This is a genomic window from Oscillibacter sp. PC13 (assembly GCF_900115635.1).
GTDB lineage: Bacteria > Bacillota > Clostridia > Oscillospirales > Oscillospiraceae > Oscillibacter.
Map to the genome: position 1 here is coordinate 1 of NZ_FOXE01000001.1, position 57,671 is coordinate 57,671.

Below are 57,671 nucleotides of genomic sequence, written 5' to 3' on the forward strand. Positions count from 1 at the left end.
ATGCAGGCGCTCAAACTTACACGACCTCAAGACGACCCTGTCCTTCAATTCGTCCTAAAGAAGGAGCAGGAAGGAAAACCTTATAACGTAGCCAAGATGGCCGGCGTTAATAAGTTTCTCCGGATCTACTATGCCAGAGCAATGGAAACACTAAAGCAACAGTAAATCTAGATCTCATTATACAGGTTATTTTCAAATCCACAACCACTGTGGGTTTGGTTTTTGCACCCTTTTTAGGCTGTTGGAGCCTAAACTTTTTTATTTTACCCTTGACTTTTACATTAGCAAGATTTTACAAAAGGAGCACGTGAACTGACAGACACAACGGGAGTTCTTCTCTGGGACAGAGATAGACTTCTGAAAATGATGAATATTGGGGAATAGCAAAAAGCCACCCACCCACTTTTTCAAAAGTTGGGCGGTGGCTTTTTTTTAGTCTCAACTTAACAATTTTTCACTTAGCTGAATGACATTGCTCTTTATGGAGAGGCAGCTTTTCTACAGATCGTCAATATGCATCCGGTCCAGCTCGCTCTTCTTTCGGAACTTCTCCCGGCAGGCCCAGTAGATCGCAAGCAGAATCACCGTGGGGATGTTCCCCATCACCAAACATGCCAGCACCGGTCCCCAGGGAAATTCGCCATCATAAGCCGCCACGCCGCATACCATGACCAGTGAGTAGAGGAACGTCAGCCCCGGCAAAAGCAGCCCCGGCCATCTGCTCTCCCTCCTGGAGAGAAAGATCTGCAGTGCCACGGCCCCCGCCGTCAGAAGCAGCAGCACCAGCAGACTCACCCAAATCATCGTTGTTGCAATCGCCATGTCACGCTCCTCCTTTTTGTCTGCGGTATTCGCCAATTAAAATCTTGGCAGTGTCGAAATCCAGCTTGTCGTCCACCGCCAGCCGCTTGATCAGCGACACATACGAATCCGCCTCTGCCGTCTCACTGATGTGGATCTTTTGAATCAGCCGGTCCAGCCGCAGCCGCACCGTGGGATAACTGACGCCGTACAGCGCCGCTACCTCTTTCAGCGATCCTGAGGACAGGATAAACTTTTTGATAAAGGCCAGATCCTCTTCCGCCAGATCCGCCATCCATCCCGGTAAGGTTTCCATCCTCTCTCCCCTTTCATAAAATTAATATAATCTTTAATTTTATGAAAGTCAATATAAAATGTATATTTTCATTTTATTTGTAGACACTAAATTTCAATCTTTCCCCCGCTTCAAACGATGCGATTCCATACCGTTTAAAAGGAGAAGTACCATGGAGCGAAAAAAGCCCTCCCTGGCCGTCTGGATTTTTGCGGCGCTGGCCTTTGGTATTCTGGCCGGCCTGCTGCTGACAGAGGCCCCCTGGTTTGCCGTCGGCTATCTCCAGCCCTTCGGCACAATTTTTTTGAACCTCCTGAAATTTTTGGTGGTGCCCATTGTGTTTCTCTCCATTCTCTCCGGGGTCATCTCTCTGGAAGACATCCGAAAGGTTGGCGCCATCGGTGTGAAAACCGTGGTGTTTTATCTCTGTACCACTGCTGCGGCTCTGGTGCTGGCCTTGATATTGGGCACACTCTTCCAAAGCCATTTCCCGCTGCTGGAAACCAGCGGTGTCACCTATGAGGCGGCGGAGGGCGCCGGTTTGATGGACACCCTGGTGAACATCTTCCCCGCCAACATCATTACGCCCTTTGCTGAGTCCGCCATGCTGCAGGTCATCACAGCGGCGCTGCTGTTTGCCTTCGGCATTCTGGCCGCGGGGCCGCGGGGCCGCAGCGTGGCCCGCGCAGTGAATGATTTGTCGGAGGTCTGTCTGCAGGTCATGCATTTAATTCTGCGGCTCTCCCCCATCGGCGTATTCTGTCTGATTGCACCGGTGGTGGCGGAAAATGGCCCCAAAATTCTGGGCAGCCTGGGGCTGGTGCTGCTGTGCGCCTATCTCGGTTACGTCCTGCACATGGCGCTGGTCTACTCCCTGACAGTAAAGGTGCTGGGCGGTCTTTCACCCCTGGCCTTTTTCCGGGGAATGGCGCCGGCCATGGCCTTCGGCTTCTCCTCTGCCTCCTCTGTGGGCGCCCTGCCGCTGAATCTGGAGTGCGTGGAGGCACTGGGCGCCCGGCGGGATATTGCCAGCTTTGTTCTGCCTCTGGGCGCCACCATCAACATGGACGGCACCGCCATCTATCAGGGGGTGTGCGTGGTGTTCATTGCCCGGTGCTACGGGGTGGAGCTGACGGCGGGTCAGCTCCTGACAGTTGTGCTGACGGCCACCTTGGCCTCCGTGGGCACAGCGGGGGTGCCCGGCGCGGGCGTTTTGATGCTGACCATGGTGCTGGAGAGCGTGGGGCTGCCGGTGGCTGGCATTGGCCTGGTCATCGGCGTAGACCGGATTTTTGACATGGGCCGCACCGTGGTGAACATTACCGGAGACGCCGCCTGCGCTCTGGCGGTCACCCATCTGGAAGCCCGACGGACAGCGCGAGACCGCAGGCAGACCTGAACTGCCCGGGGCCTCGCGGCCGCCTGCCGCGCAAAAAGCCGCCCCGGCAAGTGCCGGGGCGGCTTTTTGCGAAGGGGCCAAATTTTTTATCTATCCCACCTGTAATGTGTTTCGGATGTCACTGTCAAAATAGGCCACAGGGTTCTGGGACTCGCCGTCCTGCCGAACTTCAAAGTGCAGATGGGGGCCGGTGGACATGCCGGTGGATCCCAGGGCAGCAATTGTCTGCCCGGCTTTCACCGTGTCGCCTTCCTCTGCCTCTACGCTCTGACATTGGGCATACATAGTCTCCAGTCCATTCCCGTGATCCAAAACCAGGTAGTTGCCCCGCTCTGCGTCAAAGCCCACCTCTGTTACAGTGCCGTCCGCCGCAGCCAGGATGGGGGTGCCGCGCTCCGCCGGAATGTCGATGCCGTTGTGAAATACCTGCTCCTTCCCGCCGGGCTGCCAGCGCCCGCCGTAGGGATTGCTCATGCTGATGGTGTTGGCTCCCCGAACCGGCCACTCCAGCCAGCGGCTCTCCGCCTCATCCACGGCGTAGACGCCGTAGACGCAGCTCTCGTCATCCCCCGCCAGCTGGGGCAGGATCGTGAGCGTGCCGTCGTCCTCATAGGCCGCCTTCAGCCGCCCGGTGGAAAGCTGATAGGTTTTGCTCTGGGAGCTGCCGTCGGCAAAGGTGACGGTGACGGAGAGGGCAGCTCTGTCGAACAGGTCGATATTGGCCCAGGATTCCTCCCGCAGGTCCATGGTCTCATCCACGATCATCTCCTCCGGGGGCACCCAGAAACCGTAGCTCACCGTTGGGTCGTAGTCCTCGGTCACAGTGTTGTCCAGTGCAGTCATCTCCGGCATGTACCAAGCGCCGTCCTCATTCTGGCTGATCGCCGCAGGGGTGAGTGTACCCTCGGCCATAGACTTCCGTGCCGCGGCAATCTCCCTGTCTGTCATATCGGTGTGCAGGATATAGCGATACAGCCCGCCCCGGTCGATGGACAGAGAAACCGTCCGGATGTTTTCTCCCGTCACACGGAACAGGCAACCGGTAAAGTCCCCTGTCTCCGGATTCGCCATTCCATCCCCGGCGGTGAAGGCCAGCCCGCCGTTGGCGTTGGGTAGGACGGTCTCCCCGGTGTCAGTGGCATAGGCCGTCAGGCCGAAGGACAGAGCTGGCACCAGCGCCGCCGTGCCGTCCCCTGTGCTGCCTGCTCCATCTGAAACCGGGCCGGCAGGCCGCAGCGTCACGGTGCCCAGCACCAGCGCCAGGGCACAGGCGGCGCAGACCGCCCCCCGCAGCACCGGACGGGCCCGGCGGGACAGCGGCCGCTCCGTTTTTTCCGCCGTCTGCTGCCTGGCCGCCGCCAGCACCCGGTCATTGAGCCCGGCCGGCGTGTGGATCCCATTCATCAACTTCTGATAGCGGTTCTCGCGCATCCTCGATACCTCCCAACAGATCTTTTAATTTCATACGTGCCCGCCGGAGCCGGGTGCGGACCGTGGCCGTCGGAACCTCCAGCAGCGCGGCGATTTCCTCGGTGGAATACCCCTCGGCGTAATACAGGTGCACCGCCGTTCGCAGTTTCTCCGGCAAATGGGCCACCGCATCCCACACCTCAGCCCTCTCGTCGGCGGGCTGTGCCAGGTCCGCCGCCTCCGACCAGGCCAGCACCGGCCGGCGCAGGCGGAAGCGGTGCAGGTCGGCGCAGCGGTTCAGAGTGGTTCGAATCAGCCAGGCCTTCAGCCGCTCGCCCTCCCAGCCCTGTTCCGGCTGGCCCAGCAGCCGCACAAACACATCCTGATAAACATCCTCCGCATCCGCAGTACTCTGCATCCGGCACAGGGCTAGGCGGTACACCATATCGCCGTGATGCTCCATGGCATTGCGCAGAAAGTATTCCGTCATGCAATGCCTCCTTTCGTCTCATTGAAAAGCGCTTTCATAAAGAAAACGTCCCGGCGGGCTGGAATGTTCCCTCATGTAAAAAAAATCCGGGCGTTCTTTTCCGATGCTCTATGCAAAAACCGGGCGGACGCCTGCGCGTCCGCCCGGGTCCTCACTCTTTGATTCCGTAAATCTCAAACCGGCCAACCAGATTCTGCACCGTCAGCTTCTGGGCCAGCAGCTGCTGATAGGTGACCCCGCGGTTCTTCCCCGCCGCGCGAAGCCGTTCCATGTCTGCCAGAATCTTGTCCCGCTCCTTCAGCAAATCGGCGTACATGCGGTCATAGGCCGCCAGGCGCTCTTCATTCGTCATCTCAGACATTGAACCGGAAATAGATCATGTCCCCGTCCTGGACCACGTACTCCTTCCCCTCGCTGCGCAAAAGGCCCTTTTCCCGGGCAGCAGCCACACTGCCGCACTTCACCATGTCCTCATAGGCAATAACCTCCGCCCGGATGAAGCCGCGCTCAATATCCGTGTGGATCTTGCCGGCGGCCTGGGGGGCCTTGGTTCCCTTGCGGATGGTCCAGGCTCGGCATTCGTCCTTGCCGTAGGTCAGGAAGGAAATCAGCCCCAGCAGGGTGTAAGAACACTTGATCAGCCGATCCAAGCCGGACTCCTCCACACCCAGTTCCTCCAGGAACATCTGCTTTTCCTCGCCTTCCAGCTCCGCAATGTCCTGCTCCATCCTGGCACAGATGGGCAGGACCTGGGCTCCTTCCTTTTCAGCCAATTCCTTTACCTGCTGGTAATACCGGTTGCCCTCCAGGTTTGTAAAGCCGTCCTCATCAGTATTGGCAGCGTAGATAATGGGCTTCAGGCTCAAAAGGTCACTGGTGGCAATCAGCGCCATGTCATCTTCACTGCACGCATAGGTACGTGCAGACTTCCCGGCATTCAAGTGCTCTGCCAGGCCCTTGAACACCTCCACCTCATGGAGGTACTTCTTGTCACCCTTGGCGGCCTTGGCGGCCCGGTCGATGCGGCGGTTCACCATCTCCAGATCCGCCATGATAAGTTCCAGGTCGATGGTCTCAATATCACCCAGGGGATCCACTGGTACGTTGGTCCCGGCATCGGCCACCACGTGCATAATGTTCTCATCGTCGAAGCAGCGAACTACATGGACGATGGCATCAGTCTCCCGGATGTTGGCCAAAAACTTGTTGCCAAGGCCCGCCCCCTGGCTGGCGCCCTTAACCAGGCCCGCAATATCCACAAACTCGATGACCGCCGGCGTCTTTTTGTCTGGCTCATACATCTCCGCCAGCTTGTCCAGCCGCTCATCCGGCACCGCCACCATGCCCACGTTAGGGTCAATGGTACAAAAGGGATAGTTGGCGCTTTCCGCACCAGCATTGGTAATGGCGTTAAACAAGGTGCTCTTACCCACATTGGGCAGGCCCACGATACCTAATTTCATAAAAAGCAATCTCCCCTGCTGTTATTTTCGACTGTGTATTGTATCATTCCCGGCGGAAAAGCGCAAGGGCGCAATTCATTTTGGCGCCTCTCACACCATTTATCTGCCAGTATGTGGCTGATCTGGCCGAAATCGTCCATACGCCGGTATACTAAATTCTTAAAATCTTAACACCTCTTAACACACTTTTTCTTCAAAAAGAGCAGTCTGCAGGAGGTGGCAGACTGCTCTTTTGCCTCGCAGGCTCTTTGTTCAATCCCCTCAAGAGTTTGATTTTTCAAGCCTTCTCCGCTATGCTCTTTTTATTTTTTGCCAAAAAAGCGCTTGCTTTTTCCCTCTTTATTGTGTATATTTATTTCGTAAAGAAGTTGTTAATTTTTTGCTTCTATCCGTTAATTTTTCATCAAATATCAAAAAGGAGGACTTACATATGGAACCCGGTGGTATTATTATTGTTGCGTTGTTTGTCGTTTTATTGGTTGTTGGTATTGCCAGCGGCCGGAAGAAGGCTAAAAAGGATCAGGACGGGGATAACACTACTCCCTGACCATGCTTTTTAGTGCCCCCCAGTGCGTTGCATCTGTAGCATCAGATGCAACGCACTTTATTGATGTCTTTTCCTACTGCGCAATGTAAAAGGAGCGCTCCGGTAAGTCAGCTGCCCATAGAGCAAAAAAACATCCCGTCCGTTTAAAATACGGAACAGGATGCTTTTGTCAATACCTGGTGAGCGGCAAACAGAACGTTTATGCCTTCTTTTTTATATCTGTATCATTCACTTCATAAGCCATGTATGGGTGTGAGAATTCATAGCCAAGCTTTTCAGCCAGGTGTACGGACCACAAATTCTGTGCATCCCAACTTGGATACAAACCTCTTCTTAAACACGCAAGAATCAATGCTGCACAGCATATCGTGGCAAGGTGCTTCCGCCTTTCATCTTCCCTTGTATCCACCTGAATTTCTATTCCCTCCCGATAACTTGTGTAGGAGGATGCCCCTGCAACAATATCATCGTTCTTTAAAACGACTATTCCCAAGCCATATGTCAGATAGGCCTCTTTTGATTCAAATGCCGAGACGAAGTCCTCTGACCACTTGTTTTCTTTACACTGGTCGTACAACTCCCCATCGATAAACCGCAAACGATATTCCTCCGGAAGCTCCTTCATCAGTTTCATAAGATGTTCTTTATCAAATATGGCATTCTTTTTCATGGCATATCTGGTCACTTGTTTGGCACTTTCCGGGAAGCATGCCTCAATCATGTTTGCCCATTCGTCATTTTGTGGAACCATGATGATAAATCCGCCGGGCTTGCTCTTCACCAGCTCCCTGCAAGGCTCTCCGGCATAAAACGCAAAAGCGCCAACCCATGCCATAACCGATTTCGGATGTTCCCGATCCACCACATACAGCTTTCCCATCACCTGCTGCATACAGGAGTCAATCAGGGTTTCCTTCCAATCACCAAATAGGCCTTTTGCCGCGGCGCTATCTATCAGCTCATATACCATCTGTGCACTTCTCTTCTCTGCAAACCGTGGTTTGCCGTTCTTTTCCCGATAGTATAGCACAGCCGACTAGCCGACGCAACGGCTTGATATCCCGCCGCACAATGCGATACGTAAATCGTCGGCAGGCAAAATGCCTGCCGACGAAAATGGTCTTGTGGATACCCACCGCGATGTGCTTTTCTATTCTAAAATTCCGGATGCCTGTCGCAGGGCGGCTTTTTGCCTTGCCGCAGCGAATGCCGCGAAGCCGCCGCCAAGCACCTGGAACTGTTTTCGGATCACGCCGCCTTCTTCAGGCTGCTGCCGTTGTAGCCGCCGCCAAAGAAGTAATTGAATAAGTCATAAGGATTGGTCGTTCCGCCGCCATAGGAATTGCTGTCATTTTGCTGGCTCTCCTGCTGGTTTTCCTGCGCAGAGGTCTGCTGTTCAGCCGGGAGGGAATCCCATGTCACTTCCACCGTGATCGGCTCCCCCTGCCGGTCAACGGCAAAGGTCGTGGTGTCGCCGGCTGCATACTGTTTCTTAACAGCCGTCAGATCTTCCATGGTCGTAATTTCGGTGTCTCCTACCTTGGTGATCACATCTCCCATCCGGAGGCCTGCCTTATCCGCAGCGCTTCCCTCCTCAACGGAGTAGACGAAAACACCTTCCGTAATATCATAGCGGTATTGTGCCGCCATCTGTTCGCTCATAGAGCCGCCGGTGATGCCGAGATAGGGCTTATTGGTCACATAGCCGTTGGTCATAATGTCCTGGATCATGGCCAGCACGTCATTTATGGGGATTGCAAAACCCAGCCCCTCCACGGATTCGTTCGAATAGCTGGAGTACTTGGCAGAGACAATACCAACCACCTCGCCGTACTGGTTAAACAGCGGGCCGCCGGAGTTTCCGGGATTGATGGAGGTGTCCGTCTGGATCATGTTAAAGGGCGTGCCGTCCACGTTGATAGCCCGGTTCACACTGGAAACCATGCCGCCGCTCATGGAGAAGGTCAGTTCCCCCAGCGGATTGCCAATGGCCAGCACATGGTCGCCTACATTTAAGGTGTCACTCTTTCCAAGCGTCACTGGCTGCAGGTCTGCGGCATTTACCTTGATCACCGCAATGTCATAGTCCTCGTCGCCGCCGATAATCGTTGCGTCATAGGTGTCGCCGTTATACAGCGTTACCTTCACTGCGTTGGCCCCGTCAATCACATGGTGGTTGGTGACGATAAAGCCATCGGTTGTCAGGATAAATCCGGAACCGGCAGATGCCGTCTGCACCGGCTGCCCAAAAATATTTGTGCCGGAGGTTCCGGTGGTGTTGATAGACACCACGCTGTTGACATTGGCGGCGTAAACCTCCGCGTCTGTCATCAGAGTCTTTCCATCCACTTGATTGATGGATACGCTGGTAGCCGGGCGGCCGCTCATATTGACAGTGGCCTCGTTTCCACTGCGGCTGGCCCCCCAAACGATCCCACCGCCCACAGCGCCGCCAAGCAGTGCACAGCACAGGGCCAAGGCCGTAATTTTCAGGCCAACTCGATTCTTTTTCACTGGCTTCATCTCCTGCACAGGCTGATGGTATCCGCCCTGCGCCTGATAGGCATTGATTTGAGCATCCACAGTGGCGCGGGCATCGGCTTTTTCCGTAGTCTCACTGCCATCTTTCCGGTAGGTGTAGTGATACAGGTTGTTCTCATCGTTATACATAATTGATTCCTCCTATTATGTATCCCGTTCATCCGTTTGTTAGAACAAATGATACAGGTTATTTATGTCGGAAGTGTGACGATTGTGTGCCGGAATTTTTAATTTTGCCGGCCGGAGAAATTCGTCTTCTTTTCAAGGTCCTCTCCTTGAACCTTTGGCTGAAGTATAGTATTCTTATCTTAAAAGCGTCTGAAAGGAACTTTGAATAAGTTGTTAAGAATTGAAAACATCAAGCTTTCACCCGAGGCCGATATGTCCGCTCTCGCCGCTGAAGCCGCCCGCATTCTGAAGATTCGGGAAAAGGAGCTTCTCTCTTTTCGAATTCTCCGCCGCAGTGTAGATGCCCGGGACGGTGTCTTCCGGGTATACACGGTGGAGGCCTCTGTCAAAGAGGAACGTGCTGTTCTGAAGCGCTGTCACAGCAAAAAAGTCTCCCTTTCGGAGGCAAAACCCGGCTATACGCCGCCGGCCCTCCTGCCTGCGCCGGAAATTCCACCAGTGGTGGTGGGAGCCGGGCCGGCAGGCCTGTTTGCCGCACTTATCCTGGCACAGTCAGGCCTTCGACCCATTCTGCTGGAGCGCGGCCGGAGTGTGGAGGCACGGAAGGCCGATGTGGAATCCTTCTGGCGAACCGGCGTGCTGGATCCGTCCAGCAACGTCCAGTTCGGCGAGGGCGGCGCCGGGGCCTTTTCTGACGGGAAGCTGAATACCGGCACAAAAGATGTCCGCCACCGCTGGATTCTGGAAACGCTGGTGTCCTGCGGCGCACCGGAGGACATTCTGATGGATGCAAAGCCCCATGTGGGCACCGATATGCTGCACATCGCTCTGGTCAACCTGCGGAAAAGGCTGCTGGAGCTGAGTACGGATATCCGCTTTGAAAGCCAGTTGACGGATTTGAATATTCAAGAGGGGTGTCTTGCCGGGATCACCGTGACAGGCCCCCGGGGCACTTATTCCATTCCCTGCCGCCGAATGGTACTGTGTCCCGGCCACTCTGCCCGGGACACCTTTGCCATGCTGCACGAAAGAACTGTCACCATGGAAGCCAAGCCCTTTGCCGTAGGTGTCCGGATTGAACACCGGCAAAAAGAAATCGACGCCGCCCAGTACAAGCAGTATGCCGGGCACCTCGGTCTTCCCGCGGCGTCTTATAAGCTGTCCTGCCATCTGCCTGGCGGCCGATCTGCCTTCTCCTTCTGTGTCTGCCCCGGCGGAGAGGTGGTTGCCGCCGCTTCCGAGGCCGGCCGGGTCGTAACCAACGGCATGAGCGAATTTGCCCGGGACAAGGAGAATATCAATGGTGCCCTGCTGGTAAATGTGACACCGGAGGATTTTGGCGGCGACCGGAATCCACTGGCGGGCATCGCCTTCCAGCGCCGTCTGGAGGAGGCGGCCTTTTCTCTTGGCGGCGGCGGATATGCCGCCCCCTGCCAGCGGGTGGAGGACTTTCTGGCCGGCCGGCCCTCCACCGGGCCGGGCAGCGTCCATCCCAGCTACCGGCCAGCTGTCGCTTGGGCGGATCTGCACCAGTGCCTGCCTCCGTTTGTGGCAGATAGCCTTGCAGAGGCTTTGCCCATACTGGGGCGGAAGCTCCAGGGATACGACAGTCCGGACGCCCTGCTGACAGCTGTAGAGAGCCGCAGTTCCTCTCCGGTCCGCATCCCGCGGGATGCAGACGGCCAATCGTCTGTTCGCGGCCTTTATCCCTGCGGTGAGGGGGCCGGATATGCCGGCGGTATTTTGTCTGCCGCTGCGGACGGAATGCGGGCTGCGGAACAAATCTGTTCATTTTTTAAAGGAGGTTCCTGTCTATGAGCCGAAACATTTGTGTCTATCTCAATTTTCTTACGGAGGCCCACCGGGAAAAAATTCAAAAGGCCGCTGCCCGTGCAGGATTTCAGGTTCGTTTTTTTGTCAAGGGCCAGTTTGAAGCGGCCCGGGACTGGGTTCAGACGTGCGAAATCCTGTATTCCAATTCGCCCCGCCTGCTGAAAGCCTCTCCTGCTGCGCTGCGGTGGTACTGCTGCTCCTCCGCCGGAGTAGATCCCTATTGCAGGGATGTCAGCCTCTTCCCCACCCCTGACTGCATGCTGACCAATTCCAACGTCTACGGCGCCACAATTGCGGAGCATGTGGTGATGGTACTGCTGATGATGCTGCGCCGGATGCCGGAGTATGAGAAGATAATGGCCGGCCGCAGCTGGTCCCCCTCAGATCCCCTTTCCCCCATCCGCTCCATCCGGGACAATACGTTCACCATTCTTGGCACCGGCGACATCGGCAGTCACGTGGCCAGCAGCCTGAAGGGACTGGGCGCTGCTAAAGTCACCGGCCTTTGCCGCAGCGGGTACTCCTCCAATCCCGTTTGGGATGAGGTGCTCCCCATCAGCGCACTGGATGACGTTTTGCCCCGGACAAAAAATCTGGTGATGGCCCTGCCAAGTACACCAGAAACGGTTGGCATTCTGAGCCGGGCACGCATTGCCCGCCTGCCTTCGGACGCCTATCTCGTTAATGTGGGCCGCGGTACAGCCATTGACCAGGAGGCCCTGGCGGATGCGCTGAACAGCGGCGCTCTGGCTGGAGCCGCTCTGGACGTAATGGTGCCGGAGCCGCTGCCTCAGGATCATCCTCTATGGGAAACCAAAAACCTGATTTTAACACCTCATGTCTCCGGGAACATGACGCTGGGCTACACCTGCGACGCCAATGTGGACGCCTTTTGTGCCGATCTGGAAAACTATGCAGCGGGCCGCCCCCTGGCAGGATTGGTAGACCGCAGCCGCGGATATTGATTTCAGTGATTGAGTGAATAGAAACGAGGTTTCTGCATGAACGCATTTACATTTTACTCTCCCACTCTGTTCGCCTTTGGTGACGGAGAAGAGAACCGTACCGGTGAACTGGTCCGTCGGTTCGGCGGCACAAAAGTGCTTTTGATCTACGGCGGCGGTTCTGTAAAGCGCAACGGTGCCTATGACGCCGTGATATCCTCTCTGAAGAATGCAGGCCTTCCCTGGCTGGAGTTGTCCGGTATCCAGGCCAATCCCCGCAGCGGCAAGGTCTATGAAGGTATTGATCTGGTTCGGAAGGAGGGTGCAGATTTCCTGCTGGCTCTGGGCGGCGGCAGTGTCATCGACACTGCCAAGGCCATCGGCGTGGGCGGGGTGTATGATGGGGACTTCTGGGATTACTTCACCGGAACGGCTCCTACCATCACAGATACCATTCCGGTCGGCGTGGTGCTGACCATTTCTGCGGCTGGCAGCGAAGGATCGAATAGCTGCGTCATCACACTGGAGGACGGCAATAAAAAGTGGTCTATGCAGAAGCAGGATATTGTCCGTCCCAAATTCGCGGTGATGAATCCCCGGTTTACCTGCTCTCTGCCTCCCTATCAAACCGCCAGCGGCGCCGTGGACATGTTTGCCCATGTCTGTGAGCGATATTTTACCAACACGCCGGATGTCGCACTGACAGACCGGCTGTGTGAGGCGCTGTTCCAAACCATTCTGGACGCTGCCCCTAAGGCACTGGCCGCTCCGGACTGCTATGCCGCCCGGGCGGATTTGATGTGGGCCGGTATGCTGGCCCACAACAATCTCTGCGGCACTGGCCGCGTTCAGGATTGGGCCAGCCACCAGATTGAACACGAGCTCTCCGCCTTTTACGACTGTGCCCACGGCGCAGGCTTGGCCGTAATCCTACCCGCTTGGATGCGGTATGTGCTGCCTCATAATCCCCTGCGCTTCGCTCAGTTTGCGGTCCGAGTTTTTCACTGTGAGATGGACTTTTCCCATCCGGAGGACACCGCCCTTGAGGGGATTCGCCGCATGACTGCCTTCTTCCGCTCTCTTGGAATGCCCACCACACTCGGGGAAATCGGCGCCGCCGTTTCAGATATTCCCGCCATGGTAGCCCATCGCGGAGAAAAGGCCGATGGCTTTCCGTTCGGTGGTTTCGTCAAAATCGGGCCTGAGGAAATGCGGGCCATTTTAGAACTTGCCGCGGAACCCATTTCTTCGGTATCATAAAAAGAGAGCCATTCGGCTCTCTTTTTTGATCGCTTTATTCGGAAAGGCCCATGGTCTCCCACCGGTGCCCAAGAAATCTGGGGATAAATAGGGCCGCCCGGAGAATCCAGTCGAAAAACATGGAAATCCAAATGCCCAGAACACCAAAGCCCAAATACCGGCCCAGCAGAATTCCCAGCCCCACCCGCAGCGTCCACATGGAGATCGTGGAGCCAATCATGGTGTAACGGGCATCTCCAGCGGCCCGGAGAGCCTGAGGAAGCGTGAAGGCCATCGGCCAAATCACAATGCCGAAGAGGCCATGAAGCCAGATAATCTGCCGGGCATACTCCGTGGCCTCCTCAGACACGTTATATAGTTTTAAAATCCAGGGCAGTGCCGCGAAACTCAGCAAAATAATACCCGTCATATAAATGTAGGTGCTCTTCAGCAGCTTTTTTGCATAATACCGGGCCTTTTCATAGTCTCCTGCCCCTACGCACCGGGAAACGACCGTCACCATCGCCAGGCCCAGTGCCAGGCCGGGAACACACTGAAAGCCAGCAATGGTATTGCCGATGGCGTTCGCGGCGATGGAATTCGTCCCCAGCACCGATACTGTGGACAGAAGCAGGATTTTCCCCAACTGGAACATACTGCTCTCAAGGCCGTTTGGAATGCCGAACCGCAAAATATTTTTCACCATATAGCGATCGTGATGGAATGTGAATTGCCGGATCCGAATGGTCAAATTCGGTCTCCGCAGCAAAATCACCATCGCCGCTGCTGCAATAACCCGGGACACCAGCGTTGGAATCGCCACGCCCTCCACGCCTCGGTGGAGGCCAAAAATCAAAATCCCGTTTCCAACCACATTGACCACATTCATCAGGGCGGATACCCACATGGAAATTCCTGAGTTCCCCATAACACGGAACAGTGCCGCCCCCGCGCTGTAAATGGCCAGAAATGGCGTGGATGCCTCCACAATTACATAATACGTGTTGGCGTAGGCAGCCACGTCCGCTTCCACCTGTCCAAAAACCACCCCAAGAATAAAGTCTTTCCACAGGTACAGCAGAACGGTCACCAGCAAAGACACCTCTCCCATAAACAGCAGAATCTGCTGTCCGGAGCGGCCTGCCTTCTCCATTTCCCGGCGGCCCAGATACTGGCCCGCAATGACAGCGCCGCCGGTTGCCAGCGCCGCAAACGCATTCATCAGCAAGACATTCACCGTATCTACCAGGGACACAGCGGAAATTGCCGCAGCCCCCACTTGGGCCACCATCAGCGAATCTGCCAAACCGACGGTAATCGCCAGCAGCTGTTCAATTACCAGCGGAATCATCAAGCGGCGCAAATCCTCCCTGCTGAATTCCACGGTCAGTTGCTTTGTCTCCATATCGTAATGCTTTCTCCCTTTCTCTTCCGTCTTTCCGTATCACCGGAACTCCCGCGGGCTCATATGGAATGTATTCTGAAATGTCCGCAGGAACGTGGAGTACTCTGCAAATCCCGCCTCCTCCGCAGCCTTCATCACCGGCATGCCGCTGCGGATCAGCTCCCCGGCCAGCAGCAGGCGCTTCTGGCTGATGTAGCGGTGAATCGTAAAGCCGGTGACCTCCTTGAAGCGGTGCATCAGGTAGTACCGGCTCAAATAAAATTTCCCCGCCAGGACATCCACCGTCAGTTCCTCCTGCAGATGTTCTCCAATGTAGCGCAGGATTTCCTCCATTTTGGGATCCAGCCGGTAGCTGTCTGTCTCCTCCTGAGCTGTACGATCCTGCAGAATGTCCCGGTTTACCTGAATCAGCAGCTGCTGGCACAGCGTATCCGCCATGCGGGGTGCGCCAAACTCTCCGGAGTGCAGCGCCTCCTCCAGCCGCTGGAGAATCCCCATATACTGCAGCCGCTGCTCTGCGCCGAACCGCAGCAGGTGAAACCCCCGTGCACTGGCAGTTGAAAAGCAGGTGCTCAGTTCCTCACCCGGATCACTGCGGCTTGTCAGCCACTCCCGCCCCAGCCAGATCACAACCCGTTCATAGGGCTCTGTTGGGTCAATGATAGGCCGGTGAATCAAATTGTGCTGTACCAAGAGCAAATCCCAAGGCTGCAGGAAATAGGTAACACCCTCCACCACATACGTGACTTTGCCCCGCAGCAGCAGAATCAGCTTGTCAAATTCATGATAGTGGTAATCCAGCTTTTGTGCACGGCTGTCCTTCAGATGGAACAGGCGAAAATTCTCCTTCAGGTAGCCCCGTTTACCGGCTTCACTTTGATCCAGCACACCCGCACCTCCCGTCTTACTCGTTTAAATAATTTATCTTATCGCACTTTTTATGATTTCTCAACCGGGATTTCGCACAAAGCCGCAAAGAGGCTTGCATTTCTTTTGTGCCCAAATCATGCCGATGGAGAAGCAATTTCCAGATTGCCTTTACTGCCGTTATTTGTTATACTATTTATTTGAAAAATTCGAATATGAGGGGGCCCTGCCATGAGTCGCGCTGATATGCTCTTTCTGCAAAACTGCCGGGAAATCCTGGATCACGGTGTCTGGGATACCGATCAATCCGTCCGTCCCCGCTGGGAGGATGGATCTCCCGCGCACACCATAAAAAAGTTCGGTATCATCAACCGCTATGATCTACAGGAAGAATTTCCCATTCTGACGCTTCGCCGTACCTATTGGAAGACCGCGGTGGACGAACTTCTGTGGATTTGGCAGAAGAAGTCCAATAATATCCATGACTTGAACGGCCACATCTGGGATCAGTGGGCGGATGCCAACGGATCCATCGGCAAGGCCTATGGCTATCAGCTGGGTGTCAAGCACCACTATCCGGAGGGAGACATGGACCAGGTGGACCGGGTGCTGTATGATTTGAAGCATCATCCGGCCAGCCGGCGCATTCTCACCAATATTTATAATTTTTCGGATCTCTCGGAGATGAATCTGTATCCATGCGCATACTCCATGACGTTCAATGTCTCCGGCAATGTCCTTAACGCCATTTTGAACCAGCGGAGCCAGGACATGCTGGCGGCCAACAACTGGAACGTGGTGCAGTACGCGGTGCTGGTCCACATGTTTGCCCAGGTCAGCGGCCTGGTGCCGGGCGAGCTTGTTCACGTCATTGCCGACGCCCATATCTATGACCGACACGTACCCATTATTGAAAAAATTCTGGAGCAGACGCCTTCCCCCGCGCCAAAGTTCTCTGTGGATCCCTCCGTCACGGATTTTTACAGCTTTACCCGTGACAGTTTTTCTCTGGACGGCTATACCCCGGCCCCTTTCCAGGATAAGATTCCCATTGCGGTGTAAGGAGTCTTTGCCATGAATGCGATTGTAGTGGTCGACCAAAACTGGGCGATTGGCAGGGATAATGGCCTGTTGTTCTCTCTGCCCACGGACATGAAGCGGTTCCGCTCTCTGACAACAAGCGGCACTGTCATTCTGGGCCGCAAGACTTTGGATTCCTTCCCCGGAGGAAAGCCGCTGCCAAAACGGCGGAACATCGTGATCACCCGGGATCCCGCTTTTCGGCGGGAGGGGGCCGAAGCAGTGTCCACGCCGGAGGATGCCCTGCAAGCCACGGAAGCACTTCTCTCCGATTCCGTATGGGTGATCGGCGGTGCCAGTATCTACACCGCCCTTCTGGAGCGCTGCAAACGGGTTTACCTCACAAAAGTAGATGCCGCCGCGGAAAATCCGGATGCGTTTTTTCCGAATCTGGACAAGCTGCCGGGCTGGACGGTGGAGCATGTCAGCGAGCCAGTGGAGGAAAATGGGTATACATACCGATTTGTAGACTACATCAATCGAGAGCTGTAGCTTCCTTGTATCTTAAAAAGGACCTGCGCAGATTGATTGCGCAGGTCCTCTTTGTGTCATCCATCATAGCGGGTGTCTGTCGGGCTGCAGCGGCCATAGCAGGCTGTCATCTCCCGGATTTCTCCCGCCAAGTCCTCTGTAAGCTGTCCCGGAAGCATATTCCAGCGCCAGTTGCCCCCCGCTACGCCGGGCACATTGATTCGCGCCTGGCATCCCAACGCCAGATAGTCCTGCATTTGTGCCACAAACAGCTCCGCCACACTGCCCTGCCCCAGGCGCAGCAGGCCCCGCCGCACTGCCTCCCTGCCGCTCACCCCCAAATACTGTTCTGCAAACGCCCGCTCCTCCGGCGCCGCATGGTCATACCAGCCAAGCAGGGTGTCATTATCATGCGTCCCGGTGTAGCAGATGCAGTGGGGCGTATAATGATGCGGCAGATACGCATTATCCGGTCCTGAAAAGGCAAACTCCAACACCTTCATCCCCGGAAGCCCCGCTTCGTCCCGCAGCTGATGTACTGCATCTGTCAGAAGCCCCAGATCTTCGGCGATATAGGTAATCTGTGGAAACCAGCCGGTCAGTACGCCCAGCAGCGCCATTCCCGGCCCCTGTTCCCAATTGCCTTCTTTCGCGCTCTTCGCACTGGAAGGAACCGCCCAATAATGCTCAAAGGCCCGGAAGTGATCGATGCGGATGGCATCAAACAAGCGTGAGGCTCCCTCCACCCGGCGGATCCACCAGCCAAAACCATCTGCTTGCTGCGCCTTCCAGTCATACAAAGGGTTGCCCCAGAGCTGTCCCTCCTCTGAGAAATAGTCCGGCGGCACCCCCGCCACTTTGGCTGGTTTGCCATCGGAGTCCAGCAAAAACTCCCTCCGCTCGCTCCATGTATCGGAGGAGTCCAGGGAAACATAGATGGGCAGGTCTCCAATCAGCCGGATTCCCCGGTGGTTCACGTCACGTTTCAGTGCCGCCCACTGCGTGAAAAACAGGTACTGCACATAGGTATGGAATGCCACCGCCTCCCGAAGCTCCCTCCGGTATCGCTTTACCGCTTCCGGAACATGGCGGCGGAGGGCCTCATCCGGCCAGTCCGGCCAGGCGCGATTCCCGAAATTTTCCTTTGACGCCATATACAGCGCATATTCCTTCACCCACACATTCTGTTCTATGAAGCGCTGTACTGCAGCCGTGTTCCGGCTGTATCCCCTGAAAAAAGCTTTTCGTAGAAGCAGGGTACGGCTTTTTCGCAGCGCGGCATAGTCAATCTGATCCCCCGCCGGAACCACAGCGGCCTTTAAATCCGCATGGTCCAGCAGCCCTTCTTCCTCCAGCAATTCCAGATCGATCAAAAGCGGGTTTCCGGCAAAGGTAGACACGCTGGTATAGGGAGAATTCCCCGCACCCGTTGGCCCCACCGGAAGAATCTGCCACCACCGCTGTCCCGCGGCGTGCAGAAAGTCCGCAAAAACCCGCGCCTCCCGCCCCAGCGATCCAATGCCATAAGGCGACGGCAGGGAAAATATCGGCAACAAAATGCCGGCGGAACGTTCCATTCTCCATCCTCTTTTCTGTATTTGGTATTTGTTCTCAGTTTATGCAGGGCCATGCGTCCGCAGGACATGATGGGTTCTCGTTCCCTTCCTTGGCGGCCGAAGCCCGACAGTGCAGCCTTCTGCCCTGTCTGTTCAAAAGTCAGCGATCCGCAAAATGGGACAATATAACGCCTTTTTTAATGGATATATTGTAAAATAGACCCGTAATAGAACGAACCTGCTCACTCACACTGTTTTGGCGCCTATCACCCTGTGCCTGCGGCAGGAGCAGTTCTATCCGCATGATATCATGCCGCCTCAAAAAATAAAACCCCCTTCTTTCATCACGGAATTCCCGGTGCAAAAACGGCCTCTTGCTGTCCCATGCGTCATCTTCTAACAACTGGACTTTTCTTCTGGAATGGGATATGATATAATATATTTCTTAAAGTTAACGCATATGGTTGGCCATACAATAGCAGAGTCTTTGTGCTGAGAGGAGCGACCATTTTGATTTATGACGAAGACCACCCCATTCCTGCTTTTGCAGACTCCGTCCTGCAGGAATCTCAGAGCGAAAATCTCCTCCTGGCCAAAGGGACGTATCGTCTTCAGGCAAGCCAAGCTTATCTGCTGATGAATTATTTGAGCACGTTTGCCGACATCGCCCGGTTGGTAGATGCTGTTTCCAATACGCAGTTTGTCCCCTGCCAGACAGGTGGAATCGCTGAAGAACCGCACCGCTGCTATGCTGTATGGGGCAAGGAAACCCGCTGTGAAAACTGCATCTCGGCAAAAGCCCTGTCCACCAAGGGACGGGTTTCCAAATTTGAATTTCTGGATGGACACATTTTTTTGGCGATTGCTAAATATGTGGAAATTGACGGTGTCCCCTATGTCCTGGAGGCTGTTTCCAAGCTGACGGAGGATGCTCTGTTTGACGCCGACGGAAAAGGCAAGTTGGCCCAGTTGATCTCCGGTTACAACAAAAAGCTGTACAGTGATGCATTGACTGGCGCTTATAACCGGCAGTATTACGAGGAGCAGGTCAGGGAACTATATGGTTCCTATTCCGTCGCGATGATGGATGCCGATAATTTTAAACAGATCAATGATACTTACGGCCATCATGCCGGAGACTTGGCACTGCAGGCAATCATTCGCGCTGTCTTTTCCTGTGTACGCGGGTCTGACCTGGTCATCCGCTACGGCGGCGATGAATTTTTGCTGCTGTTTCAGAATATCCCCCACGATGGCTTTGCCGGAAAGCTGGAGGAAATCCGGAGCCGGGTCTCCTCCATCGTTTTGAAAGAGTATCCTGCTCTTCGCCCGTCTGTCAGCATCGGTGGTTTCTCCGGCTGCGGAAAGGTTACGGATCTTGTGCGCGAGGCAGACCGGGCCCTGTATCAGGCAAAAAGCACGAAGTCCAAAACGATTTGTGTGCGCGCTCCTGTGACAGCTCCGTAAAGAATCCAATCCGACAGAAATTTTATTAAGAAGGCCCCTTCCGGATAAGCCGGAAGGGGCCTTCTTCTTTTCATTTCATCAGCAGATACATCACTGCCTTAATGGTATGCATGCGGTTTTCTGCCTCATCAAAGACAATGGACTGTTCGCTCTCAAACACTTCGTCAGTAACCTCCATAGCATCACGGCCGAACTTTTCGCCCATTTCCTTACCAACCTTGGTCTTGTGGTCATGGAAGGCCGGCAGGCAGTGCATGAAGCGGCACTGGGGGCCGGCATTGTCCATCAGAGCCTTTGTCACCTGATAGGGAGCCAAGGCGGCAATCCGCTCAGCCCAGACCTCTACAGGCTCACCCATGGACACCCAGACATCGGTGTACAGGACATCCGCATGGGCCGTAGCCGCCATGGGATCCTCAATAAATTCCAGTACGGCTCCCGTCTCCCGGGCAATGGCCTGGCACTGGTCAATCAATTCCTGATCCGGGAAGTATGCTTTCGGCGCACAAGCTACAAAGTGCATCCCCATTTTCGCACAGCCCACCATTAAGGAATTGCCCATGTTATATCGGGCATCCCCCAAATATACCAGCTTAACGCCCTTCAGTTCTCCGAAGTGCTCCTGGATGGTCAGAAAGTCCGCCAGAATCTGCGTGGGATGGAACTCATTGGTCAGGCCGTTGAACACCGGCACCCCGGCATACTTTGCAAGCTCTTCCACCAAAGCCTGGCCGAAGCCGCGATATTCAATCCCATCAAACATTCTGCCCAATACCCGTGCGGTGTCGGCAATAGACTCCTTGACGCCGATCTGAGATCCGGTGGGGCCGAGGTAGGTGCTGCCCATCCCCAGATCCTGCGCAGCCACCTCAAAGGCACAGCGGGTGCGGGTAGAGGTCTTCTCAAAGATCAATGCCACATTCTTTCCCTCCAGATATCGGTGGGGAACGCCGGCCTTCTTCTTGGCCTTCAAATCAGCGGCGGTGTCCAGGAATTCCTGAATTTCGGCGGGAGTAAAGTCCAGAAGCTTCAGAAAATGGGTGTGATGTTCCATATTGTGTCCTCACAATCGTCAGAATTGGCCACACGGTCCCTGCTGCACAAAACCGTGCAAGGTGAACGTGTGTAAAGGTAAAGGTAAAAGTAAAGGATATGGTTATTGTTATGGTAATAGGAACCGTACAGGTTGCATCCAGCCTGTGTCTCCCCGTCAGGCGGAGAGGGTCTTTTTCATAATGGCAACACCCGCATCCATCTCGGCCTTGGTGACCACCAGCGGCGGCAGCAGCCGCATGCCGGGTCCCGCCGTCAGCACCAGCAGGCGGTTTGCAATCAGCTTGTTTGCAAGTTCCTTATTGCTCCAGCCTTCCTTGACGGAAATACCAATCATGAGTCCCATGCCGCGGGTCTCTCCAAAGCACGGCAGTTCCAGCGCCTCAATCTGGTTGCGGAGATAGGTGCCCTTTGCCTGCACATCTTCCAAAAAGGCGTCGTCCATCACTTCCTGTACATAGAGGCCCGCAGCAGCGCAGACGGGATTGGCGCCGAAGGTAGTGGCATGGGTGCCCGGCCCCAGCACATTCCGGCATTTTTCATTGGCCATGATGCCGCTCATGGGAAGTCCGCCAGCAATCCCCTTGGCAAAAGAGGCCACATCGGGGAGGATCCCATACTGCTGGAAGGCGAAGAGGCTGCCTGTCCGGCCCACGCCGGTTTGAACCTCATCCACCAGCAGAAGCCAATCCCGCTCCGCACACAGCTTGGCGACCGCCTGCACATAGTCCTTATCCAGCGGAAGAACGCCGCCCTCTCCCTGGACCAATTCCACCATCACGGCACACACATCGTCTCCTGCGGCGGCCTCCAGGGATTCCAGGCTGTTGGCGTCCGCATAGCGGAATCCCTCGGTGAAGGGGAAGAAGTAATTGTGAAACACCTCCTGGCCGGTGGCGGTCAGGGTGGTGATGGTCCGCCCGTGGAAGGAATTGTTCAGGGTAATGATCGTGGCACGGCCCTGGCCGTACTTGTCAAAGCTGTACTTCCGGGCCAGCTTAATCATTCCCTCGTTGGCCTCGCCGCCGCCGTTGGCAAAAAAGACATTGCTCATGCCGGTGCGCCGGCACAGCTTTTCCGCCAGCCGGGCAGCCGGCTCTGTATAAAACAGGTTGGACACATGCCCCAGCTTCTTTGCCTGCTGTGTGATGCTCTGCACCCAGCCATCATTGCCATAACCCAGGCAGGTAACACCAATGCCGCTGGTAAAGTCGATGTATTCGTTTCCCTCCGGGTCATAGAGCCGGGCACCCTCTCCGTGGTCAATGGCCACGGGAAAACGGCCGTAAGTGCCCATAATGAATTGTCCTGTCAGTGTTTTCATTTCCTCAGAATTCATAAAAAGGTCATCCCCTTCAAACGTTCATTTCGTACATGATTTAACCGGAAGCAGGCACTGTGGTTCACTCCTGCTCCTTTTTCAGCATGGTGCCAATTCCTTTGTCGCTCAGCAGCTCAATCAAGATTGAGTGCGGGATACGGCCGTCCAGAATATGGACCCGCTCCACACCGCCGGCAATGGCGTCCACGCAGCATTCCATCTTCGGAATCATCCCTCCGGAAATGACGCCGTTTGCAATGAGGCCCGGTACCTCATAGGTATGAACCACGTGAATCAGCGTCTCCTCATCGTGGGGATCCCGCAGAAGGCCCCGGATATCTGTCAGCAAAATCAGCTTTTCCGCATCCAGCGCCTCCGCCAGCTTTGCGGCGGCTGTATCTGCATTGATGTTGTACGAGATGTCGGCATCTATCCCCTGGGCTACTGTGGAAACCACCGGAATATATCCGGTCATCAGGGCGTTTTCCACCGGTTCCGGATTCACACCGGTAATCCTTCCCACCAGTCCATACTTTTCGTCCAGCTGCTCTGCCTGAAACAGAGAGCCGTCCATACCACACAGGCCGATGGCCTGGCCGCCCAGGCGGTTCAGCTGTGCCACCAGGTTTTTGTTGACCTTGCCGCAGAGAATGGACTGCACCACATCCATGGTCTCCTCATCCGTATAGCGCAGGCCGTCCACAAATCTGGACGTGTGTCCAAGCTTTTTCAGCATGGCGGAAATCTCCGGCCCGCCGCCGTGGACCACCACCACCCGGATGCCAACCAGACTGAGCAGAATGATATCGCTCATCACGGCTTTCCGCAGCTCTTCTGAGATCATGGCGTTGCCGCCGTATTTGACCACAATGGTCTTTCCGGTAAACTTTTGAATATAAGGCAGGGCCTCCACCAGTGTCTGGGCCTGCTGTGCGTGGGAGGACATGGGTCATTCCTTCTTTCTTATGGTCGGATACCTGGCATGCGCCGCCTGCAGGGAAAGCAGGTTATGTACGGTAATCCCCGTTGATTTTAATGTAATCATAGGTGATGTCACAGCCCCAGCAGGTGCAGCGGCCATCCCCCTCGCCCATGGCAATCCGAATCTCCACATCATGCTCCGTCAGGATTTTCTTGGCAAGATCCTCGTCAAAGGGCAGGCCGCGGCCCTTCTCACACACGGCAATCTCACCCGCGGCGCTGGCAAAGCGGACATCTACTTTGTCCGGGTCAAAGCTCTCGCCGGAATACCCCATAGCGCACAGTACACGTCCCCAGTTGGCGTCAGCGCCGAAAATGGCGGCCTTGGTCAGCGTGGAGGAAATTACGGACTTTGCAATCGTCTCTGCACTCTTCTCGTTCTCCGCGCCGTCAACTGTGCAGGTAATCAAATGCTTGGCGCCCTCACCGTCGGAGACCATCTTCCTGGCAAGCTCCATGCACAGGGCCTGCAGTGCCTCCAGGAACGCCGCATACTCCGGTCCCTTGGCTGTGATGGGCGTATTGCCCGCCAGCCCATTGGCCAGTACGCAGCAGGTGTCGTTGGTGGAAGTGTCCCCGTCTACGCTGATGCGGTTGAAGCTGATCTGGACGGTTTCCAGCAGGGCAGTTTTGATCATCTCTGAAGAAATCGCGCAATCTGTGGTCAGGAAGCAGAGCATGGTACCCATATTGGGATGGATCATACCGGAGCCCTTGGCAATACCGCCCATGCGGACCGTTTTACCGCCGATGGAAGTCTCCACCGCCACTTCCTTTTTCACCGTGTCCGTAGTCATGATGGCGTGGGCCGCCGCGTCGCTGGCCTCCGCCGAATGGGCCAGTTCACCATACAGCGCCGGCACGCCCTCCTCAATGACCTGGATGTTGATGGTCTGGCCGATGACGCCGGTGGATGCCACCACTACATCGCCGGGTGCGCAGCCAATTGCCCGGGCAGCCGCGGCACACATCTTCTCCGCATTCTCTTCCCCGTTGGGTGCGCAGGCATTGGCATTGCCGCTGTTGGCAATCACCGCCCGGGCCTTTCCATCTGCCAAATGAATTTTGTTGATATGGATCGGCGCGGCCTTTACCGCGTTTTTCGTAAATACCGCAGCCGCTGCGCAGTCCACGTCTGATACAATCAACGCCAGATCCTTTTTCCAGGCTGCGTGGGTTTTTACACCCACATGAATGCCCGCAGCCCGAAAGCCCTGTGCAGCACAAACGCCGCCTTCGATAAACTTCATATCAGGTTCCCCCTCCATCAGAGTGTCAGTCCGGCGGTTTCTTTGAACCCCAGCATCAGATTCATGTTCTGAACGGCGGCACCGGAGGCCCCCTTGCCCAGATTGTCAAACAGCGCCGTCACCATCGTCTGCTCCTGATTCCCGCAGACATTGATTTCTAAAGTGTCCTTTCCTGCCATTTTATTGGCTGAAAGTAAGCTGTCATTGGTCCCAAATGGCACCACCTTTACAAAGGTCTGTCCCTGGTAGAATTCCGCCAGTGCCCCGCAGATCTCCTCTGCGGAAGGCTGGCCGTGGAGCAGCCGGTTCTGGAGCAGGATGGTGGTTGCCATTCCCTTGTAGTAATCATCCACCACCGGGTTGAACACGGGTGCAAACTCCAGTCCGGCAATCTTCTGCATCTCCGGCAGGTGCTTGTGCCGAAGGCTTAGTCCATAAATCCGGGGAGCGTCAAATTCCGTCCCCCGATCTGTATCCCCATATTGGGCAATCATTTTTTTGCCGCCGCCGGAGTAACCGGTGAGAGAGTAGACCGCCACAGGATAATCCCTTGGCAGGATGCCCAGCTTCACCAAGGGCGCCGCCGTGGACAGGAAGCCCGTGGCGTGACAGCCCGGATTCGCCACGCGCCTGGACGTTTGGATCGCCGCCTTCTGCTCCGGGCCCAGCTCCGGGAAGCCGTAGACCCAGCCTGAGGCGGTCCGGTGGGCGGTAGAGGCGTCGATGATGCGGGTGTTTGGATTTTCCACCAGCTCCACCGCCTCGGCAGCCGCCGCATCCGGCAGGCAGAGAAACACGATATCCGCCGCATCCATGAGCTTTTTCCGCTCCGCCGGATCCTTTCGCTTTGCCTCATCAATCAGCAGCAGCTCAATGTCGCTGCGTCCGCCAAGCCGCTCGTAAATCTGGAGGCCGGTCGTACCGTCCTTTCCGTCAATATAGACCCTTGGTTTCACTGGGAACATCTCCCTTTCATTTCGTACGGGCTTTCACAAAGCCCTCAATCTCCTGAATCTGCCGGGTGGTCTCGCTGACCGCCGGCCCGCCGTAGCTCTTCCGCTGGCCCATGCAGGTCTCCAGGCTCAATGCTTCGTACACATCCTCCCCAAACAAAGGGGAAATCTCCTGCAGTTCCTGCAGCGTCAGCTCCTCCAGTGTCTTTCCTGTCTTTGTGCAGGCAGCTACCAGATGGCCCACGGCCGTGTAAGCATCCCGGAAGGGCATTCCCTTTTTTGTGAGGTAATCGGCACAGTCGGTGGCGTTGATGAAGCCGTGGCCCGCGGCCTTGCGCATGTTGTCCTGGCGCACGCGCATGGTGTCCAGCATGGCGGCAAAGACAGGCACGCACATCTCTACGGTATCGATGGCGTCAAACACCGGCTCCTTGTCCTCCTGCATGTCCTTGTTATAGGCCAGGGGGAGCCCCTTCATGGTGGTCAAAAGGCTCATCAAATCGCCATACACCCGCCCGGTCTTGCCGCGGACCAGCTCAGCCACGTCGGGGTTTTTCTTCTGGGGCATGATGCTCGAGCCAGTGGCGTATGCATCGTCCAGCTCAATGAACTTGAACTCCCAGCTGCACCAGAGGATGACCTCCTCGGAAAACCGGGAGAGGTGCATCATCAAAATGGACAGCGCACCCATCAGCTCCAGTGCGTAGTCCCGGTCGGAGACCCCGTCCAAAGAGTTGGAGGTAGGCGCATCAAAGCCCAAGAGCTTTGCCGTCTGCCAGCGGTCAATGGGATAGGTGGTCCCCGCCAGAGCGCCGCTGCCCAGGGGACACTCGTTCAATCGCTTTTTGCAGTCCTCCAGCCTTGTCACATCCCGGGCCAGCATCGCGCCGTAGGCCATCAGGTGCTGGGCGAAGGAGATGGGCTGGGCCCGCTGTAGATGGGTATAGCCAGGCATGACAGTCTCTTGATACTTCCTTGCCTGGCGGCACAAAACCGTCTCCAGCTCCAAAAGCTGCCCGATGATGACGGGAATCTGCTCCCGGACGTACATCCGAAAATCCAGCGCCACCTGGTCGTTGCGGCTGCGGGCAGTGTGAAGGCGCTTGCCGGCATCTCCAATGCGGGATGTCAGCAGAGCCTCCACATTCATGTGGATGTCCTCGTTGTCGGCGGTGAATTCAATTTTTCCCGCCTCTATGTCCGCCAGAATGTCCGCAAGCCCTTGGGTGATGGAGGCCGCATCCTCCCGGGAGATGACGCCGCACTCTGCCAGCATCTTTGCGTGGGCCAGGGAGCCGGTGATATCCTCCTTGTACAGCCTTTGATCGAACTGGATGGAGGCGTTGAAATCGTTTACAAGGGCGTCGGTCTCCTTGCCGAACCGCCCGGACCATAATTTCATAACTGTTCCTTTCACCGCAGACGCGGGGCGAAGAGCTGCTCTCCGTCCCGCATCCACGTTTTTCTTTTCAAGAGGGAAACGTTCACTTCCCCGCAAATGTCTTACAGCTTTCCCTGCTCCCGCAGTGCCAGCACGGTATCCGGCAGGCCCCACAGGTTGATAAAGCCGGTGGCGTCGCCCTGGTTATAGTCGCTTTCGTTAAAGGTTACCAGATTTTCGGAGTACAGGCTGCAGGGAGAGGTGATGGAGGCTGTGATCATATTGCCCTTGTACAGCTTCAGCTTCACGCTGCCGGTCACATGCTCCTGGGTCTTGTCCGCAAAGGCACTGAGGGCCTCCCGCAGGGGGGTAAACCACTTGCCGTTGTAAATCAGATCAGCAAAATCCACTGCCAGTTTGCTCTTCATGTGGGCAGTATCCTTGTCGATGGTGATCATCTCCAGGCACTGATGCGCCTTATACAGAATCGTGCCGCCCGGTGTCTCATACACGCCGCGATCCTTCATCCCCACCAGCCGGTTTTCCACAATGTCCAACAGGCCGATGCCGTTCTCACCGCCCAGCTTATTCAGCTTGCGGATGATGTCGCTGGCTTTCATCTTCTCGCCATCAACAGCAACAGGTACGCCCTTTTCAAAGTCCAGCGTCACATAGGTGGGTGCATCGGGGGCAGAGATGGGGGAAACGCCCATTTCCAGGAAGCCCGGCTTCTCATACTGGGGCTCATTGGCGGGATCCTCCAAATCCAGGCCCTCATGGCTCAGATGCCACAGGTTCTTGTCCTTGGAATAGTTGGTCTCTCTGGAGATCTTCAGGGGTACGTTGTGGGCCTCTGCATAGTCAATCTCCTCGTCACGTCCCTTAATGGACCACTCTCTCCAGGGGGCGATGATCGTCATCTCCGGAGCAAAGCGCTTAATGGTCAGTTCAAAACGCACTTGGTCATTTCCCTTGCCGGTGCAGCCGTGGGCAATGGCATCCGCCCCCTCGGCTTTCGCAATCTCCACCAGCTTTTTGGCAATAATCGGTCTTGCAAAGGCCGTGCCCAGCAGATACTGCTCATAGCTGGCGCCCATCTTCAAAGAGGGGATAATCACGTCATCCACCATCTCGTCGGTCAAATCCGCAATGTACAGCTTGCTGGCACCGGTCTTCAGCGCTTTCTCCTCCAGGCCGTCCAGCTCGTCATTCTGGCCCACATCACCAGCCACGGCGATGATCTCCGGATTGTTATAGTTCTCCTTCAGCCAAGGGATGATGATGGACGTATCCAAGCCGCCGGAATAGGCCAGTACAATTTTTTTAATATCTTTTTTATCCTTCATGATGGGTGCCTCCATATGTCTTGTTTGATGATGGTTGAATTATACGCCTACTATGAATATTTATTCAAGCACAATCTTGCACAACAATTTAATTTACAATTGGTTAATTTTGCATATTTTCACTGCATTTCATGCTGCCTTTTGAGTTTTTCTCAAACCATTGCCCCATTTTTCGGCGCAGACCATTCGCTGTCTCTTCCGCCCGATTGATTGATCCACAATCCATTGCATATATTCGCATTTCATACATCAAGTAGGTGACGGCGGGCTCCTCCGCTTCCCAGCAGCTGCCGCTCCAGTTCTCCGCTACGTTTCAGAACGGCCGGACACATGGTCAAAATTTTTTCTTTCCGTATATTTTCTACCTGCAAAGGAGGGGGCTGCCGCGCTGTATACGCGGCAGCCCCCAGTATCTTATCAAGAAAACGCATTCTACCGGATCGTCATTTTTTCCGGAAACGGCGCATGAACAGAAAAATGGTAATCTGCACCAGCAGCAAGCTCACAAGCCATTTTAAAAATGTCTCCTCCACCGTGGCCGGGGCAAAGTTGCCATTCCACTGAGCGGCGGCCTCTTCAGGGAGCTGTCTGCCCGCCATGAAAATGCACATCTGATTGACATAAAAATTCAGAAAATTGCCAACCCAAAAGGCAACTGTCTTTCCGGTGCGACCGCACTGCCAGGCCAGGCCGCATACCGGCGCCACCATCAGGATGGGACCCGCCCAGCGAAACGCCGGCCAGCACCAGTCCAGCCACATGGCCAAAAATATAAACGGCACCGCATAGGGAATTGCCCAGTAAAAATCACGTTTTTCTAATTTCATGTATGTATCCTTTCCGTTCCGCCGCTTACACCATCTTCTCCGGCCGCACCGCTTCGTCAAAGGCCTCTGCCGTCAGAAGGCCCAGTGCCAGCACTGCCTCTTTCAACGTTGTTCCCTCCGCCAGCGCCTTCTTCGCGCACTTGGCCGCCGCCTCATATCCAATCTTTGGCGTCAGGCAGGTCACCAGCATCAACGAGTTTTGGAGATTGTATGCCATCCTCTCCACATTTGGGGTAATTCCCTCCACACAGTGCACCCGGAAGGAATCGCACACGTCCGCCAGCAGCCGGGCGGACTGCTGGAAATTATACGCGGACACCGGTAAAAACACGTTCAGCTGGAAATTGCCCTGAGAGGCCGCAATCCCGATGGCCGCGTCGTTGCCCATCACTTGTACCGCCGCCATGGTGACGGCCTCGCACTGGGTGGGATTCACCTTGCCGGGCATGATGCTGCTGCCGGGCTCGTTCTCCGGGATGTGAAGCTCCCCCATGCCGCAGCGGGGGCCGCTGGCCTCCCAGCGGATGTCGTTTGCAATCTTCATCAGGTTTGCCGCCAAGGCCTTCAGCGCCCCGTGGGCAAACACCAGGGCGTCCTTGCTGGTAAGTGCGTGAAACTTGTTGGCGTCCGGGGTAAAGGCCACGCCGGTCATCTCCCGGAGCCGACCGCACACCATCTCGTCGTATTCTTTCGGGGCATTGAGCCCGGTGCCCACAGCGGTGCCGCCGATGGCCAGCCTGCACAGCTCCGGCAGGGCTGCCCGCAGCATCCGGCAGGGCGCCGCCACCAGCTCCCGCCAGCCGGAGACCTCCTGGGCAAATTTCAGGGGCGTGGCATCCTGCAGGTGGGTGCGGCCGATGCGGATGAGATCCGGGTAGGCCGCCTCCAGTTTGGCAAAGGCCGTCTCCAGACGCTCCGCCGCCGGCAGCACCTGCCCCGTCACCGCCAGCGCCGCTGCGATGTGCAGGGCAGAGGGAAAGGTGTCGTTGCTGGACTGGGAGGCATTCACATGGTCATTTGGATGGAGCTTCACACCACGGTCCGCTGCCAGATGGGCAATCACCTCATTGACATTCATGTTGGTCTGGGTACCGCTGCCGGTCTGCCAAACCACCAAGGGAAACTCCTCATTCCATTTCCCTGCCCGGATTTCAGCGCAGACCGCCGCAATGGCCGCCGCCTGCTCCGCCGTCAGCTTCCCGCAGTCCGCGTTGGCCCCGGCGCAGGCCTCTTTCAAATAGGCGAAAGCCGTAATGATCTCCTTTGGCTGGCGCTCGCCGCCAATTTTGAAATTCTCCAGACTCCGCTGGGTCTGCGCGCCCCAGTAATGCTCTGCCGGGACGGCAATCTCCCCCATAGTGTCGTGTTCCATCCGGGTGTTCATGGCAAAATTCCTCCAAGTTTGCAAAACGTCTGACTGTTTTTATTTTTTAAAATTTTATCATCTATTATATAGAGAAGCGTCCTTGAACGCAAGTCATGGTTTTCCCTTTTCCCATTTCAAATGGTCTTTTCCCATACAGCCCTGTCTGACGGCAGGTCACCCGGCCGCTTGTATGTAAAAATGGTCGAGAGCGGCCGGAAGCTTCGGCCGCTCTCGTTTCTATTCAATGTTCTCTGCCTGACCACCCGGCAGGATCCTTGTTTTTACTTCAGTGGTCGGAAAAGGCCCGTTCATTTCCAAATTCCGTCTGCGGCACTTACAGCCCGTTCACCGCCGCCTCCAGCTGCCCCATTGCCTGCTCCAAAACAGACCGGGGACACGCGGCGTTCAGCCGCATAAAGCCGGAGAGGCTCCGGCCGAAGGACGCCCCGTCGTTGAGGCCAAGCTTCGCCTTTTCAATCATGAAATCGTGGAGCGCCTGGTTGGAAAGCCCCAGCTCCCGGCAGTCCAGCCACATGAGATAGGTGGCATCCGGCGCATAGGTCTTAATTTTAGGAATACGGGTTTTGCAATAGTTTACCACATACTCAAAGTTGGCGGAGAGATAGGGCAGCAGCTGCTCCAGCCACTCCTCCCCGCCGGTGAAGGCCGCCTCCATGGCGGTCAGGGAGAAGGCGTTGTTCCGGTGGATGTCCATATTCATCCAGTATCGGTCAAAAACCTCCTTCATATGCCGGTTGGGGAAGACCACGGCGCTGGCCTGAAGTCCCGCCAGGTTGAAGGTCTTGGTGCCGGAGATCCCGGTGACCACATACCTTGCAATCTCCGGGGACAGCGCAGCCACAGGCGTGTGTTTTTTCCCGTGGAAAATCAGGTCGGAGTGAATCTCATCGGAGAACAGCACCACATGGTACTTTCTGCAAAGCTCCGCCATCCGTGCAAGCTCCTCCGGCGTCCAGACCAGGCCCAGGGGATTGTGGGGGCTGCACAGCAGGAACAAATCGGCGCTTTGCAGCTTCTCCTCAAAGTCCGCCCAGTCCACCGTCCAGCGGCCGTCCCGCTCCACAAACCGGTTTTCCAGCACGTTCCGGTTCCAGGCCTCGGCCATATCGTAAAACTCGGAGTACACCGGCGTCTGAATCAGGACACTGCCGCCCTCCGGCGTAAACAGCTTCACCATGGCGGAAATCGTCTGCACCACCCCCAGGGAAAAGCTCATGAGGGACGGATCAATCTCCCAGTTGTTGCGTTTTTTCTGCCAGGCCCGGATGGCGGCAAAATAGCTGTCCGGCCGGGCGGTATAGCCCCAGATGCCCTCCTCCGCCCGGGCCTTCAGCGCGTCGATGACGGGCTGGGCGGTTTTAAAGTCCATATCCGCAATCCACAGGGGAATCACATCGTCGGTGCCGAACTTCTTCACCCGCTCGTCATACTTGGCGGAGTGGTTGCGGGAGCGGTCCACAATCTGGTCAAAGTCATATGTCATGAAAAAGTACTCCTTTTCCTTGAGAATTTTCTTTCATCATGGCGGCTCCGGCCCCGTTTGTCAAGGCCTGGATTTCACAAAAAGCAGAGGCGGCCATGTGGCCGCCTCCGTCTTTTCAGGGTTCCCAGCGATTCCAGGCCAGCGCCCCGGCAGCTTCCGCCAAACCATACTCCGCCAGCGCGTATTCCTCTTCCGCTTCGCCGTTGCCGTCGGTATCCACACAGTAGTGGAGGCGGAAAACCCGCCCCTCCGGGTCGTACTCCGACCAGCTGGCGTTCACGCCCCAATCCAGAAAGTCCGGCAGGCCGCCGGTTGAAAGGTCTCCCAGATAAATTCCGTCCGCTCTTCGCTGATAGACGTAGGCCCGCCGGGCGCCGTCTCCGCCGTAGGTGACGTTGCACACCAGCTCTTCCACGCCGTCGCCGTCCAAGTCCACGGAATAATCCTCCGCCCCGCCCCAGCCGAAGCTCTCCGCAATCGGTGTGCGGCTGCCGTCTGCCCCCAGGGCGTAATAGGTGCGGATGGAAAAGCCGTTTGTGTCCGTCTTTGTCCAGCGAACGCCGTCAACGCCCAGAATATTCTGAAAGGCATACTCCTCCGTGGCGGGTACGGCTCCGCCGTCCGCCTCTGCCAGCAGATTCAAAAGCAGCTGCACCGTCTCCGCCGAGGCGCCGTAGTCCCGGATGGAGGGCATGGGCGCCCTCTGCCGCGCCAGCCAGTCGTCCGCCCCCGCTTCGCTCACCTCAGAAAGCCAGGAGCCGCCCCGCCACTGCACCGCATCAATCTCCGGCCAAAGGGCCATCAGAATCAGGGCATTCCGCACGTCCAGCCCTACTGCGTTGGTGGTTTCATCCCACCCCCGGTCCTCCTCGTTCCACATCCCTTCCGAGATGGAGAACCGGGCCGTGCCGTCTGTTTCCATCTCAAATTCGTAGTTTCCGTCCAGTGCCGGGTCCCCCCACAAATCCCAGCACAGCAGGTCTTCCGCCAGGGTATCTGCAGTTCTCTCCTGTGCCAGCAGATACATCTGGGACGCCGTATGGCTGACCGCTTCCACCTGCATTCCGTTGTAGTTCCAATATGCTAGCAGCTCCCGGAGCCCCGCCGCCGTCTGCCCCAGTTCCTTGATGTCGTCATAACCCAGGGCCTGGGCATGGGCGTCCGCCTGACTCCTTGGATAATACATGGTCAGCAGTGTTTTCTGTCCGTCCTCCCGGGTGGGATAGGACCAGTTCACCTGCTCCAGATTGCCGATAAGGGCCAGCAGCACCTCCGCCTTCCAGGTCATGGGGCCGTCGATGGCGGGACTGGTGGGGTCGATGTCCGCCGGTTCATCCCGGAAGTTCACCTGCAGGGTATAGGGAGCCGCCGAGGTGAACAGCTCCATGGTGTAGGCCCCCAGGCTCCCTACATCCAGCGCCTCCAGCAGCCGTCCCGCCGCAGGAGCGTCCCCGATATAATCCATCCGCAGGTCAAAGAGGGTCTGGGCTTCATCCATCACCGCAAAGGACCCCTCCCCTGTGTTGGAGAGCACAAGCCGGTACTGCACCGCTGCGGCGGCGCTCTCCGGGGTATTCGCCCCCGTGTCCGGTGCCTGCTCCGTAAAAAGCAGCACCGTGAGCAGCTCCGCATCTATCCTTTCCGTCAATTCCTGACGTTCCCCATCCTTCAATCCGGAGACCACCCGCTCCGACGAAAAGTCCAGCTCCGGCAGCGGAAGGTTGTAGGTTGCCGTCACGCCCTCCCCCAGATTGGCGCGGAATGCCAGCTCCGCCCAGCCGCCGTTGGCAGGCGCCGGGTTCACCGTAAGCGACAGGCCGCCCTCTCTGGCGGAAACACCGCCCGCATCCGTAAAACCGTCCAGCAGCACCGGCCGGCTGGAGATTCGCACGCCGCCCTGATACACATCCTCGTATATGGCCCACGCCATGGCCGGTTCTCTGACGCGGTACGAAATCTCCACAGAGGTCTCGCCCGCCTGGTCGTTCCGGCTCTCCAGCCGGACCCAGCTGTCCGGCTGCTCCGTCCCGTTGTTGCAGCACACGGTGGCCACCGTCGCCACCAGCATCAGCGCCAGCACCGCCATCCGGGGCCGCTCCCGCTTCCAGTTCAGGACATTTTTCACCCGCCGCCCGGCATCGTGCTCTCCAAAGGCCAGGGCCATGGGCACCCGGCGGTCCAGGGCAAAGGCCAGCAGGGACTCGCTGTACCCGGTCTTGGCCTGGTCCCCCAGTTCCGTGAGAACCGCCTCATCGCAGCGCATCTCCATGTCCCGGCAAAACAGCGTCCAGGCAAGCCACACCGCCGGGTTCCACCAATACACCGCCAGAATCAGCAGGCACAGCAGTTTTGCCCAGTGGTCGCGGCGGCGGATGTGAAACCGCTCATGGGCCAGGATGTAGGTTCGCCCATGGGCGTTCAGGCCAAAGGGGATGTAGATGCGGGGCCGGTGGATTCCCAGCACAAAGGGCGTTGGGATTCCGTCGCACTCCCATACTTCGCCTCCCGCCCACACGGCGGCGGCCACACTCCGCCTCAGGCGGACATAGGCCACCGCTCCATAAACCAGCAGCACCGCAAGCCCTGCCAGCCAGACCACCACCGCAATCCGCATGGCCGTCTCCGCCACGGCAGCCGTCAGCGCCGCCTCCCCGGGGGAAAGGCCCGCCTGCACCACCACAGCGCTGCCGCTCTCCGCTCCCGGATAGATCCCCAGCACCGGTCCCGGATCCGGGACGAATGCCTGGGGCATCCCTCTGTTCAAGTCCTCGGCAAGCCGTCCAACCGGCTCCAGCGGACTCAAATTAAAGAGACTCCATCTGACCCGGGTCAGCAGTCCCGGCGGGCACACCAGGCGGAACCACACCACAAACCACAGCGCATAGCTGTATTTCCTGGGTGAGCGCCGCAAAAGCTGCCGGGCCAGCAGCACTACCGCCATCACCGGCAGCGCCGCCACCGACATGGACAGCAGCCGGAAGAACACATTGGTCAAAAGCTCCATGCTCATCCCCCCCTGTGGGCGTCGATCAGACGCTTCAAATCCTCCGCCTCCGCCTCCGTCAGTTTCCGCCCGCTCATAAAGGCGGCAAGGAACCCGGGCAGGGACCCGCCGAAGGTCTGCTCCACAAAGGTTCCCGCCGCCTCTGCCGTCACCGTCTCCTGCGGCGCCAGCACGGTGACGGTGCTGTTTTCATTTTGCAGCAGTCCTTTTTCGCACATCTTTTTCAAAACGGTGTAGGTGGTGGACTTCTTCCAGCCCAGCTCCCGGGCACACAGCTCCACCAGACGGCCGGAACCCACCGGTGCCGCCCGCCACACTATCTGCATAAACCGATATTCGCTGTTTGAGAGATGATAGGTCTCCATTGCGTGTCCTCCTTGGTCTATTTTTATCGACCTCGCATTTGAAGTCTACAACAATAGGCCCCCTTTGTCAACAGGTAAAACAACGCCCCGGAGCGACTTAGCTCCGGGGCGTTTATTCAGCGGTCGGAGTGCACCCAGGACTGGGGCACATTGTATGGCTTATAGGCCGAAGTAAGCACCTTTTCAAACGCTGGGGCATCCGGGGACTCAATGCGGCCGAGGATCTGCTCCCCTGCGGCAATTCCAAGTTCCTCTACTGGCTGGACGATTGAGTCCATCTGGCCGGCATACAGCTGGTACAGGTTGGAATCATAATCCACAAAGCTCACCAAGTCCATATCCCGGGAAACTTGAATGCCTTTCTGGTGGAGGTAAATCATCGTCTCCGAAGCCATCAGCCCCTGGCAGACAATCACGGCGTCACACTTTTGTTCCAGCAGACCCTCCAGGCAGGCCTGGGCGCTGTTTTCCATAGAGTCGCCGTATCGAATCAGATCCGGATCCTCCGGCAGGCCGCAATCAGCAATTGCCTGCTGATAGGCAGAGATCCGCTCCTTTGTGGTAGACAGGCGGGGCAGGCCGCCGATAATTCCAATGCGCTGATCCCCCTTGCCTGCAAGACGGCACACGCTGCGATAGATAGGCTGGAAATTGGAAACGCAGACGGAGGAATACTTTTTCGTATCAAAAGTGCGATCCACCAGCACCACCGGGAATCCCGCCGGAATCAGGCTGTCCAGCCGCTGGAAATCATCCATGGTACTGGCAATCAGCAGTCCGTCCACCAGTCCCGCAGACAGCAGGCGGAGATTTGTCTCCTCCCGCTCCATATCCTCTTTCGTGTTGGCAATGATCAGGTGGTACCCATGGATGGAGAGATAATTTTCCACAGATTCGATCATCGTCGCAAAGAATTTATTTGCAATATCGGGCACAATAAAACCAACGGTTTTCTTTTTTCCCGTGCGAAAGCTGCGGGCAGACGCATCCGGTGTATATCCCAGCTCCGCAATCGCGTTGTACACCTTTTCCTTTGTCTCACTGGAAACGTACCGCGTATTATTAATGGTATGCGAAACGGTTGCAGTGGAGACTCCTGCCAGTTTCGCCACATCGCTAATGGTTACTTTCATATAATCGCCCTCTTGCGCAATTTGCAATTTTTTTACGTAATCAATTAGTCTTCTTCAGTATATGACAGCATTCCTGCCCCGTCAAGGACTTTTTCAGCACCCCTCGTGATTTTTTTTACTTTTCCGATAATTTCTTATTAATTGTTCACAATTTGTAAAGAAAAATGTTATCTGAATTGACTATTGCCACTCGAGATTCCTTATGATAATATATATGTAAAACAATCGGCAAAACGATTACGCAAATGTTTCCGCGCGGTGCCATTCCAGCGTGCCGCCTATTTGAAAGGAGTTTTTCAACTATGAAAACCAAGATCGGCATCAATGGCTTTGGCCGGATCGGCCGTCTTGTCTTCCGCGCCGCTTTGACCCATGACGATATTGAGGTCGTGGGACTGAACGACCCATTTATGACACCCGACTATATGGCATATATGCTGCGGTATGACAGTGTCCACGGCAGGTTCCAGGGTGACATTGCCTATGAAGAGGGGTTCCTGATTGTGGACGGTAGGAAAATTGCCGTCTTCGCTGAAAAAGAGGTCGGGGATATTCCTTGGGGTGAAGTAGGCGCAGAGTATATCTGCGAGTGCACTGGCCAGCATCTGACCAAGGAAAAGTGCCAGGGCCATATTGACGCAGGCGCCAAGCACGTCATTATGGGCGCTCCCTCCAAGGATGATACACCCATGTTCGTCATGGGTGTCAACAATAAAAAGTACACCTCCGATATGACCTTTGTCTCCAACGCCTCCTGCACCACCAACTGCCTGGCTCCCATTGCCAAGGTGCTGCATGAAAACTTTGGCATTAAAGACGGCCTGATGACCACCGTCCACTCTGTGACCCCTACTCAGAAGCTGCTGGACGGCGCCTCCATGAAGGACTGGCGTGGCGGCAGGGCGGCCACCGCAAACATCATTCCCTCCTCTACCGGTGCTGCCAAGGCCGTGGGCAAGGTGATTCCCGAGTTGAACGGCAAGCTGACCGGCATGAGTATGCGCGTTCCCACACTGGACGTCTCCGTGGTGGATCTGACGGTGAATCTGGAAAAGCCCGCTACCTATGCGGATATCTGCGCCGCTATGAAGGCCGCCTCCGAAGGCGAGCTGAAGGGCATTTTGGGCTATACCGAAGATCCCGTGGTCTCCTCCGACTTCATTGGTGATTCCCGCACTTCCATCTTCGACAAGGACGCAGGCATTGCCCTGACTGATACGTTTGTGAAGGTCGTCTCCTGGTACGACAACGAGTGCGGCTACTCCAACAAGATGGTAGAGCTGATTCGCTATATGTCTTCTGTAGACCATCAGTAAATACGGGAAAAGTCATCTGTTTCGCAACTTTTTCTTGCTGCTTCTTTACTCAAGAAAAGTGCGTGGATGGAAAAGACTGTGCCAAGTGGAATAGCGAATTTTTTCGTTGTTCCATCAGGTGAATTCCCCACAAGCAATGAAAACACTCCCTTTTCGGTATTGTATAGCCGGAAAAGGAGTGTTTTTTTATGCTATTAAACACAGTAAAAGATGAATTCGTATTCCATTGCCAAAGCCGGAACCTATCTCCCAAAACCACGAAAAATTATCGTAAACAAATCGAATATCTGCTGAATTACCTTGCTGCCGAATATCAAGTAACCCATAGTGAAGATGTCAAGCCTGAGTATATCAAAGCTTTTCTTGTGAAAATGAAGCTTTCACATAAAGTGAACTATATCAATGACCTACTGAAAGCGTTCAAGGTGTTCTTCAAATATGCCTATGCAGAAGGATACACCGATACCCTGGTGACAGAGAAAATCCCCAATATGAAGAAGCCTAAAGTCCTTATCCGCACATTCTCGGAAGCGGAACTCAAAAGGTTATCTAACTACTACCAAGGCTACACATATTTGCAGCTGCGAAATCGAGTCATGTTGTTGCTTTTGATCGATACAGGTATTCGTATGAGTGAGTTGATAGGACTGACCGAGGAACAGTTAAAGTATGATTATATTTTAATTCGCGGCAAAGGCAACAAAGAACGCGTTGTACCCAAATCTCCTACGTTGAGCAAATGGTTACTGAAATTCCTGACTGTACGGAAGTCTTATTTTGCATATCAAATTGTACCAAATAACATTTTCCTAAGTCGGAATGGTAAACCATTGAATAGTTCCATGGTAGATAGAGTCATAAAAGATGCAGGAGCGGCTTGTAATATTTCACCAGATGTGCGGGTATCCGCTCATACTTTCCGTCACACCTATGCACAGTTCCAACTAAAGGCAGGCTTGGATATTTACTCCCTGTCCCGCTTGCTGGGGCATGAAAATATCTCTATTACCCAAACGTATTTGAACGGCATGAGAGATGAAGAAGTGCTACATCAAGCACAGCACACGAGTCCCCTTATGAACATCTGAATAGACAACGGGCAAGGCGCAAGCCCTGCCTTTTGCCATAGGTGGGCGGTAATATTGGAGCAGGAACCTTGGGCAGATAAAGCGACCTTATGTAGCACAAACGCCGGAGGGCCGCGTAATATGTGAAGCAAGGCAGCATCCTGTAAATTCATAATATTCTATAGGAATCTACTGTAATTTATATCTGGAAAACAATCTCTTTTCTATAAAAACAGTTCTATTTGCAAGTTAAATTGAATTTAAGCAACTTGCATCCCCGGGAAAGTATTGTATAATTGATATATAAAAATATGTAAAGGACTATATAAGCACCATTCCGCATTTATTCCACGGTTCATCTTGACATGACGCTTTGGGCCGTGTGTTTTTAGGCAGCCGCCGCCACCCCACTACGGCCATGCGGCCTATTGGGCTGCCTGGCGTCAGAGCCTAACACACAGCCCGTTCATGTCAAGATGACTTTCGCGGCATAAATGCTTCATTCGATGGCTTGCAAATGCTAAATATTACTGCTTATAAATGCTCTTCTTGTAAAATCTTGCACCACATTTTTGACTTGTGGTATATTTAATATGGCATATCCAAGCGGTGGGGGAGTTTCGATTTTTCTCTATTGTATTAGTTGAAATCCCCCCGCATAAAGGTTTCGAAGAAGAGGGTACGTTACTATGGAAACAAAGTATTTATCTGATGTTATCAATTATGAAAATGACATTGAGCCATATCAGATTATTGAAATCTATTCAGGCGTAGGGTCTGGAAAAAATTATTGGGTCGAAAAACTTGCAAGCGAGGGAAAGAGTATTCTATTTATTACATCTCGCAAGGTAACAGCACAAGCACAGGCAAAAAAGATGAGTGGAAAACGTTGGATAGATTTAGATGCTTTAGGCCAAGAAGGAATTGGTTCGAAAAAGCAAAACCTTGTTGTTGTGACAAATGCAGGACTCGAGCATTTTGTTAAAGAAAAATACGATGAAAGCGATGAAAAGACTCATATATGGAAATATTTTGACTTAATAGTTCTAGATGAAGCACATTCATTAACTACAGATGCAACGTTCACAGATTCTCCGTTTCATGTTAAAGATTTTTTGAAATGGGTTCAGGTACATGATGAACGATGCAAAATAATTTTCATGACGGGGACTCCTGAGCCAATAGAATGGGCTTTTTCGGATAAAACTCGAAATGGGCCTAGTTTTCACTATCTAGATTTGTATGATGTTTGTAATCATGTCGACCCCAAAGATGTTTATTTATGGCCCTCTGAATGGATTGCTGAAAATATTGCAGATGAGTTAAAAGAAGGAAGTCGAATTATTTATTTTGCCAATAGTATCACGCGTATGGAAACGCTGGTTGATTCGTTAATTAAGTTGGGAGTGGAAGAGGATAGTATTGGCATAGCATATTCTGGAATGGAAAGACGCAAATTTCCAAACTCCTTATTGGAAAGAAAAGAGTTTATACGCCAACATCTGCTTAATGAAGAAAAACTTCCTCAAGAAATCAAAATATTCTTAACTACAAGTCAAAATAAAGAAGGAGTCAACATTAAAGACAATGACATAAATCTCATGTTCTCAGAAAGTTGTGAAAGGTCAGCGTTAATTCAAATGGCAGGACGTGTTCGGAAGGGCCTAGATATTTTTGCAATTCTATATGATGCGGAACAACACGCACCACAAACATCGGACTTAGAAATGTTGATTGACCGCTATTGCGTGAATGGTGTAAACGAACTTTGGGATGCCTACTCCTTCAACAATCCTTCCGAAACAATAAAATTTATAGAAAGGAGATTTCCTAGTATTCGCTATAGCTACTTCCAAAATAAGTTTTGTTTCTATAGTGGCCGCAAACATGGCATGGAACAGGCTGCGGAGGATGCTGAGTATCTGCGGAGATGCATTGCCCAGTGGGATTATTTGCTTGGAATGGACAATGATTCAGGCGAGACCGTATATAAAGGACAGTTGGACTTTAATCGATGGTTTCCGTATTCTGATGTCACCCTTGGGAGATTAATAGTAACGAAACAGCAGGGGCAAATGGATGAATTGGGGGAAAGAGTGCGGGGATTTATAGAGACTAGTGCATATTGGGAAAAAATTATTTCACGTGAAGAGAAAGATAAATTTATATCTGACCTCAATTCTGCCCTGTCGACTTGGCAATACGATTATACAATGCTTGGAATTCCATACCCCGTCAAACAGTATAATCGTTTCCTTAATAAATTTGGGTATCAACTGATTGAAGCAAGTGGAAAGCAGAAGGGTAATAATTACCGCCTGACAAGACTATTGCAGTCATAAATTTAATTGAAAAAAATCCCGCAGAGATCATTTCCTTCTCTGCGGGATTTCTTTATTTTTTTAAGGCTTTCACAAGGTCGGCAATGATTGCTTTCTCATTGGCGGTTAATGAAACCCAGTTAGAAAAAAATTCCATTTGCTCGTTGGAGAGTTCTACCATATTGCCTTCAGAAAAGAATTGACTTAGAGATATTCCAAAGCCTTTACAAACAAGTTCAAGAGTGGAGATTGAAGGGGTAGTATTTCGCCTAAAGAGATTTGCGATAGTTGATTGAGAAAGGCCTGATTCTTTTGCTAACTTGTATTCCGTCCAGTTTCGTTCCTCGAGTAATTGCTGGATACGGTGATTCACATCCACAACTATCACCACCCTTACTATTATTTTAGTATTTACTTGAATGGTATAATAGCTGTGTTTCGTATTGAAAATAATATTTAAATGAGATATAATTTGACTGAAAGAGGCCACATTATTTAGGGGAGGAAAACGCCATGAAAAGAAGTTTGCCCATACTGATAGCTCTGATTCTATGTGTCGCGCTATGCTCCTGCAAAAGCAAAGAAGCAACTGCTGCCGATGATATGATATTAGCCATTGGCGAAGTCACATTGGATAGTGAACAAGATATCACTCAGGCGGAAAAAGCAGTCAATGCGTTGGGAGATAAAGATTATAAGCAACTGGAGTATCTTGAAGAACTTGAAAAAGCGAGAACAACTTACGATGACTTAGTTGATCGTGACGATGCGAATCACATTATAGAATCCATTAATGAAATAAAAGATAATGTTACTTTAGATTCGGAAAAAAAGATTCAATCTGTCAGAAAGGCTTATAACAAATGTACGGATAGGGCTAAAAAGTATATTAACAACTATGAGGATTTAGTCAAATCAGAAGAAACTTTAAGCGTGCTAAAGGTAGAAAATGTAGTTAAGAATATCTCTGCAATCGGTACGGTTACTCTTGACTCGGAAATGAGCATTTCTAATGCACAGACACTATTTAATAGACTAAGCGTAGTCGAAAAAAGCCAGGTTTCAAATGCTGAGACCCTTAATAATGCAGTTAAAACGTTGGAAACGCTAAAAGAACAGAAACAAGAACAAGAAAGGTTAGAGAGAGAAAAAGCGGCTAAAAAAGCAATTGCAAAAATGAAAGTAATTACGGACAAAGTTGAAGGGATTACCTGGTATCATTCGCCTAATGAGCCTTACTATGCTGATTCAAGAAGCTATGTATTACCTTATATAGGGAAAAAGGACTCGTATGTCTGGTTACGCTTAAGATTTCACTACACTGGAAATAGCTGGATATTTTTTGACCATTTGACAGTAGTAGTTGATGCTCAAAAATATTATAAGACCTTTAGTTATTATGATGTAAATAGAGATAACGACACTGAGGTATGGGAATGGGTAGATATTGCGCCCAGCACAGCGGATATTCAAATGCTAGAGAACATAGCTGACTCGCAAGAAACAATTGTACGTTTTCAGGGCGACAATTATCACTATGATTTGACGATAAAAAGCTCAGATAAGGCCGCAATCAAAGATGTATTAGCAGCTTACAATGCGCTGAATACGATTTAAGGGAGGAAGTAAAATGAAAAGAAAACTGTCATTGATTTTAGCTTTTGTTCTGATAGTGTCCACGGTTGTTACGGAAGCTGAAGCCGCAGATGCCACATCATTTAATGACTTTGGCGACATCAATCCACAGTATGTTGAAGCTGTTACTTACGTTACCGAAAAGGGCATTCTTTCAGGATATAACGATAACACTTTTAGACCTCAGTACATCCTGAACCGTGGAGCGGCTGCAAAAATAATATCCATTATTGAGTTGGGGGCAAATACGGCTTCTGCATTGGTAGCAGATGGGGCACCATATCCAGATGTTCCTGAAAACCATGTTTTTGCCGGGTACATTGCTTATTGCTCATATAACAAATATATTAATGGATATTCTGATGGAACATTCCGTCCTATCGAACCACTTACTGCTGAAGCGTTTGCCAAGATGTTGCTAAATGCGATTGGTTATTCAAGTGAGTCTAATAGATATATCGGAAACTCTTGGAAAAACAATGTTCGTGAAGATGCCATTGCAGCTGGAATCTTTTCGATTAATATGGATTTCAAAGCGGATACCATGATATCTAGAGAACAAGCGGCGTGGATGGTTTATAACGCCTTAAATTGGGATGGAGTAAGGCACGATACAATTACTATTCCAGAAATGAAGCCTGACTCTCAACTGCTTAATATCAAGACAGCTTATGATTTGCAAGAATACCTTAATAAAAGGTACGCAAATGGGATAGCTTTGCCAATAGGACACCAAGCAATCAGTTTTACTGTAACAAAAAATGATAGAAAAGACTGCCTGTATGATTACAATATAACGGCGAATGGAAATGCTTGCAGAGCTGTCGATACCGCTGAAAACCTTATTACATATTCTGAAAATGATATTACTAAAAGCAGGGATATCCTAAAAAGCGTTCAAGTAGATGTCTATCAAATTGCCACACAGGCCTTTCCAGATGCAAAACTAAGTGGTGGATACACTTGGAGAGAGTATAAGTATAAATACATAAAAGAAGGCCTTTTTGGGTGGGCATGGGATTCTTGGACCAATTACAATGACTCAGATGAATACTATTTGCATGGATTTGGCGTGGACCTTCCGAGTACAAAGCTTACATATAGTGATACTTATGTTACGACATTTCATTGGTGTCCAAAAGCAGATGGTTATTTTGACTGATATTCTACTCCATTTGTTTGAACCATGACGGCAGGCTATGCTGTTATATGCGTTCAATACATTAGCTATTTCAATTACTTTTTAGATTTTGCCCTGTTTTTAATTATAATTTACGCCCTAGAATCGTTTTGAACCCCGAGAGGTATAAGTACCCTCGTAACGGATTGCAAGCGATTCTAGGGCGTAATTTAATGATTAGATATCGTATTCCAATAGGAAAGTACAATGTTAGTTGGATATAAGTGGCTACAAGACTATTCGTAAAGGTGTACCTTGCCGAACTCTAAAAAGCAGCCAAATATGTTTGCCCGCAAAAGTTAAAATATTATTTACGAACATATTCGTAAATTAATTGACTTTTACAGACATGCTTGGTATAATGCAAGAAGATAAAGCAAACGGGAGGAAATAGCATGGACAGCCGCACTTACTACTACGCCAGAGTATCCAGCAAGGAACAAAATCTTGACCGCCAAATAGCCGCGTTTAAGTCTCTGGGAGCACAGGAACGGGAAATTATCACTGATAAGGAAAGCGGCAAGGACTTAAATCGAGTGGGTTACGCAGCCCTGAAAAATGCCATGCTGCGGCGCGGCGATACTCTTGTTATAAAGTCCCTTGACCGCTTGAGCCGCAATAAGCGCGATATCAAAAACGAACTGCAATTTTTCAAGGATAATGGCATTCGTCTGAAAGTAATTGACCTTCCGACGACGATGACGGAACTGCCGGAAGGTCAAGAGTGGGTATTTGAAATGGTCAACAACATCCTCATTGAAGTGCTGGGGACGATTGCGGAACAGGAACGGGCCAACATTCGGCAGCGTCAGGCGGAAGGAATCGAAGCCGCAAAGCAGAAAGGGAAAAAGTTGGGACGCCCTGCCCTTACCTTTCCTGCAAATTGGAGCGAAGTATACAACTCTTGGAAAGCAGGGAGGATAACAGCAAAGACTGCCATGGAACTGACGAATACCAAAAGAACCAGTTTTTATAAGCTTGTACAGATGACAAAATAACACCACTGTACTTATACTCAACTTAGGGATGATAATATGAACTGCTGCCTGCCTCTTTGTGAACAGTATGCCGCTATGGCAAAATCATTCTACTTTCAGTATCATCAGCACCAAGAGAATGCTAAAAGTGGTGCCCCATCTGCTTCAATAGCTATGGAACAGGCCGCCATCTGCGCTGTCATATTTCAAGCGCTCGCAGTTGAAAGCTATGTTAACTTATTTGGCTCAGTAGTTTTGGGTGATGACGTGTTTCGATGCCGCTATGAATCAGAAACAGATAAGAAGCACAGGGCCAGTACAATTGATAAAATCAAGAATATCTGCAATGTAGAATTAAGAAATCCCTATCCAACCAGTGGAGAAGATTTTGGAATACTAAAAGGCCTGCTTGATAAGAGAAACAAACTTGTTCACCCAAAATCTAAACCTCATGCTATAGAGAACCGTCCCTACAATTATAAAAAGCCAGAGGACTTATACTCAGATTATGTGCAGGCATTCAACGAAGAAATAGGCTTTATTTACAACAATTTAGAAGTTGAAATGCTTGTTTACGATGAATTGAAAAAGAATTTAGCGCGTTGCAATAAAGGCGTGGAAGTTATTGGATTGCTACGGGATAATTTGGAAAAGAAATTGGAAAAACTATTGCGGACTCTATAAAAACGGCATATAATAAACATTAGAAAACAGGGTGAAATCTATCGAGTACCCTGATAATAAACTCAAGCAAAAATTGTAAGGTTATCATACCGAAAACAGCGTATTTTCAAGCGCTTGATGGGGATTTTTGCCGATAAGGCCAAGTCAACGAGTGCGGCTACTCCAACAAGATGGTAGAACTGATTTGCTATATGTCCTCTGTAGACCATCAGTAATCACTGATTCAAAAACGCGCCTGGATTTTTATCCAGGCGCGTTTTATTCGTTTATTCTTTCCCTGTCGAGCTTTTTACGTTTTCTCCCCAGATCCGGAGCATCCGCAATGTATCATTTCGCCACAAAAAGCACAACCCCCCATTCGCTCCATCGACGAATGGGGGGCTACACGTGGGTCGGATTTTCCAATACCTCTTACCTCTTGCTTTCCTTCGATTACCGTTCGGACGCTGGGGAAATCAGGGGAACGTTGAAACTCAGGTTTTGCCAATCCATAAAACATCGGTACACGCAGATATCTGCTCTGGTCCCTTCCAAAGTGTTCTCGTGTGGCTCATCATAGTGAGGGTGTTTCGTTTTTGGGTCTTTCCAGAGTTATACTGTTTTGGGAAGTTTTTCGGTTCCGAACGGCGCTGGAGTCAGGTTCTCGGGAATCTCTTGAGCTAACCTAGCCCATGGGACTCACTCCTTTCCTGTGTCTATAATGTACAATACATTTTTAAAAAAGTCAATATGGATTGTGCACATTTTACACTTTCGACAAACATTTTTCACTTGGAAAAGCAAATCGCACAAAAGGCCATCTATAAAAATCCAGTCACTGGAAGAGTTGCTCATGTTTTTCCAGTTTCCCTCGCCGGAAGGCCGCCTGCAACGCATGCAGATTCTCATTGCTGTGCTCAATCTCGCAGCTGAACCGGCGAAGCGCCTCCGCCAGGCCGCACACTGCAGCCAAGCGCTCTATCACCAGCACAGCAAATACACATAGTTCCGCCCGAGACAGCAAGTCCCCATCATTCACCGTTTTCAGCAGGTAACGGAATGCCACATACACAGCAATCCGATCCAGCAGATTTTCAGAAACTGGAACCGGATCCGCTGTCTCCGCCTGTTTCAGCAGATCCTTCCAGTCCGGATCTAGCTCCTCTAATGTGCCCAAAAATTCTAACCCGCCCGAAAGCACCGCTGCGCCCTCTGCCTTTGTACCGAAGCACCACTCCACCGCCATCCGCGGCAGTTCTTCCGGTATGTCCGCATCCAGAAGAACCTGTGCATTCTCTGCCAATGTCAAAAAACTTCTCAAACGCACACGCAGCGGTTTGCTGCGATCCTGCAAAACAGCCAGCATCCGATTTCGCAGCGGCAGCAAAAACGGTAGCCAATCGTCTCCCGGTTCTTCCGGTTCCGCTGTATCCCACTCCAGAAAAGTCAGCGGTTTTTCCGTTTCCAGAAGCAGGCTGTTGGCCGCCGGGCAGGATGCTGACAGCGTAATCTCCCGGAATGGTCCATACTCCTCGATAAAGCGGGGATGCTCCCGGCAGGTGATGCTGGTGGCCGCTTCTCCTAGCTGACAGTGAATCTCGCAGAGGCCACTTTCCTCCAAAAAGGGGCACCGTCCGCCGTCCAGGGAAAAGCAGAACACCCCATCCTCATCACGCCGAAGCGCCGCGCGCAGCCTTTCCCCCAGAGAGCCAGATGTCTCCAAATAACGATGTGCCGTCTCCGCATCAATCACTACCTCCCACTTTTCACAGCAGGTATGGGGGCATTCTCTCGCCAAGCAGTGAAACTTCTCATAATAATCCGGTACCCGAATCCGCATAATATGTACCTCCTATTCTTCCGGTCCCAACTGTCGGTACAGGCGAGGTGCTCTTTTCAGAAGCCTCCCACAGCAGGGGCTACGCGGCCTTTTTGGCGCTGCTCTGCTGTCAGAAAGAGCTACTCGCTGTGGTGATCCGGAAATACCAGGTTCTTTATGTTAATGAATGGAAACTCTGCCACTTCAATTTTCCCCTATGGCAGGATTTATGTTATGACAGATGAAATTTTATAATAATTGATTCATTCGTTGTAAAAACAACATACAATTGAGAAATATTATAGGATAATCCATAACAGAAAGCAAGAACCTCGCACCAGGAGACAGGCTGGTGATTGAATCAGGAAAAAGGAGACATACTAGAATGGTAAGACGGATTATTGAGATTGATCAGGAAATATGCAACGGCTGCGGAGCCTGTGCAGCTGCCTGCCACGAGGGCGCCATTGGAATGGTCGGCGGTAAGGCCACACTGTTGCGGGACGACTACTGCGACGGGCTGGGTGACTGTCTGCCCACTTGCCCCACCGGAGCCATTCGCTTTATTGAGCGGGAGGCCGCAGAATATGACGAAGCCGCCGTGCTGGCCAAGAAGGCTGCTGCGCTGAAAAGCAGCGCCCCAGTACAGATGCCGCCCTCTGGCGGATGTCCCGGCAGCCGCAGTCAAGTACTGCAGCGCACAGCTTCTGGCGCTGTACCGGCGACGCAAACAGGCCCAACATCCTCTGTATCGCAGCTCACGCAATGGCCTGTACAAATAAAGCTGCTGCCAGTGGAGGCTCCCTATTTTAATGGTGCCAAGCTGCTGATCGCAGCAGACTGTACGGCATACGCCCGATCTGATTTTCATGAGCGATTCATGCGGAACCGCATTACCCTCATTGGATGCCCCAAGCTGGACGAAGGTGACTATGCAGAAAAGCTGACGGAGATTCTCCGCCGGAATGATATCCGGGAAGTCACCGTGGTTCGTATGGAGGTCCCCTGCTGCGGCGGTATTCAGCGTGCTGTGGAAACCGCTCTGCAGCAAAGCGGCAAGTTCATCCCCTGGCAGGTGGTGACGCTGGGCCGGGATGGAAATATTCTGGACTGAATAAGGAGAATGCAATATGAACGCAACAGTTAATGAAAACTGCATCGGCTGCGGCCTGTGCACTGGTACTTGCCCAGAGGTTTTTCAGATGGGAGACGATGGGCTTGCCCACGGCGGAGAGATTCCGGATGGCCTGCTGGCCACCGCACAGGAGGCCCGGGACGGCTGTCCGGTAAGCGCTATCAGCATCGAGGAATAAAAAGACTGGGACTGCGTCCATACGCAGTCCCAGTCTCTTTTAGTCCTCCATAGTGGCCTTTTCGGCATACATTCTCCGGTCGGCAATGTCTATCAGCTGCAGCAGCAAGTGTTGATCTCCCCGAAATGTATCGGTCCAGGCATAGCCAAAGTCTGCGGGCGCAATCTGTTCCACTGCTTGGCGGAATTGTTCCATCCGCTGTTGAATGTGCTTCTCACTGCAGCCTGGCTCCAATACCACAAACTCGTCGCCGCCGAAGCGGATCACAGCCTCCTCGCCCACCAGACAGGCGTCAAGTTTCGCTGCCACCTGCATCAGAATTTCGTCCCCTGCAATATGTCCCAAAGTGTCATTAATTTTCTTGAACCGCCGCAAGTCCATCAGGATCATTCCCATGCGTCGCGGAATGTCCTCTCCCTTTTTCAAAAAGCGGAGATCGTTTAAATATCTGCGGTTATACACGCCTGTTAGATCATCCCGGTATAATGCTTCCTGCAAGCCATCTATCAGCGGAGATTGAAGTGTGAACCCCAGTTTTATTTGACGGCTCCCAACGGGCGTTTTCAATAAGAGCGGATGTGAGTATATCCGGAAGCTCCCATCAAGTGCACAAATATTCTCCTCGAAATCGCCGTCCACTACCTGGATTTTATCGAACAAGCTTGACAGCGTCTCCAGTATCTGCCGCAGTTCTGCTTCTGTGATATGCTGCGTCATCTTTATCATCCTCTGCCATCATATGGGTTTAGTTTAGAACAATATATTCAAAATATTAATAGAACAAATTGTTCTAACATATACTGGTATGGGTGATGAGATTGAATCAATATCAACGCATTCGTAGCTTACGGGAGGATGCGGATCTGTCCCAAAAATGTGTTGGGGAAGCCATCAATGTCCCTCAGCGCACCTATGCCTACTACGAGAGCGGGCAGCGAATGATACCACCATCTGTTCTGTGTGCTCTGGCTGACTTTTACGATGTCAGTGTGGACTATCTATTAAATCGCACCGATGTCAAGGAGACAAACCGATAAACCGGCAAAGCTTTAGGCGGTGCAGCTGTTGCTGCACCGCCTAACTGTCTGTTTCAGGTATTATCGCGGCTGATAGGCTCCCGCAGGAGCAGCCGGCGCAGAGCCGTCCCGTTAAACGGAATCAGCGGATAAAGGTAGCCTTTCCCGACAACGGGCTTGGTGGTTGCCAGCAGAACTAAGATTCCGGCTACGCCAAAGAGAAAGCCCCAAATGTCAAAAACCGCCGTCAGCAGCAGCAGCGCAACCCGCAGCAGTTTGAACGCATATCCCAGTTCATAGCTGGGCTGTGCAAATCCCGCCACAGACACAAATGCCATATACACCAGAACCTCAGGCCCCAGCCAACCTGCCTGCACGGCAAAATCGCCCAGAATTAAGGCGCCCAGCATGGAGAAGGAATTAGACAGCGAATCCGGTGTGTTGAGAGAGGCCAGCTTCAGCACATCGATTAGAAACTCCACCACCAAAAGCTGCCAGAGAAGATCCAATGACGCCGGTTCCGGTGAGGACAGGAAATACAGCCAACCCGGCAGGCGGCCAGGCTCGCTGACCATCAGGTACCACAGCGGTGTAATCAGCAGGGAGATGAGAAACACAATCACCCGCAGCAGCCGCAGATAGGATCCGATCAGCGGAGGAAAGTAAAATTCATTGGCCTCCTGCGTGAAATCGAAAAAGGAGGTGGGCAGGATCATCACAGACGGGGAGTTGTCCACCAGCAGGATAATGCTGCCCTCCATAATGCAGGCAGCCGCTGTATCCGGCCGTTCTGTGTACCGAACTTTTGGAAAAGGGTTATACCACTGCTTGGGCCGGATCGCCTCTGCTACGCTCTCCTGTGCCATGGTGAGGGACTTCACCTGAATCTTTTCCAGCTTCCCCCGAATTTCCGCCAGCAGGGATTCGTCCACCTTATCATTCAGATAGCACAGCACTGCATCAGTATGGGATCGTGTCCCAACCTTGTGTGCCTCCATCGTCAGATGCGGATCCCGAATGCGGCGGCGCAGCAGTGCCATATTAGGTACAACCGCCTCGATAAAGCCGTCGTGGGAGCCGCGGAGAACCTTGCCATCCGGGGGCTCCCCCACGCTGCGGCTTGGATAGTCCTTGGCGTCTATCAGCGCCGCCCCCTGGAGTCCCTCCATCAAAAAAAGGGTCTTGCCCAGCAAGACGTTTGTGACAATGTCATCTTTATGAAAACTGACGTTGGTTTCAGAGAACGTAATAAACCGGTCAGCAAATGCCTGCATTTCTGTAAGGCTTTTCACCTCTTCTGGCTTCAGCGAAAGCCAGAATGCTCCCATTCGTTCCAGAATCGCATCCCGGCCGTAGCCATCAATGACCCAGATGCGTCCCCTTCTGCCGCCAATGAGAAAGTCACGGGAGACCAAATCGCAGCTGCGGTCCACTCCCAGCGTATCATCAAACCACCGGACATTTTCCCTGTAATTGGTCGATAGTTGTTCCATGCGCCACCTCCGTATATCCCTTAGTATGTACGGAAGCGCTTGCAATATCCGCCTGAAAACCGCAAACTTTCACTCCTTTAAAACAGCCGCCGGACAGCGCACCCTCATGTAAAAAGCACCGCTAAGGCGGTGCTTTTTCATTACGCTCTCACCGGTGGAAAGGTCACGGTAAAGGTGCTGCCCTTTCCAGGCTGACTCTTTAACTCCAGCCTGGCCCCCAGATAGGCCACGCCGTGCTTCACAATGGAGAGACCCAATCCGGTTCCGCCGGCAGAATGGCTCTTATCCGCCCGGTAAAACCGTTCAAATACCCGGCCCTGCATCTCCTGGGGAATTCCAATCCCGGTGTCCGACACGGTAACGCGGCTTCCGTCCGGCGTACTTTCCACTGTGACGGTGACGCGCCCCCCCTCCCGGTTATAGGCCACGGCATTGTCGCAGAGATTGTAAAGAATCTCCTCCATAATCTGGGGCACACCCTTGGCTGCGGCGGACTCGCCCTTCAGCTCCATCGTGACCTGTTTTTTCTCCGCAGCGGGTGCCAGCTGCTCCAGAATTCGACCGGAGAGGCCGTACAGCTCTACCGTTTCCCAAGAGCCGGCTGCCCCGCCCTCATCCAGACGGGAGAGCTTAATGATATCGTTCACAAGGCCGATAAGGCGTCCCGCCTCCCGGTGGATATTTCCCGCAAAGTGGGGGATGTCCTCCGGTTTTACCAGGCCGTTCTGCATGATTTCCGCCGTCCCCAAAATGGAGGTCAGCGGTGTTTTCAGCTCATGGGAGACATTGGCCGTAAACTCCCGCCGCAGGCTTTCCCGCTGCTCCTTCTCCGTCACATCCAGAACCACCAGCACCGCACCGGCCACAGTGCCGTTCTGTTCCACGGGGTTGGCCATAATCTGGCGGCACTCGTCGTCCTTTTCCAGCAACTGCTCGCTGCGGCGTCCGGACAGCGCTTCTTCCACGGCGCGGCGGAACCCCGCCTCCCGGTTCAGGGAAAAGACGCTCTCCCCCTCTTCCGCAGGGCGTTCCCCGTGGAGCAATTTCAGTGCGGAAGAGTTGTAGGAAAGCACCCGGGTCTCTTGGTCAATCACCAAAAAACCCTCATTCATATTTTCTGTAATGGCGGCAAACTCCTCCTGCCGCCGTTTCAAGTCCATCACCTGCCGCTGAATCTGACGGTTCTGGCTACGAATCTTGGACAGCAGCGGCGTCAGCTCCTCATAGCCCTCCACGCCCTCCGGATCATTCAGGTCAATGGCATTAATGGGCATTACCAGCTGCTTGGAGACTCTGGCGGCCAGAGCCATTGCCAGCACAAAGGCCAGCAGCAGCACCAGGGCCACCGGCTGCAGCGCCTGCAGCACCAGCAGCCAGACGGAATACTGGGTATCCGACACCCGCAGCACTGACCCATCTTCAAGCCGCAGTGCGTAGTAGAGCGTCTTCTGGGCCAGTGTCTCCGAATAGCGGGCTGCATGGCCCTTTCCCAGCATCATGGCCTCGTGAATTTCCTCCCGCTGGGCGTGATTTTCCATTTTGGAAGCATCTTCCCAGTTGTCATAGATCACAGCGCCGTCCCGATCCACCAGCGTAATCCGGCAGTCCGCCGGCAGTCCGGAGGTGAGATAATCCATTCCCTCATTTTCAATGCCGTGGGCAATATAGGCCGTGCGGCTCTCCAGCTCCACCTTGACCCGCTCCTGAAAGTATCCGTGAAGCACACCTACAATCAGAATCAGGCTGGCCAGCAGAACCGTCAGAGAGACTGCCAGGATTGATCGAAAAATACGCTTTGTCATCTGTATTCCATTCCCTCCTGTCAGCTTTCCGTCTTAATCTTATAGCCGTAACCGCGGACAGTTTCAATGTAAGCACCGGCATCTCCCAGCTTCTGCCGCAGAGTACGCACATGGACGTCCACTGTGCGGCTCTCGCCGGTAAAGGCATAGCCCCATACATTCTCAATCAACTGCTCCCGTGAAAGCACCTGTCCCCGGTGCTTCAGCAGCAGGCACAGTACCTCAAACTCCTTCTGCGTCAGCGTTACTTCTGCTCCCTGCACCCGTACCAAGTGCCGTCCGGGATCCACGCTCAGAATTCCGCAGCGATACTCTCCGCTCTCCGCCTCCGTCCGCCGCAGCAGGGCCCGAATGCGGGAGAGCAGTTCCATCATGCCGAAAGGCTTGGCCACATAATCATCGGCGCCGCCGTCCAGCCCCAGGACCTTGTCGTACTCTGTCCCCTTGGCCGTCAGCATAATCACCGGCAGTTTGGCCGTCCGGGCGGATGCCCGCAGTTTTTTCAGCACGCTCAGACCGTCTTCTTCCGGCAGCATAATGTCCAGCAGGACCAGTGAGGGAACCGCCTCTCCAATGGCCTCCCAAAACGCCGACGGCAGGGCAAACCCCCGCGCCTCCATTCCCTGGCTGTTCAGGGTATAAATTACAAAGTCCCGGATGCTGTCGTCATCTTCCAGCAAATAAATCACAGTCATCCCTCCTATGTCTGAAATAAAGCGCCGCAGGAGATCCCGGCAGGTGTCCGGGATCCGCAGTCCCCTTTAAATAAGCTGCTGCTCGTTGATCATCAGCTTAAACTGCAGCCCCAGCTTCTCTGCGGCTTTCCGGCAGAGAATCATCCGCTGCATAAAAATCTCAAAATAGTCCATGACCGATCCGTATTTTGTGTCCACAAACAGCTTCAGCTTAATAAGGGTGTGTTCCTCATTGATCTTCAGCTGGGACTTCTTCACGGAGTAATTCACCCGGTCATGGATGTCGAAACTGCTCAGGTCCTGATTCCGGACCCGGCTGCGGCGCACATCGGACTTATCCGCCAGAATCAGTGCCGCAGACACGGCATTGACCGGCTGGCCGGTTCCCTCATCATGGTTTCCGATGGCGGTGATGATGGTGGCAATCTCCTCCGGATCGCAGTTCAGGTTGTCTAAAATCCGGAACGCCATCACGGCGCCGGACTGAGAGTGATCCACCCGGTTCACCAGATTGCCGATATCGTGGAGAAACGCCGCAATCTTCGCCAGCTCCACCGTCCGCTCCGGATAGCCCAGCGTGGATAGAATATACCCGGCGTTTTCCGCCACCATGGACACATGGGCAAAGCTATGCTCCGTATAGCCCAGCGCAATCAGGGATTCATCTGCCCGCTGGATGTAGGTCCGAATGGCCCCGTTGTTCCTGACATCCTCATAGGTCAGCATCGTTCTCGTCCCTCTCTTTCCGTGTGAGGGACAGCGTCCCTCTTTTAGTTATTTGACGGGTGATTTCCCGTCAGGGAATATTCCACCCACTCCGCCACGTTGGTGGCGTGGTCACCGATGCGCTCCAGATACTTGGCCACCATGAGAAGGTCCATGCTCAACTCGCCGGAAGCCGGGTCGGAGGCAATCAGTGTAATCAGCTCCTGCTTCACCTGATCAAACAGTGCGTCCACCTGGTCATCCGCCCTGCAGACGTCCCTGGCCAGCGTCAGATCCCGCTTGACGAAGGAATCCACGCTGTCGGTTACCATGTGGATCACCGCCTTGGCCATATCCTCAATATGCAGCCGCCCGTTTCCCATGGGCATTTTGACAAAGCGGGTCAGTTCTGCGATGTCTGCGGCCTGATCGCCGATGCGCTCCAGATCCGATATCATCTTCAGCGCCGACGAAATCTCCCGCAGGTCCTTGGCCACCGGCTGCTGCTGCAGCAGGAGCTTCAGGCACAGGTTTTCCACCTCACGCTCTTTTTGATCAATCTCCCGTTCCGCCTCCTCAGCGGCTTTTGCCAAAACCTCGTCGCCCTTCAGCAGGGCCTCCGCCGCCGCGGAAATGGCGTCCTCGCACAGGGCGCCCATCTGGATCAGTTCTACATGCAGCCGTTCCAGCTGCTCATCAAATTTATTCCGCATGCTCTTTGCCCCCTTATCCAAACCGGCCGGTGATGTAGTCTTCCGTTCGTTTATCCGTGGGGTTGGAAAACAGCTGCTCGGTCTTGCCGAACTCCACCAGCTCGCCCAGCAGGAAAAACGCAGTATTGTCGGAGATGCGGGCAGCCTGCTGCATGTTATGGGTCACCATGATCACAGTATACTTGCTTTTCAGCTCTGCCGCAAGATCTTCGATTTTCGATGTGGAAATGGGATCCAGCGCGCTGGTGGACTCGTCCATCAGCAGCACCTCCGGCTCCACTGCCAGGGCTCGCGCAATGCACAGCCGCTGTTGCTGGCCGCCGGAAAGGCCCAGGGCGCTCTTTTTCAGGCGGTCCTTCACCTCATCCCAAATGGCTGCGGAGCGGAGAGAATTCTCCACAATCTCATCCAGCTTCAGTTTGGATCGAATGCCGTGGGTTCTCGGGCCATAGGCCACATTGTCATAAATGCTCATGGGGAAGGGATTGGGCTTCTGAAACACCATGCCCACCTGCTTGCGCAGCCATGTGGGATCGATGGTGGAGTCGTAAATGTCCTGATCCCGATAAGCCACCCGCCCGGTAATGCGGACAGAGGGGATCAAGTCGTTCATGCGGTTTAGTGTCCGCAGAAATGTGGATTTGCCGCAGCCGGAGGGGCCGATAAAGGCCGTGATCTCATGCTCCGGCAGATCGATATTGATGGAGTGGAGGGCATGGTTTTGTCCGTACCACAAATCCAGATCTTCAGCTTGTAAAATCGTTGCCATCGTTACAGCTCCCATTACTTTTTCAGTTTTCTTCCCACCACATTGGCGGAAAGATTGATCAGGAAGGTCAGCACCATCAGAATTGCCGCAATGGCAAAGGCCACGCCCGTTTCGCCCCGCTCGTTGGCGTAGACGTACAGGGCAACCGTCAGTGTTGCGGAGGAGGACTGAAGGGCGGTAAAGAAGTCATTCAAAATCAGACCGAAGCCGGCGGTGAACAGCAGCGCCGCGCTCTCGCCCACAATACGCCCCACCGCCAGAATGCAACCGGTAACAATGCCATCCACTGCGTTGGGCAGAACCACCGTGCGAATCATGTGCCATTTACCGGCGCCCAGGCCCAAGGCCCCCTCCCGGTAGGATTGAGGAACCGTCTTCAAGCTCTCCTGCGTGGTACGGACAATGGTCGGCAGAATCATAATCACCAGGGTCAATCCGCCCGCCAGAATGCCGGGCGCCAGCCCCATCTTCTGGACGAAAAACAGCATGCCCACCAGGCCGAAGATAATAGAGGGGATTCCCGTCAGCGTCTCTGTGGCAAATTCGATGATCTCTACCACCCGGTGGTTTTCCGCATATTCCGTCAAATAGATAGCAGCTCCCACGCCCAGCGGCAGAACAATGACCATGGCGACCAGGATGATATAGAGTGTATTGAGAATGTTCGGCAGGATGCCGATGGTATCCTTGATATAACTGGTCTGTGTCGTCAGCAGCTGCCAGTTGATATTGCCCAGCCCCCGGTAGAAAATATATCCGATCAAAAACACCAGCAGCGCACAGGTAAGACCGGCACACAGCCACAGCAGGGCCCGCAGGCCGCGATCATAGAGCCGGCGGCCTGGAGTGAGGTGTTGTTCCATAGCTCAGTCCTCCTTTTTGTTTTTGACAAACACATTCAGCAGCACATTGATCAGCATGATGAACAAGAATAGCACCAAACCGATGGAGTACAGCGCCTGACGCTGCAGGCTTCCATATGCCGCATACGACATCTCTGACGCGATGGCGGTGGTCAGAAAGCGGACGGAAGTGAACAGGCCCGGCATGTTGGCCACGTTGCCCGCCACCATGATGATGGCCATGGCCTCGCCGATGGCGCGTCCCACACCCAGAACAATGGCCGTCGCCACGCCGCTGCGGGCGGCAGGCAAAATCACACGGAAATCGGTCTCAATTTCCGTGGCGCCCAAGGCCAGGGACGCCTCCTCGTACTCCTGCGGTACCGCCCGGAGCGCCGTCTCGGAGACATTGATGATGGACGGCAGAATCATAATGGCCAGCACCACAATGGCCGCCAGCAGGCACGCGCCCGAGCTGAGGTCAAAGGTTTTTTGAATCAGGGGCACCAGCACAATCATACCCACCAGGCCGTACACCACAGAGGGAATGCCCGCCAGCAGCTCCACTGCCATGCGGATTGCCTTTGCGATTTTGGGCGGTGCGACCTTTGCCAGGAAAATAGCGGTCATCAATCCAATAGGCACGCCAATCACCACCGCTCCCGCCGTACCGTAAACAGAGGTCATAATAAACGGCAGAATTCCATAAGAGGGCTCCACTGTAGTGGCGGTCGGGGCCCAGGTCTGTCCCAGCAGAAAATCCACCAGGCCGATCTTCCGGATAGCCGGCAGGCCGGAGACAATTAGATACAGGCTGATAAACAGAACAAAGCCCACTGCCACAATTCCGCACAGTAAAAATAATATGTGCACGGCCAGTTCCAAAGCCTCTCTCCCCCCCTTTTTGCTCTTTGGCGCGGGGGA

52 protein-coding genes and 1 pseudogene (1 of these 53 running past the window's edge) are annotated in these 57,671 nt (G+C 53.6%); 18 read left to right on the forward strand and 35 right to left on the reverse strand.

Annotated features, from left to right (window positions below):
* A pseudogene (locus BMZ81_RS14195) lies at positions 1-165 on the forward strand (IS110 family transposase); the annotation flags it as partial.
* A gap of 333 nt (positions 166-498) precedes the next feature.
* On the opposite strand, the gene BMZ81_RS00005 reads toward BMZ81_RS14195, so the two are convergent.
* On the reverse strand, positions 499-822 hold the full coding sequence (locus BMZ81_RS00005; protein WP_091127552.1) for a hypothetical protein: 324 nt from the start codon (positions 820-822) through the stop codon (positions 499-501).
* A gap of 1 nt (position 823) precedes the next feature.
* A complete protein-coding gene (locus BMZ81_RS00010) occupies positions 824-1,117 on the reverse strand; it encodes a DUF2089 family protein (RefSeq protein ID WP_091127553.1) in 294 nt (97 codons plus the stop codon).
* A gap of 151 nt (positions 1,118-1,268) precedes the next feature.
* Here BMZ81_RS00010 and BMZ81_RS00015 point away from each other — a divergent pair, with 151 nt between their 5' ends.
* Positions 1,269-2,495 (forward strand): dicarboxylate/amino acid:cation symporter, encoded by a 1,227-nt coding sequence (locus BMZ81_RS00015; RefSeq protein ID WP_091127554.1) that lies wholly within the window; start codon positions 1,269-1,271, stop codon positions 2,493-2,495.
* A gap of 90 nt (positions 2,496-2,585) precedes the next feature.
* On the opposite strand, the gene BMZ81_RS00020 is transcribed toward BMZ81_RS00015, so the two are convergent.
* From BMZ81_RS00020 to BMZ81_RS00045, 6 genes are all read right to left on the reverse strand, one after another.
* Positions 2,586-3,926 (reverse strand): M23 family metallopeptidase, encoded by a 1,341-nt coding sequence (locus tag BMZ81_RS00020; protein WP_091127555.1) that lies wholly within the window; start codon positions 3,924-3,926, stop codon positions 2,586-2,588.
* A complete protein-coding gene (locus BMZ81_RS00025) occupies positions 3,865-4,395 on the reverse strand; it encodes an RNA polymerase sigma factor (RefSeq protein WP_091127556.1) in 531 nt (176 codons plus the stop codon). Before BMZ81_RS00025 ends, BMZ81_RS00020 begins: the two co-directional genes overlap by 62 nt.
* 151 nt (positions 4,396-4,546) lie before the next feature.
* Entirely contained in the window at positions 4,547-4,747 is a 201-nt protein-coding gene (locus tag BMZ81_RS00030) for a hypothetical protein (protein WP_143072710.1), read from the reverse strand.
* Between the two features lies 1 nt (position 4,748).
* Entirely contained in the window at positions 4,749-5,858 is a 1,110-nt protein-coding gene (gene ychF / locus BMZ81_RS00035) for a redox-regulated ATPase YchF (RefSeq protein WP_091127558.1), read from the reverse strand.
* Positions 5,859-6,604: 746 nt separating this feature from the next.
* Positions 6,605-7,375: a GNAT family N-acetyltransferase gene (locus BMZ81_RS00040; protein ID WP_091127559.1), complete on the reverse strand. Its 771-nt coding sequence runs from the start codon at positions 7,373-7,375 to the stop codon at positions 6,605-6,607.
* A 278-nt stretch (positions 7,376-7,653) separates the two neighbouring features.
* Positions 7,654-9,075 carry a S1C family serine protease gene (locus tag BMZ81_RS00045; protein WP_091127560.1) on the reverse strand — a complete coding sequence of 474 codons (1,422 nt, stop codon included), beginning with the start codon at positions 9,073-9,075 and terminating at the stop codon, positions 7,654-7,656.
* 210 nt (positions 9,076-9,285) lie between these two features.
* Between BMZ81_RS00045 and BMZ81_RS00050 the strand changes: the two genes are divergently transcribed.
* Genes BMZ81_RS00050 through BMZ81_RS00060 form a run of 3 tightly spaced genes read left to right on the forward strand, consistent with a single transcriptional unit; the run spans position 9,286 to position 13,112 of the window.
* Positions 9,286-10,893, forward strand: coding sequence for an NAD(P)/FAD-dependent oxidoreductase (locus BMZ81_RS00050; RefSeq protein ID WP_091127561.1), 1,608 nt, complete (start codon positions 9,286-9,288; stop codon positions 10,891-10,893).
* A complete protein-coding gene (locus tag BMZ81_RS00055) occupies positions 10,890-11,873 on the forward strand; it encodes a D-2-hydroxyacid dehydrogenase (protein ID WP_091127562.1) in 984 nt (327 codons plus the stop codon). Before BMZ81_RS00050 ends, BMZ81_RS00055 begins: the two co-directional genes overlap by 4 nt.
* A 36-nt stretch (positions 11,874-11,909) precedes the next feature.
* On the forward strand, positions 11,910-13,112 hold the full coding sequence (locus BMZ81_RS00060) for an iron-containing alcohol dehydrogenase (RefSeq protein WP_091127563.1): 1,203 nt from the start codon (positions 11,910-11,912) through the stop codon (positions 13,110-13,112).
* 34 nt (positions 13,113-13,146) lie between these two features.
* On the opposite strand, the gene BMZ81_RS00065 is transcribed toward BMZ81_RS00060, so the two are convergent.
* Positions 13,147-14,496 carry an MATE family efflux transporter gene (locus tag BMZ81_RS00065; RefSeq protein WP_091127564.1) on the reverse strand — a complete coding sequence of 450 codons (1,350 nt, stop codon included), beginning with the start codon at positions 14,494-14,496 and terminating at the stop codon, positions 13,147-13,149.
* Positions 14,497-14,535: 39 nt separating this feature from the next.
* Positions 14,536-15,384 (reverse strand): AraC family transcriptional regulator, encoded by an 849-nt coding sequence (locus tag BMZ81_RS00070; RefSeq protein WP_091127565.1) that lies wholly within the window; start codon positions 15,382-15,384, stop codon positions 14,536-14,538.
* A 210-nt stretch (positions 15,385-15,594) separates the two neighbouring features.
* On the opposite strand from BMZ81_RS00070, the gene thyA reads away from it, so the two are divergent.
* The gene (gene thyA, locus BMZ81_RS00075; protein WP_091127566.1) at positions 15,595-16,425 is read left to right on the forward strand and encodes a thymidylate synthase; all 831 of its coding nucleotides are present in this window, start codon (positions 15,595-15,597) and stop codon (positions 16,423-16,425) included.
* Between the two features lie 12 nt (positions 16,426-16,437).
* Positions 16,438-16,935: a dihydrofolate reductase gene (locus tag BMZ81_RS00080; RefSeq protein ID WP_091127567.1), complete on the forward strand. Its 498-nt coding sequence runs from the start codon at positions 16,438-16,440 to the stop codon at positions 16,933-16,935.
* A gap of 56 nt (positions 16,936-16,991) precedes the next feature.
* On the opposite strand, the gene malQ is transcribed toward BMZ81_RS00080, so the two are convergent.
* Positions 16,992-18,491 (reverse strand): 4-alpha-glucanotransferase, encoded by a 1,500-nt coding sequence (malQ, locus tag BMZ81_RS00085; protein ID WP_091127568.1) that lies wholly within the window; start codon positions 18,489-18,491, stop codon positions 16,992-16,994.
* A 489-nt stretch (positions 18,492-18,980) separates the two neighbouring features.
* Here malQ and BMZ81_RS00095 point away from each other — a divergent pair, with 489 nt between their 5' ends.
* A complete protein-coding gene (locus tag BMZ81_RS00095) occupies positions 18,981-19,937 on the forward strand; it encodes a GGDEF domain-containing protein (RefSeq protein WP_091127570.1) in 957 nt (318 codons plus the stop codon).
* A 70-nt stretch (positions 19,938-20,007) separates the two neighbouring features.
* On the opposite strand, the gene argF is transcribed toward BMZ81_RS00095, so the two are convergent.
* From argF to BMZ81_RS00160, 13 genes are all read right to left on the reverse strand, one after another.
* Positions 20,008-20,991, reverse strand: a complete 984-nt coding sequence (gene argF, locus BMZ81_RS00100) for an ornithine carbamoyltransferase (RefSeq protein WP_091127571.1) — start codon at positions 20,989-20,991, stop codon at positions 20,008-20,010.
* A gap of 156 nt (positions 20,992-21,147) precedes the next feature.
* Positions 21,148-22,329 carry an aspartate aminotransferase family protein gene (locus tag BMZ81_RS00105; protein ID WP_091127572.1) on the reverse strand — a complete coding sequence of 394 codons (1,182 nt, stop codon included), beginning with the start codon at positions 22,327-22,329 and terminating at the stop codon, positions 21,148-21,150.
* A 64-nt stretch (positions 22,330-22,393) separates the two neighbouring features.
* Positions 22,394-23,257 carry an acetylglutamate kinase gene (gene argB, locus BMZ81_RS00110; RefSeq protein WP_091127573.1) on the reverse strand — a complete coding sequence of 288 codons (864 nt, stop codon included), beginning with the start codon at positions 23,255-23,257 and terminating at the stop codon, positions 22,394-22,396.
* Between the two features lie 61 nt (positions 23,258-23,318).
* Complete coding sequence (gene argJ, locus BMZ81_RS00115) at positions 23,319-24,542, reverse strand: bifunctional glutamate N-acetyltransferase/amino-acid acetyltransferase ArgJ (RefSeq protein WP_091127574.1); 1,224 nt, start codon at positions 24,540-24,542, stop codon at positions 23,319-23,321.
* A 17-nt stretch (positions 24,543-24,559) separates the two neighbouring features.
* On the reverse strand, positions 24,560-25,507 hold the full coding sequence (gene argC, locus BMZ81_RS00120; RefSeq protein ID WP_091127575.1) for an N-acetyl-gamma-glutamyl-phosphate reductase: 948 nt from the start codon (positions 25,505-25,507) through the stop codon (positions 24,560-24,562).
* Positions 25,508-25,514: 7 nt separating this feature from the next.
* Positions 25,515-26,897, reverse strand: coding sequence for an argininosuccinate lyase (gene argH, locus BMZ81_RS00125; protein WP_091127576.1), 1,383 nt, complete (start codon positions 26,895-26,897; stop codon positions 25,515-25,517).
* Positions 26,898-26,998: 101 nt separating this feature from the next.
* Entirely contained in the window at positions 26,999-28,222 is a 1,224-nt protein-coding gene (locus BMZ81_RS00130) for an argininosuccinate synthase (RefSeq protein ID WP_091127577.1), read from the reverse strand.
* A gap of 443 nt (positions 28,223-28,665) precedes the next feature.
* Positions 28,666-29,049, reverse strand: a complete 384-nt coding sequence (locus BMZ81_RS00135) for a hypothetical protein (RefSeq protein WP_091127578.1) — start codon at positions 29,047-29,049, stop codon at positions 28,666-28,668.
* A 25-nt stretch (positions 29,050-29,074) separates the two neighbouring features.
* A complete protein-coding gene (gene fumC, locus BMZ81_RS00140; protein WP_091127579.1) occupies positions 29,075-30,433 on the reverse strand; it encodes a class II fumarate hydratase in 1,359 nt (452 codons plus the stop codon).
* Positions 30,434-30,749: 316 nt separating this feature from the next.
* Entirely contained in the window at positions 30,750-31,919 is a 1,170-nt protein-coding gene (locus tag BMZ81_RS00145) for a MalY/PatB family protein (protein ID WP_091127580.1), read from the reverse strand.
* 115 nt (positions 31,920-32,034) lie between these two features.
* Positions 32,035-34,923 (reverse strand): M56 family metallopeptidase, encoded by a 2,889-nt coding sequence (locus BMZ81_RS00150; RefSeq protein ID WP_177187133.1) that lies wholly within the window; start codon positions 34,921-34,923, stop codon positions 32,035-32,037.
* 2 nt (positions 34,924-34,925) lie between these two features.
* Entirely contained in the window at positions 34,926-35,288 is a 363-nt protein-coding gene (locus BMZ81_RS00155) for a BlaI/MecI/CopY family transcriptional regulator (RefSeq protein WP_091127582.1), read from the reverse strand.
* A gap of 116 nt (positions 35,289-35,404) precedes the next feature.
* Positions 35,405-36,421, reverse strand: coding sequence for a LacI family DNA-binding transcriptional regulator (locus BMZ81_RS00160; protein ID WP_091127583.1), 1,017 nt, complete (start codon positions 36,419-36,421; stop codon positions 35,405-35,407).
* Between the two features lie 302 nt (positions 36,422-36,723).
* Here BMZ81_RS00160 and gap point away from each other — a divergent pair, with 302 nt between their 5' ends.
* From gap to BMZ81_RS00175, 3 genes are all read left to right on the forward strand, one after another.
* Positions 36,724-37,737 (forward strand): type I glyceraldehyde-3-phosphate dehydrogenase, encoded by a 1,014-nt coding sequence (gene gap, locus BMZ81_RS00165; protein ID WP_091127584.1) that lies wholly within the window; start codon positions 36,724-36,726, stop codon positions 37,735-37,737.
* 188 nt (positions 37,738-37,925) lie between these two features.
* Positions 37,926-38,825: a tyrosine-type recombinase/integrase gene (locus tag BMZ81_RS00170; RefSeq protein ID WP_091127585.1), complete on the forward strand. Its 900-nt coding sequence runs from the start codon at positions 37,926-37,928 to the stop codon at positions 38,823-38,825.
* Positions 38,826-39,493: 668 nt separating this feature from the next.
* Complete coding sequence (locus tag BMZ81_RS00175) at positions 39,494-41,146, forward strand: DEAD/DEAH box helicase family protein (protein ID WP_091127586.1); 1,653 nt, start codon at positions 39,494-39,496, stop codon at positions 41,144-41,146.
* A 52-nt stretch (positions 41,147-41,198) separates the two neighbouring features.
* Here the strand turns inward: BMZ81_RS00175 and BMZ81_RS00180 are convergent, their stop codons facing one another.
* Positions 41,199-41,504 (reverse strand): helix-turn-helix domain-containing protein, encoded by a 306-nt coding sequence (locus BMZ81_RS00180; RefSeq protein ID WP_091127587.1) that lies wholly within the window; start codon positions 41,502-41,504, stop codon positions 41,199-41,201.
* Positions 41,505-41,638: 134 nt separating this feature from the next.
* Here BMZ81_RS00180 and BMZ81_RS00185 point away from each other — a divergent pair, with 134 nt between their 5' ends.
* The 4 genes from BMZ81_RS00185 (at position 41,639) to BMZ81_RS00200 (ending at position 45,601) form a co-directional block, all read left to right on the forward strand.
* A complete protein-coding gene (locus tag BMZ81_RS00185) occupies positions 41,639-42,742 on the forward strand; it encodes a hypothetical protein (protein WP_091127588.1) in 1,104 nt (367 codons plus the stop codon).
* A 13-nt stretch (positions 42,743-42,755) separates the two neighbouring features.
* Positions 42,756-43,922 (forward strand): S-layer homology domain-containing protein, encoded by a 1,167-nt coding sequence (locus BMZ81_RS00190; protein WP_091127589.1) that lies wholly within the window; start codon positions 42,756-42,758, stop codon positions 43,920-43,922.
* A gap of 413 nt (positions 43,923-44,335) precedes the next feature.
* The gene (locus tag BMZ81_RS00195) at positions 44,336-44,938 is read left to right on the forward strand and encodes a recombinase family protein (protein WP_091127590.1); all 603 of its coding nucleotides are present in this window, start codon (positions 44,336-44,338) and stop codon (positions 44,936-44,938) included.
* A gap of 36 nt (positions 44,939-44,974) precedes the next feature.
* The gene (locus BMZ81_RS00200; RefSeq protein WP_091127591.1) at positions 44,975-45,601 is read left to right on the forward strand and encodes a hypothetical protein; all 627 of its coding nucleotides are present in this window, start codon (positions 44,975-44,977) and stop codon (positions 45,599-45,601) included.
* Between the two features lie 814 nt (positions 45,602-46,415).
* Here BMZ81_RS00200 and fliB read toward each other — a convergent pair.
* The gene (fliB, locus tag BMZ81_RS00205; RefSeq protein ID WP_091127592.1) at positions 46,416-47,420 is read right to left on the reverse strand and encodes a flagellin lysine-N-methylase; all 1,005 of its coding nucleotides are present in this window, start codon (positions 47,418-47,420) and stop codon (positions 46,416-46,418) included.
* Between the two features lie 364 nt (positions 47,421-47,784).
* Here fliB and BMZ81_RS00210 point away from each other — a divergent pair, with 364 nt between their 5' ends.
* On the forward strand, positions 47,785-48,513 hold the full coding sequence (locus BMZ81_RS00210; RefSeq protein ID WP_091127593.1) for an ATP-binding protein: 729 nt from the start codon (positions 47,785-47,787) through the stop codon (positions 48,511-48,513).
* A 16-nt stretch (positions 48,514-48,529) separates the two neighbouring features.
* Positions 48,530-48,712, forward strand: a complete 183-nt coding sequence (locus BMZ81_RS00215) for a ferredoxin (RefSeq protein ID WP_091127594.1) — start codon at positions 48,530-48,532, stop codon at positions 48,710-48,712.
* A 39-nt stretch (positions 48,713-48,751) separates the two neighbouring features.
* Here BMZ81_RS00215 and BMZ81_RS00220 read toward each other — a convergent pair whose 3' ends face one another.
* The gene (locus BMZ81_RS00220) at positions 48,752-49,429 is read right to left on the reverse strand and encodes a GGDEF domain-containing protein (protein WP_177187134.1); all 678 of its coding nucleotides are present in this window, start codon (positions 49,427-49,429) and stop codon (positions 48,752-48,754) included.
* 95 nt (positions 49,430-49,524) lie between these two features.
* Here BMZ81_RS00220 and BMZ81_RS00225 point away from each other — a divergent pair, with 95 nt between their 5' ends.
* Complete coding sequence (locus tag BMZ81_RS00225) at positions 49,525-49,749, forward strand: helix-turn-helix domain-containing protein (protein WP_091127596.1); 225 nt, start codon at positions 49,525-49,527, stop codon at positions 49,747-49,749.
* Between the two features lie 53 nt (positions 49,750-49,802).
* Here the strand turns inward: BMZ81_RS00225 and BMZ81_RS00230 are convergent, their stop codons facing one another.
* The 8 genes from BMZ81_RS00230 to pstC all read right to left on the reverse strand — a co-directional run.
* On the reverse strand, positions 49,803-51,221 hold the full coding sequence (locus tag BMZ81_RS00230; RefSeq protein WP_091127597.1) for a spore germination protein: 1,419 nt from the start codon (positions 51,219-51,221) through the stop codon (positions 49,803-49,805).
* Between the two features lie 140 nt (positions 51,222-51,361).
* Positions 51,362-53,023, reverse strand: a complete 1,662-nt coding sequence (locus tag BMZ81_RS00235) for a sensor histidine kinase (RefSeq protein WP_091127598.1) — start codon at positions 53,021-53,023, stop codon at positions 51,362-51,364.
* A gap of 20 nt (positions 53,024-53,043) precedes the next feature.
* Positions 53,044-53,712, reverse strand: a complete 669-nt coding sequence (locus BMZ81_RS00240) for a response regulator transcription factor (protein WP_091127599.1) — start codon at positions 53,710-53,712, stop codon at positions 53,044-53,046.
* Between the two features lie 72 nt (positions 53,713-53,784).
* On the reverse strand, positions 53,785-54,444 hold the full coding sequence (locus BMZ81_RS00245) for an HD domain-containing protein (RefSeq protein WP_091127600.1): 660 nt from the start codon (positions 54,442-54,444) through the stop codon (positions 53,785-53,787).
* Positions 54,445-54,488: 44 nt separating this feature from the next.
* Positions 54,489-55,136 carry a phosphate signaling complex protein PhoU gene (gene phoU, locus BMZ81_RS00250; protein WP_091127601.1) on the reverse strand — a complete coding sequence of 216 codons (648 nt, stop codon included), beginning with the start codon at positions 55,134-55,136 and terminating at the stop codon, positions 54,489-54,491.
* A 13-nt stretch (positions 55,137-55,149) separates the two neighbouring features.
* The gene (gene pstB, locus BMZ81_RS00255; protein ID WP_242942522.1) at positions 55,150-55,905 is read right to left on the reverse strand and encodes a phosphate ABC transporter ATP-binding protein PstB; all 756 of its coding nucleotides are present in this window, start codon (positions 55,903-55,905) and stop codon (positions 55,150-55,152) included.
* A gap of 14 nt (positions 55,906-55,919) precedes the next feature.
* On the reverse strand, positions 55,920-56,768 hold the full coding sequence (gene pstA / locus BMZ81_RS00260; RefSeq protein ID WP_091127603.1) for a phosphate ABC transporter permease PstA: 849 nt from the start codon (positions 56,766-56,768) through the stop codon (positions 55,920-55,922).
* A gap of 3 nt (positions 56,769-56,771) precedes the next feature.
* A protein-coding gene (gene pstC / locus BMZ81_RS00265; RefSeq protein WP_242942523.1) for a phosphate ABC transporter permease subunit PstC crosses the window boundary here: on the reverse strand, positions 56,772-57,671 show its 3' portion. 99 nt of this gene lie beyond the right edge of the window; 900 of the gene's 999 nt are visible here — the last part of the coding sequence; the start codon falls outside the window, past its right edge; its stop codon occupies positions 56,772-56,774.

Excerpts from the sequence above, each read along its gene's own strand:
- BMZ81_RS00175 (WP_091127586.1), top strand. The coding sequence starts at position 39,494 with ATGGAAACAAAGTATTTATCTGATGTTATCAATTATGAAAATGACATT.
- fumC (WP_091127579.1), bottom strand. The coding sequence starts at position 30,433 with ATGAACACCCGGATGGAACACGACACTATGGGGGAGATTGCCGTCCCG.
- argB (WP_091127573.1), bottom strand. The coding sequence starts at position 23,257 with ATGTCCTCCCACGCACAGCAGGCCCAGACACTGGTGGAGGCCCTGCCT.
- argJ (WP_091127574.1), bottom strand. The coding sequence starts at position 24,542 with ATGAAGTTTATCGAAGGCGGCGTTTGTGCTGCACAGGGCTTTCGGGCT.
- pstB (WP_242942522.1), bottom strand. The coding sequence starts at position 55,905 with ATGGCAACGATTTTACAAGCTGAAGATCTGGATTTGTGGTACGGACAA.
- BMZ81_RS00215 (WP_091127594.1), top strand. The coding sequence starts at position 48,530 with ATGAACGCAACAGTTAATGAAAACTGCATCGGCTGCGGCCTGTGCACT.
- BMZ81_RS00005 (WP_091127552.1), bottom strand. The coding sequence starts at position 822 with ATGGCGATTGCAACAACGATGATTTGGGTGAGTCTGCTGGTGCTGCTG.
- BMZ81_RS00135 (WP_091127578.1), bottom strand. The coding sequence starts at position 29,049 with ATGAAATTAGAAAAACGTGATTTTTACTGGGCAATTCCCTATGCGGTG.
- BMZ81_RS00040 (WP_091127559.1), bottom strand. The coding sequence starts at position 7,375 with ATGGTATATGAGCTGATAGATAGCGCCGCGGCAAAAGGCCTATTTGGT.
- BMZ81_RS00160 (WP_091127583.1), bottom strand. The coding sequence starts at position 36,421 with ATGAAAGTAACCATTAGCGATGTGGCGAAACTGGCAGGAGTCTCCACT.
- BMZ81_RS00225 (WP_091127596.1), top strand. The coding sequence starts at position 49,525 with ATGAGATTGAATCAATATCAACGCATTCGTAGCTTACGGGAGGATGCG.
- BMZ81_RS00020 (WP_091127555.1), bottom strand. The coding sequence starts at position 3,926 with ATGCGCGAGAACCGCTATCAGAAGTTGATGAATGGGATCCACACGCCG.
- ychF (WP_091127558.1), bottom strand. The coding sequence starts at position 5,858 with ATGAAATTAGGTATCGTGGGCCTGCCCAATGTGGGTAAGAGCACCTTG.
- BMZ81_RS00065 (WP_091127564.1), bottom strand. The coding sequence starts at position 14,496 with ATGGAGACAAAGCAACTGACCGTGGAATTCAGCAGGGAGGATTTGCGC.
- BMZ81_RS00170 (WP_091127585.1), top strand. The coding sequence starts at position 37,926 with ATGCTATTAAACACAGTAAAAGATGAATTCGTATTCCATTGCCAAAGC.
- thyA (WP_091127566.1), top strand. The coding sequence starts at position 15,595 with ATGAGTCGCGCTGATATGCTCTTTCTGCAAAACTGCCGGGAAATCCTG.
- argF (WP_091127571.1), bottom strand. The coding sequence starts at position 20,991 with ATGGAACATCACACCCATTTTCTGAAGCTTCTGGACTTTACTCCCGCC.
- BMZ81_RS00155 (WP_091127582.1), bottom strand. The coding sequence starts at position 35,288 with ATGGAGACCTATCATCTCTCAAACAGCGAATATCGGTTTATGCAGATA.
- gap (WP_091127584.1), top strand. The coding sequence starts at position 36,724 with ATGAAAACCAAGATCGGCATCAATGGCTTTGGCCGGATCGGCCGTCTT.
- BMZ81_RS00245 (WP_091127600.1), bottom strand. The coding sequence starts at position 54,444 with ATGCTGACCTATGAGGATGTCAGGAACAACGGGGCCATTCGGACCTAC.
- BMZ81_RS00105 (WP_091127572.1), bottom strand. The coding sequence starts at position 22,329 with ATGAATTCTGAGGAAATGAAAACACTGACAGGACAATTCATTATGGGC.
- BMZ81_RS00015 (WP_091127554.1), top strand. The coding sequence starts at position 1,269 with ATGGAGCGAAAAAAGCCCTCCCTGGCCGTCTGGATTTTTGCGGCGCTG.
- malQ (WP_091127568.1), bottom strand. The coding sequence starts at position 18,491 with ATGGAACGTTCCGCCGGCATTTTGTTGCCGATATTTTCCCTGCCGTCG.
- BMZ81_RS00185 (WP_091127588.1), top strand. The coding sequence starts at position 41,639 with ATGAAAAGAAGTTTGCCCATACTGATAGCTCTGATTCTATGTGTCGCG.
- BMZ81_RS00235 (WP_091127598.1), bottom strand. The coding sequence starts at position 53,023 with ATGACAAAGCGTATTTTTCGATCAATCCTGGCAGTCTCTCTGACGGTT.
- BMZ81_RS00150 (WP_177187133.1), bottom strand. The coding sequence starts at position 34,923 with ATGGAGCTTTTGACCAATGTGTTCTTCCGGCTGCTGTCCATGTCGGTG.
- BMZ81_RS00055 (WP_091127562.1), top strand. The coding sequence starts at position 10,890 with ATGAGCCGAAACATTTGTGTCTATCTCAATTTTCTTACGGAGGCCCAC.
- BMZ81_RS00030 (WP_143072710.1), bottom strand. The coding sequence starts at position 4,747 with ATGACGAATGAAGAGCGCCTGGCGGCCTATGACCGCATGTACGCCGAT.
- BMZ81_RS00045 (WP_091127560.1), bottom strand. The coding sequence starts at position 9,075 with ATGTATAACGATGAGAACAACCTGTATCACTACACCTACCGGAAAGAT.
- BMZ81_RS00010 (WP_091127553.1), bottom strand. The coding sequence starts at position 1,117 with ATGGAAACCTTACCGGGATGGATGGCGGATCTGGCGGAAGAGGATCTG.
- BMZ81_RS00060 (WP_091127563.1), top strand. The coding sequence starts at position 11,910 with ATGAACGCATTTACATTTTACTCTCCCACTCTGTTCGCCTTTGGTGAC.
- BMZ81_RS00080 (WP_091127567.1), top strand. The coding sequence starts at position 16,438 with ATGAATGCGATTGTAGTGGTCGACCAAAACTGGGCGATTGGCAGGGAT.
- phoU (WP_091127601.1), bottom strand. The coding sequence starts at position 55,136 with ATGCGGAATAAATTTGATGAGCAGCTGGAACGGCTGCATGTAGAACTG.
- BMZ81_RS00025 (WP_091127556.1), bottom strand. The coding sequence starts at position 4,395 with ATGACGGAATACTTTCTGCGCAATGCCATGGAGCATCACGGCGATATG.
- BMZ81_RS00200 (WP_091127591.1), top strand. The coding sequence starts at position 44,975 with ATGAACTGCTGCCTGCCTCTTTGTGAACAGTATGCCGCTATGGCAAAA.
- BMZ81_RS00190 (WP_091127589.1), top strand. The coding sequence starts at position 42,756 with ATGAAAAGAAAACTGTCATTGATTTTAGCTTTTGTTCTGATAGTGTCC.
- pstA (WP_091127603.1), bottom strand. The coding sequence starts at position 56,768 with ATGGAACAACACCTCACTCCAGGCCGCCGGCTCTATGATCGCGGCCTG.
- argC (WP_091127575.1), bottom strand. The coding sequence starts at position 25,507 with ATGTTCCCAGTGAAACCAAGGGTCTATATTGACGGAAAGGACGGTACG.
- BMZ81_RS00195 (WP_091127590.1), top strand. The coding sequence starts at position 44,336 with ATGGACAGCCGCACTTACTACTACGCCAGAGTATCCAGCAAGGAACAA.
- BMZ81_RS00210 (WP_091127593.1), top strand. The coding sequence starts at position 47,785 with ATGGTAAGACGGATTATTGAGATTGATCAGGAAATATGCAACGGCTGC.
- fliB (WP_091127592.1), bottom strand. The coding sequence starts at position 47,420 with ATGCGGATTCGGGTACCGGATTATTATGAGAAGTTTCACTGCTTGGCG.
- argH (WP_091127576.1), bottom strand. The coding sequence starts at position 26,897 with ATGAAATTATGGTCCGGGCGGTTCGGCAAGGAGACCGACGCCCTTGTA.
- BMZ81_RS00130 (WP_091127577.1), bottom strand. The coding sequence starts at position 28,222 with ATGAAGGATAAAAAAGATATTAAAAAAATTGTACTGGCCTATTCCGGC.
- BMZ81_RS00230 (WP_091127597.1), bottom strand. The coding sequence starts at position 51,221 with ATGGAACAACTATCGACCAATTACAGGGAAAATGTCCGGTGGTTTGAT.
- BMZ81_RS00145 (WP_091127580.1), bottom strand. The coding sequence starts at position 31,919 with ATGACATATGACTTTGACCAGATTGTGGACCGCTCCCGCAACCACTCC.
- BMZ81_RS00220 (WP_177187134.1), bottom strand. The coding sequence starts at position 49,429 with ATGACGCAGCATATCACAGAAGCAGAACTGCGGCAGATACTGGAGACG.